Source organism: Sphingobium sp. TomMM15, assembly GCF_055397045.1.
In genome coordinates this window covers 57,672-115,040 of record NZ_AP027315.1, presented here as the reverse complement: position 1 = coordinate 115,040, position 57,369 = coordinate 57,672, and the positions used below count along the sequence as shown (strand labels likewise).

The following is a 57,369-nucleotide window of genomic DNA, read 5'->3' as shown; positions in this document are numbered from 1 at the left end:
ACTGCTGAGCCTGGCGCGAAGCCCGGCGCAGATGGCGTCGCTCGTCTCCACCTTCGAAACTTTCGCCAAGCTCGGACTTTCGACCGGCAGTCAGCTCCTCGGCCCCGATGAAACCTATAAAAAGGTTCATGTCACGAAATTGTCGGGCGCGTTGCGGTCAAGTCATGGGGCAAGCCTCCATCCCGGCAAGCTGGTGCGCGGGCTGGCGCGGGCGGTCGAGCGAATGGGCGCGACGATCTTTGAACAGACGCACGCCTTGACGATCCGGGGTGGAGACGACGCGGCGATCGTCACGGAACGTGGCACCATTCGCGCCCGGCGTGCGGTCGTGACGGCAGGGGAGGCGTATATGACGGATATGCCCCAATATCACCGTGACGTGCTACCGATGTCATCGATGATCGTGCTGACGGCGCCGCTGACGACTGCGCAGTGGGACGCCATCGGCTGGGCCGAAGGCGAGTGTCTGAGTTCGCAGGTTCATACCAAGAATTACCTGACACGTACGCGCGATGGCCGGATACTCTATGGCAGCCGAGGCGCGCCCTATCGCTTCGCATCAGACATGGCGGAACGCGCGTTGCAGGACGAGGAAACCTTCGCATGGATGCGGTCCACCGTGAAGGAATGGTGGCCCGCCCTGCACGACATCTCGTTCACCCATTCGTGGGGAGGCTATCTTGGCATTCCGCGCGACTGGATGCCTTCGGTCAATTTCGATCCCGTCAGCCGGATCGGGCGGCTATATGGCTATACGGGTCGCGGTGTCGCAACGAGTGCGATGTGCGCGCGCCTGCTGGCGGGACGGATCGGGGGATGGACCACGGGCCTGGAAGGCCTGCCGTTCCATCGACCGGAAGCGCCGCGCTGGGAACGGGAGCCGCTGCGGTGGGCAGGCGTTCGATATACGCAGAACGCGCTGGAGCGGGTCGATGAAGCGGACGATCAGGGTCGTGCACCGCCGATCGATGCACGGCTCGCCGAATATCTGACCTCGCAATGATCGCGGGAAGGGGCGCCGATCATGCGGGCGCGATGATCCTGCAAACCATCTTTATGTTCAGAAATTCATCGCCCCTAACGCGAAGCTTCGCGACCCAGGCCGGATTCCTTTACGCCACCGAATGGCGCCATCTCTGCCGAGATAAGGCCGGTGTTCAACTCGATCGCGCCATATTCCAACGCCGGGGTGACCCGGTTCTCCGGTCGCCGTCACGAGTAAAGACCAGCTATCGCTTGTCTGACGACACAGCGTGTACCCCAACTCGGTAGAGGACGCCCCGCCCTCTACCGCCCAATGTCACTGATTAGATGCGTGTGCCCCATGGCCATTCATGAAGCGCCTGCATCACGTCCGTCACGATCTCGTTCACGGCGCGATTGGCCTGATCGAACGCCGCTTGCGTTAGGCATATGGCCCCCGCATCGGAATTGGCTATGGCAATTCGGCCGACACGTTTCCGGCCGACGACCCACGGCCGATCTTCGGGCGCCCAGTCCGGGTCATATAGTGAATTGGCGCAGGCGGCGTAGCCGTGGGGATGACGGTTGACGGTGATTGAAACGATATCCCGATCGACGTTGAAACCGACCGGCCCGAACGCGGTACGGAACAGATCGCGCGTCGCCGCCTCGATCGTTTCGATATCCGTCGCCAACAGTTCCGCGCGCCCGGCGCGGAACTGGTCCTTTGCATTCAAACCCGGGCTGGTGGGAACCTTTGAAAGGTGAATCGGCATGGGGTCCGAAGGCGTCTCGGCGGGTCGATACCCCCCGACCTTGGAGGGCCAATCCACACCAATCGTGTCCCACCAGAAGGTGTTGCCGGGACAGCTGACGGCACCAATGCCCAGCTTTGCCAGCATTTCCCAATTGCGGACGACGACCGTCCCGTACACCAACGGCATCCGCACCGCATTGTGCAGCGCCGCTTTCTGAGGCTCTGGTATTTCCGGAGCGATATAGGGGATGATCGCGTTGTAGCAGGCCATGACGACGGCATCTGCACGCACCATTTGCGCCTTGCCGTTACGGATGTAACTAATCTCCACGCCCGTCGATTTTTGAGGGGTTCCACTGTGCACCACGCGCCCGACGGTGCTGCTCAACCTTATCCGAACGTCATGTTCCGGCCGGTCCAGCTGGCTGTAATCGGTGCGGGTGAGCACGGAATCCTCCTGCGTGCTGCCAGGCAGCGCCGAGGGGATCAACCACCTTATCAGCAATTTTGCCAGCCCGTGATTTCCATCCGGGAAATGAATGTCGTCGCCCTCGCCATCCGGTAGCCAGCTTTGCGGCCGAGGCATCTCGATCCCGAGCTTGGCGAAGCCGGGCAAGCCACGCTCGAATGCGTGCATGGCACTGATCGTATCGATACCGGCCGCACCGTTGACGCCGCTGTGGATCTCCTTGATCATCATCGTGATGACTTCCGGGTTCACCTTGACATAGCGGGTGAGATAATCCGCATAGCTGGTCTTCTGCAGCAACGCGGCCTTTTCGGTCGCTGACATGCCCGCCAGATAATCCACCGGCCGCGTGTTCAAACGAAGCAAATCGTCCTTTGTGCGCTGGGACAATGGAGCCTTGGCCAAAAATGCGGACCATGCCTTAGGGTTCGATCGGTCTGCTCCTTCAGGAATATCGACCACCAGCTTGTCGACGCCGAATGTGGCCTTGTCGAACAACACGGCCCGTTTAAGGTTGAATGCCGTATCGAGTCCGCGCCAGACGCTGCGAGGTCCCGCCGCCGCCCGGAAACGTTTAATATCGACGCCCACATCCGCCAGCAGCTGGCGTCCCTCGGCCGTGTATGCACGCGGGCTGAGGATGTACATCGTCCCCCCATAACCAATCACGGTACGCCCATCGACATCCGTCTCGTTACGGCGGGCATGGCCGCCAAAGTCATCGTGATTGTCGAGGATCAGGATTTTCGCTTTGGGAAACTTCTTTTTCATGAAGTAGGCCGAAGCCAGCCCGCTCATCCCGGCGCCGACGACGACAAGGTCATAACGCTCACCAATGTCGGGCGCGTCCTTGAGTGCAGAGCCATCGCGAATAGCATGGGCTGCTTCGAATGAACCCGGGTGGCTGCCGCGCATTCCGGTCAGCGTTGGCGGATAATAAGTGCCCGGCGGCAAGGGAGGCGACGATGCGAGCGGCTCCGTCGTCGCCTGCGCGATCGTGCTGATCCCGGTGCCGCCCAGGACGGATGCTCCCCCAACAAGAAATCCGGCACCGCCGACCAACTGGCGGCGGGACACTCCCCGCGCACGGCCCTCTTCATGTTGATCGTCGTTCATGATCGCATCCTTGGCTCTGTAAAAATTGACTTCTTGTTGACAGCGTCAGTCACGGTTTGGCGGGACGGACGGGGCGTGGTTCATGATCGCTCCAGGCCCTGATCTTGCCGTCAACCACCACGAAAACCCCTGTCACACGGAATGGGACCTGCTCTCCCGTTGCCAGCAAGGACGTGTCTTCGCGATCATTTACGACGACATTGCCGCTTTCATAGGCGCTATGGACGCCGATCCGGTAGCGCTGACCGTGAGCGAACAGCCCGCGCAGCTTCTGGGTGACGGCGGATTTGCCGCGCCCGGGATCGTCAAATTCACCGAAACTAACGACCGCGTCATCTGCGAACAGATCGGTCAGGCTATCGACGTTGGGCGTTGGCGATGCGATACCCGCCAGCAATGCCCCCACCACCGTGCGGGCGGACGCAACCGGCGGTTCGGCCTTAGCAGGCAGAGTTCCCGCGAGGGCGATCAAACCCGCCAAGCCTGCCAAGCTCGGCGATGAGAATGCCAACATGAGCCCGCCCCGAATTTGCTTCGCCTTCATTCTGCGCAGTACAAGTCGACAGATATGTACCCGGAAGGTCATTGTTTGAATATCGCTTGCAAAATGAAGGCGCGCGGCCGCCAGGACGTGCCAGAAAATACTGGCCAGCCCTGACTGGGACGGGTGCGAGTGAGAAGTTCGCTGGAATTGAGCAGATTGTCGACATAGAAAGAAACACTGAAGCGGCCGACGGTCGTGCCGATGCGGGCCGTCACATAGTCCCGCGCGGGAGGCTTCGTCAAAGCGGGGTCATAAGATGTCGTCGCGGGATCCAACTGAGCGGTCAGACCAGCGAAAGTATCGATATGCTGGTAATCGACGCGCGCGAAGCTCTTGTTGCCCAACGCCTCGAAATTATACTGTCCACCGACGGCCAATGTCCACTCAGGAGCGCCCAGAGATTGCCCGCGGCTGACGATCAGCGCTGGCCCGCTCGGCGGCGCGATCGCCTTGGTCAGGCGTGCATCGGTGTAAGCCGCCGCCAAATTGACGTCGAAATCATTGCCGATCGTTGTTTGGAGTTGCAGGTCAAAACCCTTGCTGCGCGCTTCGCCCAGATTGTCGATGTAGCGAAAACCGCAGACCGGCAGCGATATAGCCTGCTGAATGCCTGTCCATTTCACATAGTAAACACTGGTGGAAACGCTGACATCGCCTAATTTGTTCTTTGACCCAACTTCATAATTCCATGTTACGTCCCCATCATAGGATGAGGGCGCCTGATTCAATCCCAATTGGGCCAGATCGGATGCGCATGGCGTCACCGGAATCGGCGCGTTGGCACCGCCAATGCGAAAGCCCTTGGAGGCGGTGGCATATACCATGTTATCGGGATTGATCTGGAAAGCGAGACTGGCGCGGGGAGTGAAGGGCTTTTCGGACTGCTCGCCGGTCGATCCGGTCGGACCACCGTTAAGGGGGCCGCCCTGGTCATTCTGGAACTTGATCTTCACCTTCGCATAGCGCGCGCCGAGCGTGAGTTTCAACCTGTCCACAAATTCCCAGGTCGCCTCGCCAAATATGGCGAGTTGGGTATCCTTGACGCTATTGGTCCCGAAATAGTTCAGGTCTCCTACAAGGGATGAACCGTAATAATCCTCGTAGCTGATGCCATATAACGCCTGGATAAGGCGTTCACCCATGGGATCGACAATCTCTTCATAATTTTTATATCGGTTGTTGCTGTAAAAGCCCCCGATTACCCAGTTCAAACGTGAATCAGTGGCTGACTGAACGCGAACTTCCTGAACGAAATTATTCTGACTGTTGTTGATGTGGGCTTCGGAAAAATAATCGCCAATCGGAAGCCTGATCCCCATCGGCGTACCCAGCGAGCCAAAGTCATTGAGCGTAGGAAGGCCCACCGAGTCATAGAAGCGCGCCAGATAGTCGGTTCCGCTATAGCCGGTGCGCTGTCGGCGTCTGAACCAGGAAGTATTGGAAAGAACGGTGACGGCGCCGAGGTTCAGCTCTGCCTTGATGGTCGGCAGATACCAGCTGTCACGGTTCGGCACGACGGTTGCGTCGGTGGTTCGAAAATCGCCCCCGCTGATATCGGATGCCGCGATATTGAAATAATTCTCTCGCTCCTTCGTATATTGATATTGAAGCGAAGGCGTGATTTCCAGATCGCCGAGAGCAAAACGAACAGCGCCGCGCAAGGACACTGTCTTGCGGGAATTGGCGTCTTTCTCGTCGACCTGGTATGTCCGCCAATCGAGCTGGTCGATCCAGCCGCCATCGCGCCGCGCGAAGGCACTGACGCGCACGGCAACCTTGTCCTCCACGACCGGTATATTGAGCGCGACGCCTGTCTCTGCGTCGAAATCACCTTTCGTAATGGCGCCGATTTCGCTGCGGGCGTAAATCTTCGTCGAAGACAGGGAGGGTTGGGGCGTGATGTACCGTACGACGCCGCCCTGTGCGCCAGCGCCGAACAAGGTTCCTTGCGGACCACGCAGCACTTCGATGCGATCCAGATCAAAGACCGTTGGCAAGGCATTTTGCGAGAGGATACCAATATTCAGAAGCTGAAACGGCGTGTCGTCAATGTAGACGCCTGTCGTTGGAGCACCCGCGGACGAACTGATTCCCCGCACTGCCACGGTGCGCGTATCGACATCTATGGTGACGCCAGGTAGTTGGCGCTGGAGATCGTTGAAAGTCTTGATGCCCTGCTGATCAAGCTTGGCCTGACCATAAGCGCTGATGCTGATAGGAACTTTGGAGGCGCGCATTTCCTGCCGCGTCGCTGTGACGACAATATCATTGCCGCTGTCGTTTATACGAGCATCAGACGGCGACGTTGACTGTCCGGCAGGTTGACTATCACCTTGGAGTGGAGCGCCATGAACTGCTGTAGAAGCAAGGCCCAAACTCACCATTGTTGCACTTGTGAACAAGCGCAAACGATGTCTTCCAAGTATCATCGGAATCCCCTTCACACGCCGAATTTTCCCTGAGGGGCTATCCCTCTTCAGGGCGCTTATTCCTCTTAAACGATACGATCTATCGTCCGCGTGCAACAGATTTTTGCACGGTCCTCCCCGAACGGCGTGCGCAGGCAGGCAACAAAGTGAGATGCCTTCGCTGACATTATTTGTTCTTTTAATTCAACATGTTTTCACCAGAATGGCCGCGATATGCCGGGTGCAGCATCGGTGACTCATGACAGGACCAGTGATATTCTGACACCACCCGCACAGCCGTTTACACCATTGCATGGCGAGGCCGAGGGGTAGAAGTAAAATCTCATCTCGCGATCAAGAGGCTCCGGATGACAGACGATACAGTCGGCGCAGGGAAATCGGCTTCATATCTTATGCCGTGCCGTTTCTTGTGGTCGGATCCTGGAATATTCGGAACAGGCTAAGGAAGATTATTCGGCAGCGGAACGCGTAATTGAATATTTGAAGGACAGGGAACGGGGATGAAAAACCGCAATTGGGTAGGGTTCAGTGGATCGGCCTTGATATGGATACTGTCCACATCGCCTGTTCTTGCAGAACAAACCTACGCAGATCTTATCGTTACCAACGGCAAGATCGTTACAGTTGACCCAAAGGACAGTATCGTTGGCAGCGTCGCCGTCGTGGGCAACCGGATCGTCGCCGTCAGCGACGACGTCCAGGCGTGGCGTGGCCCCGCGACCAAGGTGGTCGATCTGCGGGGGAGAACCATGCTGCCCGGCTTCATCGATGCGCATTCGCATGTCGAAGGCATGGCCAACGTCGAGGCCAACTTCATCAATATCCAGGCGCCGCCGCTGAAGGACGGCAAGGCGATCATTGCCAAGCTGAAGGAAGCGCAGGCCAAACTGCCGCCGGGCGCATGGTTGGTCGGTCAGGGAACCTATATGCAGGTCATGCCCTCGCGAGCGGAACTTGATGCGGCTTTTCCGGATAATCCCGTACGCCTCGACTGGAGCGCGCACGACAAGCTCATCAATCACAAAGCTGCGGTTGTGATGGGGATGGACAAGAACTGGCCGGAGCCCCCGGCAAGTTCAGGCGGCCGCTATGAACGCAATGCGCAGGGCGAAGTGGTGATCGTGCGGGATGCTCCAGCCCCGTGGCCCAAAAACCATGAGTTTACCTATCCCGAGATGAAGGAAGGCGTGCGGAAGATATTGGAGGACTTCTACCTTAAAAAAGGCGTCACCACGGTCTCCGACATGTCTCCCCCGAAAACCTATCTCGCTTATCAGGAATTGCGCAAGGAAGGCCGGTTACCGACCCGCGTGCGTGTGAACTATGTACTCCGAAATCCGAATGCCACGACTTCCCCCATGGAAGGGGCAATTACCGCAGAACAGCTCTTGTCGACCGGCATCACGACCGGGATGGGAGACGACTGGATCCGTGTCGGAGCGATCAAGCTATTCATGGATGGTGCCTGGGGAACGACCGTGGCGCTCTATCGGCCGCAATGGAAAGGTGCTGGTACGACGTGGGTGCCCAACAATTACGGCACACCCATGATGGATCAGAGCCAACTCAATGACATCGTCTTAAAGGCCCGACAGGCTGGCTGGCAGATTCAAATCCATGCGAATGGCGATCGCGCACAGGATATGACGCTTACGGCCTACGAAAATGCCAACCGATTGTTTCCAAAAGCCGACGCGAGGGACCGGATAGAGCATTTTGGTCATTATCTGACGATCGACCCTCAACGCACGCAGGAACGATTGGCGCGTTTGCAGCGCGACCATGTCATCCCCTCCCCCCAAGTCGCCTTTCTGTGGCGGTTGACGGACGTCGGTATGAAGGAACCGAACGTCAAATTTTTCGCGATGAAAACGCTGATTGGTCTCGGCCTGCACCCTCCTGGTGGCGTCGATACCGTGGGCACGCAGAATTTTGCAACATATCCGCTATTTTCCATCGAGCGAGCCGTTCATCGCGACACGAAATATGGGAAGATCGTGCAGCCGGAGGAAGCGATCAGCGTCATGGACGGCATCCGCATGTTTACGATCTGGTCGGCCGAAGCGAACTTTATGGAAAAGCAGCTAGGCTCCATTGAAACGGGTAAACTTGCTGATTTCGTCGTGCTTGCGCAGGACCCCCTGACAATCAACGCTGACAAACTCAGCGACATTCCTGTCGATATGACAATCCTGGATGGCAAGGTCGTTTATCAGCGGTGAATGGCAATTTTTAAGTAACTGTCCGCTCACATCGACGGACAGCGGGAGAGCAGATGTCAATCTGCGCCGCGCGTTCCTGATCTTCATCGAATGGATTTTGGAGCGGAAGCCTGTCGCCAAAGGAGAAGAGTATGACCGCCAGTGATCGTCTTAGGCGGGAGGCGCAGACCCGCGAACGGATGGCGACGGTGCGAGATCCCATCAATATGCTGCGGATCGTCGCTGATCATTCGCCTTCCCATGATGCCATGGTTCATTTCAGAAACGCTGACGATCTTTCACCCGTTCGCCTTGATTATGCCGCGCTTGCCGAACAGACGGCCCGGCTGGGTGCGGCGTTGCAGGGGGCCGGGATCAAGCCCGATCATGTGGTGGCCATTGTCGTGCCATCGATCCCCGAATGCATGATCGCTATCATGGCAGCGTCTTCGGTCGCCATCGCTTTCCCGGTAAATCTCCTCCTTGGCCCCGAAGCAATGGCGAGCCAATTTGCCTTGGCTAATGTGCGTGCCGTCATCGCCTTTGGGGCGAATGAGAATTCTACGCTGGATGAAACCGTGGCGAATGCCATTGCCCTGGCGGGAGGGGTCGAACTGGTCATCGAAATCGACGGCGGTTCAGGCCGCTCCGGCGCATTGCAGCGCTGTTCGGCGCAATATGCGTGGTGGCCGGATCTTTTAGGATCGGCGGACCCGGCCGCCGTCAGGATCATTCATGGAGATCGTTCCGCGGCATTGTTTCATACCGGAGGAACCACAGGCGCTCCTAAACTGGCTGATTTGAGCCTTGATGGCCTGATGGCCTCCATGCATGCGAGCGCAGCCGGAATCGGCTGGCGCTCGGACGACCGCGTGTTGCAACTGCTTCCCTTTTTCCATGTGGGCGGCGGTGTGGTCGTGGGAATGGCGCTATTCTCCACCGGATCGACATTGTTGAATTGCGGCCTTGCCGGAGCGCGGGATCGTCAAACCGTCAACGCGATCTGGGAAATTTCCGCGCGGGAAAAAGTCACCGTCATCGCTTTGGTGCCGCCGACCTGGTCGCAGGTCGCCGAACTCGGCAAGCCTGCCCTTTGGCCCGAATTGCGTGCACTGGTGACGGGAGCAACCTCCATCGGCCCCTCATTGGTGCGCAGCATCACGGAACTGACCGGCATTCCGCTTTCACAGGTGCTGGGCATGACCGAATTATCAGGTGCGGGGGGCAACCAACCTCTCGACGGAATCGAATATCAGCCAGCCATCGGAACGCCGACCCCCCTGGTCGAAACCCAGTTGGTCCCGATCGTGCCCGGCGGCCCTGACGAACTGTATGTTCGGGGACCCATGCTGTTCCGGGGTTATCGGACGGTGGAAGGTTTGATCGAGCATCCGAAAGAGAAATGGCATGCGACCGGCGATCTGGCCGAGATGACGTCAGATGGCCAGATCCGGCTGATTGGCCGCAGCAAGGACGTCATCATCCGCAGCGGCCACAATATCGACCCGCAGACGATCGAGGAAACAGTATGTCACCATCCGGCCGTTGCCATGGTGGCGGCGGTGGGGATGCCGGATGCTTATGCGGGGCAGGTTCCCGTGCTCTTCGTTACCCGGAAGCCTGGCGCTTTGGTTGAAGAAGAAGAGCTGATTGCCTTTGTAACGCAGCATATCGAGGAGCCGCCCGCCAGGCCGAAACGGATATTGCTTGTTAACAGCTTGCCACTGACCGCCGTGGGCAAGATCGCCCGCTTTCAGCTGCGTCAACAGGCTGTGGCCATGCGCGCTGTTGAAGAGTTGGCGGGATTGTCCAAAGTATTGGACATTTCATGTACCGACATAGGGGCGAGAAACGTAACGGTGATCTGGTCCGCCGATCCCGATGACAAGGAAAAGCGCGAAGCCGAAAATCTGCTGGCGCCATTTGAATTGAATGCGGATCATGAAATCATATAGGCCAGCCGATGATAATGATCAGTAACAGCTTGTTTTCGTCCATGCGCCTTCCCGTGATTGGCGCGCCGATGTTCATCATATCCAATCCCGCGCTTGTCATCGCACAATGCAAAGCGGGCATAATCGGATCGTTCCCTGCTCTCAACGCCCGGCCGCAGGCCTTACTGGACGAATGGCTGCATCAAATTACCGAAGAACTCGCAGTGTGGGACAGGGACAATCCCGACCGTCCATCCGCGCCGTTCGCCGTCAATCAAATCGTGCACCGGTCGAACGACAGACTTGGCGCAGACATGGATATGTGTGCCAAGTGGAAGGTGCCGCTCATCATTACTTCGCTCGGCTCACGCGAAGATGTGAATGTTGCGGTGAAGGGGTGGGGTGGGACCACCTTGCATGATGTCGTCGATGACCGCTTTGCGCGCAAGGCCGTGGAAAGCGGCGTGGACGGGCTGATTGCGGTCGCGACGGGAGCGGGCGGTCATGCTGGCCGACTTTCCCCTTTTGCGCTGATTCAGGAAATTCGACAGTGGTTCGACGGGCCGCTTGCACTTTCGGGTGCCATGGCAACGGGCAAAGGGATACTGGCGGCTCAAGCCATGGGCGCCGATTTCGCCTATATCGGTTCGGCCTTTATCGCCACGCCTGAGGCAAATGCCGTCCAAAGCTATAAGCATGCGGTGATCGAAGGGCGCGCCCAAGACATTGTTTATTCGCGCTATTTCACAGGCCTGCATGGCAACTACTTGAAAAGTTCCATCATGGCTGCGGGACTTGATCCGGAAAATTTGCCGGTCGGAGATCAGACGACAATGAATTTCGGCGGCGACTCTGCGGCCAAGGCATGGAAAGATATTTGGGGCGCTGGACAGGGCATTGGTGCAATTTCAAACATCGTGCCCGTATCGCAAGTTATCGCACGCTGGCAGGCAGAATATACTAAGGGCCTTTCGCTCCTGAATGCGAAAGCAGGGGCCATTTTAGATCGAGCAAGTTTATCCTGACAGAACGCCCCGCACTGATACCCGGCGAATGAAGCTGAATGAGTTTGACCTGCCTTGAAAAACTGGTCCAATTCTGAAGAGAGCCCGAAAGGGCAAAGTGAATAGAGAATTGTATCGCCGTCAGCGATTTACGGCGGAGCAGACCGTCGCGAGGCTGGCGTGAGGCGGACGTATTGGTCGGGTGGTGAGCGACGGCGGTTGGTTAGGATAGCAGAACAGCGCGGTAGAGGTGGCGCAAGGAATATGGGGGTTGAAAAAACCTAGGCGTGCCACACAAAGGTACAATCTCAGTCGTATATTTAACATAATTCTTATTCACGGCATCTCGTGTGCGCCTGATGAGGTTTATGTAACGTATATTACTTCGGTACTGTCGACCCTTTGCCGCCATTCAAGCGCCAGCTATCGTTGTCCAGATCCGGATCGTCGGCTATTCAAATGGATAGGTGAAAAAACTCACTGGCGAGAGGATGTCCATCGGCGAGTTCTGCCGCCTCAAATAGCGACGAGTCGCCAAGCGCGGCCGCAAGATGAGGTCGAACGCTAAAGGTGGCTCTCTAGTTCGGTAAGCGGTCGCGAGAGGACTTCGTAAAGTTCAGTGGCGGCAAAGCCTGCAGCAATGAGAGCGAGGACCACGAACACACCAAATTGGAATGCCGCTGACCAGCGTCGGCTGCTCTCCAATTGGCGTGCGATGCGAGCATCTGCATCCATTCTCGACTGTGCCCGGCGCTCATAGGAAGATCCGGGGTCGTTCGCAGATCGGGGGCGGGAAGCCAGGCGCGGTTCGTTGATTATGGCCGCAATGTCGAGCCTGCCCTGCGCCTGGATCCCAAAAAAGCGATCCTTTCGCCACACGACCCGCCCTATAATCGTCTGTCTCCCACGCCGGATCTCTACATAAGTGCCGCGATCAGGGGCTTCGTCAGACGCGACGAGTGCGCCACCAGAGGATAGATTGTGAATGACCACTTCGATCCAGGATGGACCCACGTGCATCCGCGCCGGTATCAACACCGTGACGTGTCTCACGAGGCTTGTATCCAATCCGTAACGCTTTGAGCACGCGACAGACTCTCCCTGATTTGTCACTGCTAAACGATCATGGTAAACAAAATGCCAAGATGAGCCTTTCGCGATAGTATGAACGGTCCGGCCATGCACGAAGATGACGTAATCGCGGGGGTGTCGGCCACGGGCCAAAGGTACGCGATTATTTCATGTTCGTGCTTTGGCGCGTAGCAGCGGATACCGACGTCGACCCTTTATGGACGCTCAGGCCCGAATCTCCATCGCTTAGGTGCGGACGGACTGCTATTCAGAATTCCCTCTGCAATTGCCGAAGCGGTTATGCTGCAGGCAGTAAATCGATCGTGATCGAAGTTGTCATGATTGTCCGGGAATATTTGTCGAGCCCTCATCGCTATCTGGACTCGCCGTCAACATTGAAGACCTTAGCAGTAAATCGGAAGCAGCGCCTGGTCCTGTGTACCGTTGTTTCGAGCAAAAGCACAGACGGCGCTTCCCTCTGATCTTTCCACCGACAAGGTGCGCGAGTCACTTGAAGCGATATTGAGCGCAGTCATGGTCGATTTCGATCCCTAGCCCGCCTTAAGTTGAAGGAAGGCATACGACGTGCTCTCAACAGCCCAGTCATCCGCGACAATTCAATAACAGCGGCGGGTCGCATTGAAGAGGTAGGGTGAAACAAAAGTCTGCGCCTGCGCGATCATTAGGCTCAGCCCAGATCCGGCCTCCGTGATTCTCGATAATCGTTCGGCAGATGGAGAGCCCAAGGCCCATACCGTTGGCCTTGGTGGTGAAGTTTGTTTTGAAGATTTCGGTCTTCAGTATGTCGGGAATACCGCTTCCGCCATCGCTTACACGGACAACAGCCCTGTTTTCGCCCGTAGGCATGGCCGATACAACAATTTGCTTGACTGATCCCGATGCTTCGCTGGCCTCGCAGGCGTTGCGAAGAAGGTTGAGAACAACCTGCTCGATCTGGACTCTGTCGATGAGAACGGCGTCGGCAGCCTCGTCGACTTCGAGTCCGATCCCTTGCCTTCCTACGCCATTGTGGCCGCACAGCTGAATGGCCTCGCTGATCGTCTCGCGGAGGCTGTCGGGCTTTCGTTCAGGCGCGGTATCGCTCGCCTGCTCGCTAAGCTTGCGAATGATCTCGGCCGCGTATTGCGCGCCTCGCTCCGCGCCTTCGACTGCTTGCAGAGCGGCTGCGCGATCATGTGGCTCGCCCGCTTCGACGTAGCGCCTTGGACATGTAACGGTTTTGTGCCGGTCACTTATCTCATTATGCCACCTTGGCTTCGAAGGCGAGCGGGCTAATGCCGCCCAGATATGAATGGCGACGACGGGCGTTGTAGAAGCCGTTGATGTATTGGAAGATGGCAGCTTCTGCCTGCCGTCGCGTTGGCCAGCGCTGCCGCCAGATGAGTTCCGCCTTCAGGGATTTGAAGAACGTCTCGACGGAGGCATTGTCGTAACAATTACCCTTGCCGCTCATTGATGGACGCAGGCCATAGGCCTGCAGCTTTTTCTGATAATCGTAAGAACAATATTGGCTGCCGCGATCCGAATGGAAAAGGCAGCCCTCTGGTGGCTGGCGCAGGCGTACCGCCATATCCAGTGCCCTGATCGCCAAATCCTTCTTCATCCTGTCGCTGACAGCCCAGCCCACGACGCGGCGGCTATGCAGATCGAGGATGACAGCGAGGTAGAGCCATCCCTCCGACGTCCAGATATAGGTGATGTCGCCGGCCCATTTACGGTTGGGCGCATCGGCGGCGAAATCGCCGTCCAGCCAGTTTGCCGCGACACCCAGGCGATGGTGGCTGTCTGTCGTAACCTTGTGTTTGCGCGTGCGGACCGGCCTGATCCCGTTGATGTTGGCTACGCCGCCCTTCGGGTCATAAGGCGCCCGACCCGGCGCTCACCCACATCGAGCCCCACCTCTTTTAACTCCATCGTCATGCGAGGACGGCCGTAGCTGCCAAGGCTCAGCCTGTATTGTTCGCGGATATGAGCCAACACCTTCATGTCCGTCCGGTCCCGGCAACTGATCGGGCGCGAGCGCCAGGAACGATAGCCGCGTTCACTGACAAGCATGACACGGCAGAGCAGTTGCCGCCAGCTATGCACGAAAGCGAACTTCACGGCCTTTGGCTCGCGAAGAACTGCGTGGCCTTTTTTAGGATTTCCCTCTCCTCCCGCAGCACGCGGTTCTCAAGGCGAAGCCGTTCATTCTCGCGCGCCAGATCTGCTTGCGGCGCTGAAACCAGATCACTGGGCCGATACTGCGACACCCACTTGTTCAGCGTCGATTTGCCAACCCCCAAATCCAACGCGACCCGCTCCCGCGGCAACCCACTGGTCAGCGCAATCCGCACCGCCTCCTGCTTGAACTCCTCGCTATGTTTGATCATCTCGTCGGTCTCCTTGAACGAGCTTTAAACTCTCAAGTGACCGGCACAAAACCGTTACATGTCCACTCCGCTAATGAGAGTTGAGGGGCAGAGCCTTGCTGGCTCTCACCAGCTCGAACTCGAAAACATCTCGCAACAGGGCATGAAGGTGCGACACGATGGATCCTTTCAACCGGGGCTCCGCGTCTGGATTCAGTTGCCAAATGGAATCGAGCGCCGAGGCGTCGTTCGTTGGGCAGACAAGCGTTCGGCGGGCCTACTGCTCGCCGACATCCTATCTGCTAATGACCTGGGAGCCGTCAGCCGTCTTCGATTCTCTCGGGGCGAAGGGTGTTCCTGATGCCTCAGGCGTAACGGTCCCAGAGTTTTCTGTGGGTGAGCGATGGGGGATCGTTCCAGCGGTGAGCCCTCTTGCTACCACCGACCCTACTTTGCCATTCAGCTGCTCATTTTTTGCTCCTAGGTCGGGATGGTCCGCTTTCCCATTTCGGGTGCCAAAAGTGATCGACTGCGGAAGGCGACGCCCTCCCGCGATCCCGACCCCCGCTATTTTTGGCTATGCCCTCGCACCAACCAAGTTATTCTCTTCTCAATCATCCGACAGATGCCCAGTGATCAAAACTTCTCCCCTATTTTGAACTCTCACCAGCCCCCAAAAAGTGCAGCTGCGTTTCATCTCGATGTTTCCGCAGATATGCCATGAATGGCGTGCCTCCGGTCCCGACAGCGGTACTGTTGCCCGAGGCGTCTTTCGCCTGCCGGTGGATATAGCTTGCTGCATATTCGAGATGGCGGGTGCGGAAACGGCCGAGACCGGCGACGCAGCTGTTATAGGCTTCGCGCAGATCTTGGTGCCCTGACGCGGTAACAAAATCGCGCAGCCGGCTCGCCTTGTGCACGCGATCGATAAAGGCGCGGTGCTGGGGCGGGCGATAGGCGTGCAATTCATCCAGGAACGAGCGAAGCGGGTCCCGCGCATGCTGGATGCCGAGCAAGGCGTCCATGGCAGGCACGATCGAACTTTGGGCACCCGTCTGGCCGCGAAACAGCTGCGGCGCGCCGCCAGCTTCGGCAACGCCCTCATATATCAGGCCACCGCCAAGAGCCGGATTGTCCTGCCAGCCGTGAATATAGGGCCGGACACGATGGAAATAGATGTACGGATCGCAACGCTCCGGCATGCGGTCGAATATCCCATTGATATCATCCCAGCCTGCACTGATCATTGTCAGGCCGCGCTCAGCCGCTCCTGCATCGTGGTGGGCCGCCGCTTCCATGAGAGCGGGGATTTCTGCCAGCATGGCGCCTGCGCGCGCCTCGATCGCAACATGAACCAGCACGAACCACGCTTCGTCCTGGCCGCCAAGAAAATGCTGAACCATATAGAGATTGTCCAATGCAATGGGGCCTGACCGGTCCAGCCGGTCCCAATTGTCCAGCACATAGGCCGAATAGGTGAGCAGCGGCTTCTGTCCGAGCCGCCGGGCGAGCGCCCATATAGGCACCGCCAGCGGCGCGGGAAGCGAGGCGGGAACCCCATCTTCGCCCCACACATAGGCCTGAACCAGAAAGGCATAGCGCACAAAGGCGGTGCGGATCTGAGGCTCTGGCGCGTCCGCGCAGAAAGATGTCAGCTCCAGCAGGGGAAGTTGCTCAAGATGAGACCGGATGCGGCCGGTGGGCAGCAGGCGCGGCAGATCATGCGCCGCTTGCGCAATCGAAGCCAGATCGTCTGGCAGCGAAACGTCAGCCATATCATAGGCGCACAGGAAGCCGCGTTGGCTGCTGATGGCATGATCGGCGATGTCGAGGATCGGTGTCATAGACTGCCCCCTCCATTCGGCGGCCCAAACCCTATCTGGGCACGAAATGGGACCAGACAAGGGCCATGCCCGACAGCCGCCCCGCCTTCCGTTCCTGCCTCACCGATCGATCCCGCTGCTTTCGCCGCGGGTCCGTGCTATAAGGAAAAGCTGCCATCCCTCCGGGCATCACCCATTGGCAAAGGGATGGCAAGGTGGAATGCCAGTGAGGCATTGGACGATCCTTTTCCGGTGCGGCGTCAGCCGCCTTCTTGCCCAATTGGGCAGCATCATCCTGCTGTGCCTTTGCGTCACGCAATCCGGGCCATCGGCCACCGCCGCGCCTGCACCTGCACCTGTCATCATCCTCAATCTCGACGGTGTGGTGGGTCCGGCGACGGCGGATTATGTCCGCAAGGGTCTCCGCTCCGCTGCCGCGCGCAAGGCGCCACTTGTCATCCTTAGAATGGATACGCCCGGCGGCCTCGACACATCCATGCGCGTCATCATCCGGGCGATCCTCGCCTCGCCCGTTCCCGTCGCTTCCTACGTCTCCCCCAGCGGCGCGAGGGCAGCGAGCGCCGGGACGTTCATCCTCTACGCCAGCCATGTTGCGGCGATGGCGCCCGGCACCAACATGGGTGCCGCCACTCCCGTTCATATCGGCGGCATGATGCCGACACCGGACAAGGATCAGGCGAAAAAGAGTCCCAATCCCATGGAAGCGAAAGCGGTCAACGACGCCGCCGCCTTCATCCGGTCCCTGGCGGAGCTTCGCGGCCGCAATGCCAGCTGGGCGGAAAAGGCCGTCCGCGACGCCGCCAGCATTCCGTCTTCAGTGGCCTTGCGCACGCATGTCATCGATATGGAGGCACGAGATACCGCTGACCTGCTGCGCCAGCTGGACGGCAGGACCGTCAAGATCGGCGCCCGCACCGTGAAGATCGACGTCGCGCACCGCGCTGTCGAGGAAATCGCACCGGACTGGCGGACGCGGCTGCTGGCGACGATCACCGATCCCAATGTCGCGCTGATCCTGATGACCCTGGGCGTTTACGGATTGATCTTCGAATTCATGAATCCGGTGTCCTTCCTGCCCGGAACGCTGGGCGCGATCTGCCTGCTCACCGGACTTTACGCCCTCGCTGCCCTCCCGGTGAACTTCGCAGGCGTTGCCCTGATTGTCCTTGGTATCGGCCTGGTGGTTGCAGAAGGCTTTCTCTTTTCCCACGGCGTTTTGGGCATTGGCGGATGCGTGGCCTTTGCGCTCGGCGCCGCGATGCTGATCGACACCGACACATCGGCCTTTCGCATCTCCTGGCCGCTGATCGCGGGACTGTCCCTGGCGACGGCCGCCTTCGTCCTTCTGGTTGTCCGCACGGCGCTCGGCGCGCGAAAACGCCGGATCGTAAGCGGCGCGGAAGAGATGACAGGCGCCATCGGTGTCGTGCAGGATTGGAGCAGCGGCAAGGGCCATGTGTTCGTCCATGGCGAGCGTTGGGCAGCCGCCGGCCAAGGGGCGTTTGCTCAGGGCCAACTGGTCCGGATCGTCAGAATTGCGGGGCTCACGGTCGAAGTGACCAGCGACGCGGCCAAGGAGGTTTAAATGCTCACGGATCTCGCCTTCTATCTCCCGCCGATCATTATACTGTTGCTGTTCCTGTCGGCAGCGATACGGATATTGCGCGAATATGAGCGCGGCGTCATATTCACGCTGGGCCGCTTTACCGGCATCAAGGGACCGGGGCTGATCATCCTCATTCCCTTCGTCCAGCAAATGGTCCGCACCGACCTGCGCATGACCGTGCTCGACGTGCCCCCGCAGGACGTGATTTCCCGCGACAATGTTTCGGTTCGGGTCAATGCCGTGATCTACTTCCGCATCATCGACCCGGAACGTGCGATCATTCAGGTGGAGGATTTCCTCACCGCCACAAGCCAGCTCGCCCAGACCACCTTGCGATCGGTCCTCGGCAAGCATGAACTGGACGAAATGCTCGCCGAGCGGGACAGGCTCAACAATGACGTTCAGGAAATTCTCGACAGCCAGATCGCGGCCTGGGGCATCAAGGTCGCGAATGTCGAGATCAAGCAGGTCGATATCACCGAAACCATGATCCGCGCCATCGCCCGGCAGGCTGAAGCCGAGCGCGAGCGACGAGCCAAGATCATCAATGCCGAAGGCGAACGCCAGGCCGCACAGCAATTGCTGGAGGCGGCCACCATCCTTGGGCAACGGCCGGAAGCGATGCAGTTACGCTATCTCGGTTCACTGAACTTCATCGCGGGCGACAAGAACTCGACCATTGTTTTCCCATTTCCCATCGAGTTCGCTCAATGGCTCAAGGACGCGCCCACCTCTGAAAGTGGCAGTTTCAGCCGCCCCAACGAGCGTCAGGGAGGCTAATGACCGCGCAGCGACCGCCATATTGTCCTATCGCCGATTATCGTGGGCCAGATGCCAGCATTCTGTGCGCCGCCTAAAAGCGCTCGCGAATTCTGCCATCTAAAGTGGAACGGGACGCAGGCGACCCATCTTTGTCGTACAGGGACCAATTTTCGCTCTCCACGTCCGGACGGACAGCTATTCGGGACTGGACGACAAGACTGATCGGTTGCGGTGCGTCCGGTTTAAGCTGGAACCACTGCCCAAGCCGACTTCTCACCCCCAATCCATGGCCGCAAGCGATCGGGGCTTGCTTATCAGTTCTCATCTAAATCGGATCCGCGTTCATGACCGCACCGATGGCACATGCCGTCATGTTGTCCTGCACCCATGAGTTCGGCCCGGCATTTTGATCGCTCGCATTTCTCCCGAACAGCGGAGGTGGGCTTTTGACATGCAAGGCATTGGATCGTGAGGCCGTCCGGCAAGAGATACGCAGTGGGCGCGCTCAGGCCAAACAGGCCGTCGCGTGTCGCTGCTTCCTTGCGGTACCCGTGGCAGAGGTACCGAAGATCTTTCACGCGTATTCCAAATAGCGCCCGAAATTTAGCTGGCGGCATCAGGCTAACATCGTCACTCCACATCTGTAGCACGCCGTAGGCCGGGTTCCAGAATTTATCGCCAAAGCCGGCAGCGCGGTCATGGTGGGCGACCAGAATTCGGTCCGAAAGCCAGTTACGATCCGGCCACAGCTCGAGGAACTGATCCAGCAGGCTGTGCATCATCTTGATCGGATACAGTGCCGCCGCCATACGGCGCACGCGCTTACCGCGAAGATGGAGAAGGCAAGCAAGGCCGAGCTGCGGGAGCAGCTGCGATCGCTGGGCTCAGCCATCCTCGTCCATCCCGATCGCATTGAGGGCACGATCAGCCAGCGCCTGCTGGTTGCGGTGCTGGACAAGACCTCGCCCGAATCGCAAGATGATGGCATCCGCTTGCCTCTGATCATCCGCACCAAGGTCGATCGGCGCGGGCATAATCTGAAGCTGATCTTGCGCTCGGACAAGCAGCAGCCGGCCAAGGTCAATCCGACGCTGATCCAGCTGCTCTGCAAAGCGGAAGCTGCTCGAGCGCAACTATTCGCCGATGGCGAGGCAGCGCCGCGTGACTTGAAGTTGGAGCGCTTGGCCCGACTGGCTTTCTTCGCGCCCGACATCATGAGCGCGATCATGGAGGGACGCCATCCACCAGCTCTCACGACGCGGCGCATGATGCAGCTGCCCCGCATCCCGCGCGACTGGCGCAGCCAGCGTAAAGTGCTGGGCTTCTGACATCCATTCCAGAAAATCCGGTACCACTTGAATCGGCCCCGTGAGACGCGGGGCCTTTTTTGTGAGGTTGGCGCGCGAAGGGGCGGTCTCTGCTACCGAGATTTTTGACCCTCAGGCGAAAGCGCGCGGAACCGCCCCATTTCTGAGGCAATCTCAAGACCAGGCGGTAAGTTACTGTAGCATAGGAATGACTGGCTGGGGCGGCAGGATTCGAACCTGCGCATGGCGGCATCAAAAGCCGCTGCCTTACCGCTTGGCGACGCCCCAGCATGTGTGCGGCGATGCCGCGCGGGACGGCATATAGCGTCTGTTGCGCGAAAGGAAAGCCTAGTCATGTCACTATGGCTTCGCCAATATGCGGGCTTCGAAATCTTCCTGGACGCCCCGCATGAATGCAAACAGTTCGCCCGCCAATGCACCGGTTTCGCAGATCACGCCTGCGTCGCCTCTCTTCCTGCGGGAGGATGAGATTCGGCGGGGGATCGAGATGCTGTATTTCGGCTATTCCGCACTTACCCGGTCGATCGATGACGGACTTGCGGCACAGGGGCTGGGGCGTGCGCATCACCGCGCGCTGTATTTTATTTCGCGTCAGCCGGACCTGACGGTGAAGGAGTTGCTGCGCCTACTGTCCATCACCAAGCAGTCGCTGGGGCGGGTGCTCAATGACCTTATAGAGCGTGGCTATATTGAAACGCGGCAGGGGGCGAGCGACCGGCGGCAGAAGCTGTTGCGGCTCAGCGCGTCGGGCAAGATGCTGGAGGCCGAGTTGTTCCGCGCGCTGCGTGAAAAGATGGCGGCGGCTTATGCGCAGGCGGGGCAGGGGTCGGTGACGGGCTTCTGGCGGGTGCTGGAGGGGCTGATCCCCGACGCGGATCGATCGATGGTTTCCGGCCTGCGCAGCCGCTGATCCAAAGGCAACCATAAGGCTGGCTAACGGTTTGGCTCATGCGTTTGACAGCAAGATGAGGGAAGCATGAAAGCATCAATTGTGGCCGCTTTGGTGATTGTCTCGGGGATGGGCCTGTCCGCCTGCTCGGAAAAGGCAGCTGACAGCCTCGAGAATGCGGGATCGGCGATTGGCAATGACGTCAGCCGGGCGGTCGATCAGGCAGGAGCGAAGATCGACAATGGTCTCGATCATGCCGAGCGGGCGATCGACAGGGGCACGAACGAGATCGGTGCGGCGACGAGTAACGCCACACAGGATGCAAGGCGCGAAGCCCGGGAAGCGAAGGAAGATGCGGGCGCCGCTATGGAACGCGCGGGGAATGACTTGAAGAGGGATTGAACAAGTGGCGTGAGTCTCATGGCCAAGATCCTCTCGCCCGATCACTCACGCTGGAGATTGGCCGGATAACTGGCTGAGCGCTGCGGCAACATAGCGGCGGCGCTCAGGGTCCCGGCTGATCTCCAGCATGGCGCACAGGCTCCCACGGGCGGCTTCCACCTCGCCATGTTCCAACTGCAGTCGGGCAAGCGCCCACCAGCCTGCATCATGTTCGGGTGCAACCACCGTCATGCGCTCATAAATCGAGCAGGCCCGCCATGTGTCGCTCGCCTGTTCCGCCCGAGTGGCCTGATTGAGGAGCAGGCGCACAAGTGTCATGCGGTTCGACATCGGCTCAAGGGTCGAAACGTCTTGCCTGCCCGTCGACGCGGCGACCGTGAGAAGCCCGGCCACTTGCCCGGCCTGCACCAGCGCGCCGCTGCGGAAAGGATCGATGATGGCCGTAGCCTCATCAGGCCCGATGCTGACCAGGACATGGCCGGGCGTGTTCAGCGCATGCGCTTGCCATCCGGCGCGCCGGGCGGCGGCGACATAGAGGATGGAAAGGCTGACCGGCAGCCCCCTCCGACGATCCAGCACCCGGATCATATCGCCGTTTATTGGCGCGTCGTAGGTCAGGCTATCGCCTTCAAAGCCGAACTGGCCGCTGAATATATGCGCGAGAAGGGCACCCTGTGCTGCTCCCGTTTGCAGATCATCGTCGTCGATGTCCGCTCGTTCCGCCTCGATCGCGTCGCCGATCTCGCGCAGCGAGGCCAGATAGGGTTCGACGTCGATCCCTTCATGGTCAAGAGCGCTCAGCATCAAGGCGGCGCTGTCCAGTTCGATCTCTTCGTCAGCCAGCAGGCCGATATAAGCGATGCTCTCGTTCATGCGCGCACCGGGCAGTGAGCCGTAGGCGACAGCCGATGGGATCGGAAGAAAGCGGCAGTGAATTTTTCCATGCCTCCTACATGGTGGCTGCTGCGCGAATTTGCACCATCTATGGTAGGAAAGGGCATGGCGAAGCGGAAAAGACAATATCTGACAGCAACGATGCCGGATGGATATGTGAAGCGGATCGGGCCTACGACCGACCCCTTCACCCATTATTGGCGGATCGTTGCCGAACTGGAAAATGGCAAAACCGAAATATTCTGGGGTCATGTCAAATCGCTCGCCGAAGCGAAGAGGAAACGCGCGGCGGCAGAGGAGGCTTCAAAGATGCGCGGGTGGCGCAGTTTCCTGTTCGAAATCGCCGAACTGACTGTCGAGCCCGTCTGAAACAGCCCCGCTATTTTCCTCACACAGCTTGCCACTACAGTGCAGTAATGCATTGGGATCAAACGGTTTGCTGATCAGCAACCGATCCTGAAACTGTTCAGGCAGGCTCTCGCGCCCATACCCTGTGACGAAGGCGAAAGGTATCTCCCTTTCCGACAGCGCAGCCGCCACATCATCAACCGGCATGCCTTGCAGATTGCCATCCAGCAACGCCGCGTCAAAGCCCGCATGCTGCATCAACGCCACAGCCTCTTGCGCACATCCCGCTATGGTGACGGAGGCCGCACCATCCTCCAAAATGCTGGCAATCTCCATCGCAACCAGCGGTTCATCCTCGATAATGAGGAAACTGCGCCCCGCTATCGCCCCGCCATGCACAGCCAACGCCTCTTCGCTCAGATTTATGGCGGCACTGGCAGTGTTGATGCGGCTGATCCGTGGCCCGCACGGCAGCGTCATGGTCCAGCAAACCCCGCTTTCCTCATATTCCACGCTGGCCTGGCCGCCTTCCGCCTTCAGGCTGCGTTCTATGAGGGCCGTGCCAAACCCTCTGCGTGACGGCGGAGTAACGGGCGGCCCGCCGCTTTCGAGCCAGCGTATCGACAGCCGGTCCCGCTCCATCTTCCACGATAGCGAAACCCTCCCCGCCGGGATGCAAAGCGCGCCATATTTATGCGCGTTGGTCACCAGCTCATGCAGGATGAGTGCGACGTGCAAAGCCAGTTCAGGCGCCAGTTCCAGTTCCGGCCCCTCGATGGTCAGCTGTCCAAGATCGATAGCGCCAATGTCGATCTGCCCATTGACCAGTTCCCGCAGCGACGCGCCTTGCCACGTCGTGCTGCTCAGCAATGAGTGCGCGCGGGCGAGGGCATGGATGCGCCCGGTGAAGGTTGGCGCAAAGTCCGACGGACCCGACGAATGCCGCAACGTCTGCACCGCGATCGCCTGAACCGAGGCGAGGGTGTTTTTGACCCGATGGTTGAGTTCCCCGATCAGCAGGCGCTGCGTATCCTCGGCCCGCTTCCTTTCGGTGACATCCAGCACCTGGACATTGACCGACACGAGCCGCCCCTGACCATTGAGCAGCGCAGAGCAATAGCATTCGCATTCCAGCGTCGGCCCCTCGGCCGTCCGCATGCGCAGATGCTGGACCGCGCGAACGGATCGCCCGGCGATGAGGTCACTCATCAAGGCGTCGAACCTGGCCTCGTCTTCCGGGTCGATCCATTTCAGCTCGTCCGCCTTGAAGCCGGCGACTTCCGGCGCCCGCCATCCAAACAGCCGCTCTGCCCCGTTTGACCAGGCCACGATGTGCCTCCCGGCATCGAATTCGATGATCGCCAGCGGGGAATTGTCACTATGGGCATGCAGCCGGGCGAGCGCGGCGGCAATCTCATCGCGCTGCCGGGCCAGTTCCTGACGCTGCTCGAATAGCTCGACGAAAACCGCCGTCTTGTTACGCAGGATATGCGCGTCGACCGGCTTCAGCAGATAATCGACCGCGCCTGCCTCATACCCGCGAAAGCGGCGCCGTTCATCGGTCGCGACCGCCGTCAGGAATATGATCGGGACCCTGCGTGTCCGTTCGGTGCCGCGCATCAGTTCGGCGAGTTCAAAGCCGTCCATGCCCGGCATCTGCACGTCCAGCAGGGCCAGCGCGACATCATGCACCAGCAGCAGCTCGAGTGCCTGCACGCCAGAACGCGCCTTTAGCAATTCGACGCCTTCCCCGGTGAACAGGGCATCCAGCGCCACCAGATTTTCCTCAACATCATCGACAGCCAGGATCTTGGGCTTTTCAGGCGGCATGGCGCAGATCCTCCATATCCTTGACGTTGCGGCGGTAGATTTTTTCAGCCTCGTGGAAGTCGGCAAACGCTTCAGAATATCGGGAAAAACGTAGCGTTTCCTTCGACCCAAGCCCGAGGAACCCGCCGCGCACCAGCGATCCGCCGAACAGCCCAAGCGCACGGTCCTGCAATTCCCGATCGAAATAGATCAGCACATTGCGGCTCGACACCAGCTGCACTTCGGCAAACACCTCGTCGCTGGCGAGATTATGCTCAGCGAACACCGCGCGACGGCGCAGCGTCTTGTCGAACACCGCCGCGCCATAGGCTGCGGTATAATAGTCGGACAGCGATTGCTTGCCGCCAGCCAGCCGGTGATTTTCCGTGAACTGCGCGATGCGGTCGAGATCATAGATTCCGGCCTCCGCCTTCTTGAGCGCGGCGGGGCTGATGTCCGTGCAATAAAAGATCGTGCGATCCTCCAGCCCTTCTTCCCGGAACAGGATCGCCAGCGAATAAAATTCCTCGCCATTGGCGCAGCCCGCGATCCAGATCTTGAGCGAAGGATAGGTGCGAAGGTGGGGCACCACCATTTCGCGCAACGCCCGGAAATAAGCCGGATCACGGAACATCTCGCTCACCTGGATGGTCAGGAAACCCATTAGGTCTGCGAACACCGCCGGGTCGCGCAGCAGCAGATGCTGGAGTTGCGACAGGCTTTCGCATTCATGCCGCTGCTGCGCGCGAGCAAGGCGGCGATGCAACGAACCACGCGAATAGCCGCGAAAATCATAATGATAATGCCGCCACAGCGCCTCCAGCAGCAAATCGAGTTCCAGCTCCTCGTGGGGTGCGAAAACCTCCTCGCTCATCGCGGCATCCACACGCGCGTGAGGCTCAGCAGCTTATCGACATCGAGCGGCTTGGCGAGATAGTCGTTCGCGCCCGCGTCCAGGCAATCCTGCTGGTCGCGCGCCATCGCCTTGGCGGTCAGCGCGATGATCGGCATCTGCCGACCCCATGGCTGCGAGCGGATTTCGCGCGTGGCGGTCAGGCCGTCCATCTCCGGCATCATCACGTCCATCAGTACCAGATCGACCGGATCGGAAAGCCCGCGCGCCGCCTCGTCCAGCGTCTGGAGCGCCTCGCGCCCGTTGCGCGCGATACGTACCTTCGCCCCATGCGGCTCGAATATGGAGGTGAGGGCATAGACGTTGCGAATATCGTCCTCAACCACCAAGATTTCGCGTCCATCCAGCGCGGCGTCGCGGTTCAATGACTTGGCGATCAGCGCCTGTTGCGGTTCGGGCAGGTCCGACACGACCTGATGCAGGAACAGCGTCACCTCATCCAGCAGCCGTTCGGGCGACTTCGCGCCCTTGACGATGATCGACTTGCTGTAGCGCCGCAGCCGCATCTCCTCTTCCTGGGCGAGGTCGCGCCCGGTGTAGACGATCACGGGTGGGAAGCCGACGGCTTCGTCAGCGCTCAGACGCTCCAGCAGGTCGAGGCCGGTCGCGTCGGGCAGGTTAAGGTCCAGCACCATGCAGTCGAATGTTTCGCGGCCAAGCAGTTCGAAACATCGCGCGGCGGAATGCGCCTCCACCGTTTCGACATCGCGCGACGCCAGCAGCAGCTTGACGCTTTCGGCCTGCTGGGCATCATCCTCCACCACCAGCACGCGGCGCATGCGCTGCGCCATGCGTGCTTCCAGCCCTTCGAGCATCTCGACCAGCGCGTCGCGCTTCACCGGCTTGAACAGATAACCGATGGCGCCGCTTGAAAGGGCTGCCTGACTGTCATCATCCACCGACACCACATGAACTGGGATATGGCGGGTGCGCACGTCCCGCTTGATCCGGTCCAGCACGGACAGGCCGGTATGATCGGGCAGGTTCATGTCCAGAATGACGGCATTGGGCACATATTGCCGCGCCATCAGAGCGCCCTCATCCGCGGTGCTGGCAATCAGGCACTGAAAATTCAGTTCGTGCGCGACATCGCAGAGGATCTTGGCGAAGACAGGATCATCCTCAACGATCAGGATGACGCGGGCGTCCCCAGACAATCTTTCGCGATCATCCTGCGCAGCGGGGCCTCGGCGCGGGCGGCTGGGCTTGGGATTGGATGGCGCGGATCGGAACTGCTCGGCAGGCCGTATCCTGTCCGCCGCCGCCGCCGCCGCCGCCGCGCCGTCATATCGCTCGGGCAGGATCAGCGTGAAGGCGCTGCCTTCGCCTGCGGTGCTTTCCACCTGCACTTCGCCTCCCAGCAACCGGGCGAGTTCACGCGAAATGGAAAGGCCAAGGCCAGTGCCGCCATATTTCCGGCTGACCGTGCCGTCCGCCTGGCGGAACGCTTCGAAAATCACCTGCTGCTGCTCGGCCGGGATGCCGACGCCTGTATCGCGCACGGTAAAGGCAATACGCCCATCGGGCGTGCCGTTGACGCTCAGCTTGACCGATCCGCGCTCGGTAAACTTGATCGCGTTCGACAGGAAATTCTTCAGCACCTGCTCGATCCGCTGAGGATCGCTTTCCATCTCGGCTGGCGCGTTGGGGGAGGGGCTTGCGTCAAAGGTCAGCCCCTTGGACTGGGCGGAGGGCGCGAATATCGCTTCCATCTTCTCGGTGAGCGCGCGGATGCTCATGCGGCGGGGCTGCAGTTCCAGCTTGCCTGCCTCGATCTTCGAAATGTCGAGAATGTCGTTGATCAAGGTCAGCAGGTCATTGCCCGACGTTTCGATCGTCTCGGCATGGCGGACCTGGTCGGGGGAAAGATTGCCACCGCGATTTTCGGCCAGCAACCTCGCCATGATCAACAGCGAATTCAATGGGGTGCGCAGTTCATGGCTCATGTTCGCCAAAAACTCGGATTTATAGTGGCTCGCCTGTTCCAGTTCGCCAGCTTGGTTCTCCAGCGACCGCTGTGTGCGCGTCAGGTCGTCGCGCTGGATTTCCAGCTGCCGCGCCTGTTCTTCCAGCTGGGCATTGGTCTGTTCCAGCTCCGCCTGTTGTGTTTCCAGCCTTGTGGCCGATTCCTGCAACTGACGGCTTTGCTGCTCCAACTCCTCATTATTGGCGCGCAGCTCCTCGCTCTGCGCCTGCAATTCCTCCGCCTGCTGCTGTGTTTCCTCCAGCAATTCGCGCAGGCGCGCACGATATTTGCCGGAACGAATGGCGACGCCCAACTGCCCCCTGATCCTGTCCAGCAACGCCAGGGCATCGCCATCGGCATCCTTGGGAAGTCCGAGTTCCATGACGGCATTGATCGTGCCGTCCGCCTGCGTGGTGCTGATCAGTAGGCTGTCCGGTTTTGATTGGCCCAGCGCCGACCCATAGGACAGATAGCCCTCGGGCACGTCTTTCAGGAAAAAGCTGCGGCGATCACTCACCGCCTGTCCGAGCAATCCGTCTCCCACCGAAAAGCGTTCGGGCAGGGGCGCATCGGCGGGAACGGCGTAGGTGGCGTAGCGGCGGAAGCCCTCGCCATTGGCGATATAGAGCGCCCCTGCCTGCGCCTTAAGATAATCGGCCATGAACGTAAGAGCGCTCGACGCCAGCGTATCCAGCGGCTGCTCCCCGCCTACTGCCTTGGCAAGGCCGACTTGCCCATTTTGCAACCATTCCTCCCGCGATATCGCGAGCCGGTTGCGGATGAACAGGACGCCGACAATCGCCAGAATCCAGCAGGTCACGCCCGCCAGCGAACGGTTGGTAATGGCGACTTGAGAATCGACACCGACCGGGGCGAGGGTGAAGCCGACGATCATCAATAGTGTCGCGGCTGTTGCAACAACGATCGGGACTAGTGGACGCCGGGCAACATAGGACAGCACGAGCGGCAGCAAATATGCCACCCATACGGCGGTTCCCAACGGAAAGATTATATCGGCGAGAAAGGGGAGCGCGAGCAGGACGGCCAACGCCGCATAAAGCCCGGCCTGCGTGATCGACGATTTGATTTGCTGCATTTTAAAAAAAGAGCCCCTGTTACGCTCCAAGCGCACAGGAAGCTCGCTCCCCCCAATAGACCCATTCCGTGATCGAACATCCAGACCCTGCAATACAGGGCTATTAATTCCATCCCGGCGGTCTCCAACGACCCGAGCGAATATTGGTTCCCCGATAATCAGGCTTTACCAATTCACGCCCTTGTTCACTCGGGCCGTTCGCCTCTATGCAGGCGTCTTGGAGCAGGAAGGGCAGGAGGGGCTATGCTGACCGGGACGAACGAACCGGCCGTTGCGGCGACATCTGGCGTCAGCAAGCGCGAACTACGGACGGTCGTGGGCGCCAGTCTGATCGGCACGATGATTGAATGGTTCGACTTCTTCATCTATGGCGTGGCTTCGGCGCTGGTGTTCAACCGCCTGTTTTTCCCGTCTTTTGATCCGTTGACGGGCACGCTGCTCGCCTTCTCGACCTATGCCCTCGGCTTCCTCGCCCGGCCGCTCGGCGGCGTGGTCTTTGGCCATTTCGGTGACCGGATCGGGCGCAAAACGCTTCTCATGATCAGCCTGCTCACCATGGGCCTGTCGACCACGGCCATCGGTTTGCTGCCGACCTATCAGCAGATCGGAACCTGGGCGCCGATATTGCTCGTCCTGCTCCGGCTGCTCCAGGGCTTCGCCGTCGGTGGGGAGTGGGGCGGGGCGGTTCTGATTGTGGCGGAGGTCGCGCCTGCTTCGCAACGCGGTTTCTGGACCAGCTGGCCGCAGGTCGGCGCCCCTGCAGGCAATCTACTGGCCGCTGCCGTATTCGCCACATCATCCGCACTGCTGACGGAAGCGGACTTCATGGCCTGGGGCTGGCGCATCCCGTTCCTGCTGTCGATCGTGCTGGTACTGGTGGGTTGGTGGCTCCGCCGCGCCGTTTCGGAAAGCATGGTTTTCGCCCGCGAAGCGGCCGCAGGCGGGGTCGAGCGCTTCCCGGCGGTAGAAGCGATCCGGCGCAAGGGCCGCGCCTTGCTCACCGGAGCCGGGCTCCGCTTTGGTGAGAATATCTGCTACTATGTCGCCGCGACCTTCTCGATAACCTATTGGACCGAAATAAGGGGCGGTGACCGGTCGCTCGTCCTTAACGCCGTGCTGATCGGCTCTGCCCTTGAATGCCTGACCATGCCCTTCTTCGCCGCACTGTCTGATCGGATCGGACGCAGGCTCATATATGGCGCGGGCGCGATATGTGTTGCAGCCTGGTTCACGGTCTTCTTCTCCCTCCTGGATAGCGGGACGATCTGGACCGTCGGACTGGCAATCACCATCGCGATGGTGGCGCACGGCGCCATGTATGCGCCCCAGGGCGCCATGATCACCGAACTTTTCCCGACGCGCCTGCGCTATTCGGGCGCCAGCATCGCCTATCAGGCGACCTCCATCGTGGCAGGGTCTCTCGCGCCCATCATCGCCCTGTCATTATACAAGGCGAGCGGCGGAACGGGCATGGTCGCCGCCTATGTGATCGGGGGTCTCCTCCTCACCTTGGTCGCCGTGGCTGCCGCTCCCGAAACGCGCGGAGTGGATTTGAACAGCGTGACCTGATGAGAGCGACGCTCTGCTTCTTCTAGGCTGGTGACGGAACAAGCTGAAGGTCCAGCTGTTCAATATCCACCTGGAGGAGGTACAAGATGGCCGAAGTACATAAAGATCCCTATACCGGAGACCGCGTGGTCGTTCACAAGAGCAGCGGCGGGCGCACTGTTGCGATCGTGCTGGTCGTCATTCTGGCAATTGTCGGCATCCTGTTTGCCACTGGCTTCTGGAAGGCCGACGTATCTGGCGGCGATGTTCCGGAAGTCAGCGTGAAGGGCGGTGAGCTTCCCAAGGTGGACGTCGATTCCAAGGCAGTAGTCGTTGGCTCCAAAAAAGAAACCATCGACGTCCCGACCGTTGGCGTGAAGGACAATGGCGAGGAGTAATCCTCGCCCGATCAAGCATTTTTGAATAGATAAACGGGCGAGATGCCGCGATGGCCGAAAAAGCTGTCGGGATATCTCGCCCGCTCTGTTCTATGATAGCATGCAGCACTGGTGATCAAACTTCAGCGATGATCACCCTCACCCCGGCTTTATCCAGCATTGCCATCGCTGCCGGTGCGACGCCCGGATCCGTCACGACGATATCCACCTCATTCAAGCCGCAAACGATCGCGCCCGATGAAGAGGTGAATTTACTGCTGTCGACCAGCAATATCACCTGTTCCGCCCGATCAATCAGGCGGCGTTCGGCGGCAACCAGGATGACATCCTGTTGCATCACCCCCTGTGGCCCCACCGCCGCCGCGCCCATGAAAAGCTTTGGCGCATGGAAACGCGGCATCGATTCTTCACCCGCAGGCGCGAGAATGATGTTCTGCTCCCTGAACAATGTCCCGGAAGGCAGCAATATCTGCGTTCCCGACTGAGGCAGCAGCGCATTGGCGATGTGCAGCGAATTGGTCAGCACCGACAGGTCCAGGCCGCCGATATGCGGGCACATCTGCAACGTCGTCGTGCCGCCGTCGATCATGATGCCTTCGCCATGCAGGCATAGCTGTGCGGCGGCGCGGCCGATCGCCTGCTTTTCCGACAGATGCTCCGTAATCGACTGGGCAAAAGGGGTGCCCGCGAGCCGGGCGGCGCCTTCAGGCTTGCCGCCATGGCTTTCCGTCAACCTTGCACCACCACGAACGCGGTGGATTACCCCCTCTTCCTCAAGGCGGGTCAGGTCGCGGCGGATGGTGGCGGGGGACGCTGCAAGCCGCGATTCAAGAGCGCGATAGCTGACGAAGCCGGTAAGGCCCATTGCTTCGATGATCAGCCTTTCGCGTTCCTCCGCGTGCATTGTCCCCAAACCCCCTTGATCAGGCAGCCGCCCGTTCAGCCTCAAGCTGTTCCAGCGACTTGCCTTGGTTACGTGGCGCCCAAAGGGTGCCGATCACGCCGCTTATGACGAGGAAGCCTGTCAAAATCCACGCCAGTGTTGTGAAGCCGGTAGCGCTCAGCATCGGCACGAAGAAGCTGAATATGCCAAGGCTGATGCGGACGATGGCGAAACACAGCCCCTGCGCCGTGGACCGGAGCATTGTCGGGAACATCTCCGAACTCCACAGCTGGAAGAAGCTCTGCGCGCCGAAACCGCCGCCGAACTGGAGCAGGAACACGTAGAGCAGCGCCACCGGGATCGTCAGCGGGAAGATGGCGAGCAACGCCATGCCGACGATCTGGATGGCTGCGGAAATCGCGAACATCGTGCGCTGGTTCACCTTGTCGGCATAGCGCATGAAGACAAGACCGATGGAAACCATGCCGATCGCAAAGGACAGCGCCTGGATCGCGACCGACTGCGCCTGTGTGGCAGCGCCAACCGTGCGCAGGATATAGGGGAAGAAGAAGCCGTTGGTTCCTGCCCACAGGTTCCAGAAACCATACATGCCAACCAGCCCCAGGATGGAGGCGAGATATTTAGGCTGGAACAGCGTGGACACCGGCAATTTGGGTGTGCCTTCCTTCTGCGCGGCTTCCCAGCGTTCGGATTCCTTCATGCGTGACCGCAGGAAGGTAAGGCCAAGGGCAATCACCAGCAGATGGGCAAAGACGATGCGCGCGCCCAATTCGCCAAGGCTGGTCAGCGCCAGGCTCAGCAGCAGCACGACCACCGGCCCCAGATACCACAGCACCTGCGCGACGCCTGAATGCTTGCCGCGCCGGTCATCGGGCGCCTGCTCCGCGATCAGCGACCAGGATGCCGGAATGTCGGCGCCAACCGCGACGCCAACGATAAGGAAGCCGACCACGATCATCCATGGCGCGAAGGCAAAGACCAGCAGCGCCATGCCGACCGCGTAGACGAGCATGTCCCACTGATAGATTTTTTTCCGGCCCAGCTTGTCGCACAGCCGCCCGCCGACATAGGCGCCGACGCCCGCGCCGATCGCGTTCGGGCCGAACGCACCGATCAGGCCGATGAAGTCGTTCGACAGCTTATAATGTTCCTGCCAAAGCGCGAGTGCGGCAGAGCCTGCAACGATCGAACCAGCGTCGATATAGTTGGCAAGACCCGCAAGGATCGTATCCCGCCAATTGTCCTTCTGTGCTCCCGCACTCATTTCACGTCCCTCCCGGCCAAAATGCTCTGGTCTATGTCGGCGATATTGGAGCAGCCGGTGAGCGCCATCGCCACGCGCATTTCGGCTTCAATTAATTGCAGCATCTTCGTAACGCCCGCTTCCCCCTGCGCTGCCAGCGCATAAGCCCAGGCTCGCCCGAGCAGCACGCCCTTGGCGCCCAGCGCCAGCATGCGCACCACGTCCAGACCCGATCGGACACCGCCATCGGCCAGCACGGTCAGCTTGTCGCCAACTGCCTCGGCAATCGGGGGCAGGGCGCGGGCCGTGGACAGCACGCCGTCCAATTGTCGCCCGCCATGGTTGGACACGATGATCCCGTCCGCGCCCAGCGCAGCGGCCTCCCGCGCGTCCTCGGGATCGAGCAGGCCCTTGATGATCAACGGCCCCTTCCATTCCGATCGGATGAAATCCAGATCGCGCCAGTTGATCGACGGGTCGAAATTATTGCGCATCCAGGCGAAGAAATCCTCGATCCCGGTCTTGCCCTTGAGCACGGGAGCGACATTGCCCAACGTATGGGGACGGCCGCGAACGCCCACATCCCATGCCCAACCGGGCTTCATGGCGGCTTGAGCGGCACGCCAGATCGCACCCTTCAGGCCGTCCGCTCCGGCAAGCCCGCTATGATAGTCGCGATAGCGGCTACCGGGCACCGGCATATCCACGGTGAAGACAAGCGCCGAACAGTTGGCTGCCGCCGCCTGGGCCAGCAGGTCCTTCATAAAGGCCCGGTCTCGGATCATGTACAGCTGGAACCAGAAAGGACGCGATGCCGCGCGTGCGACTTCGTCGAGCGAACAGGCGCCTACGGTTGACAGGGTGAAGGGGACGCCAGCGCCTTCGGCCGCCTTAAGCGCCTGGCATTCGCCCCGCCGCGCATTCAGCCCGGCAAGCCCGATCGGCGCGAGCGCCACCGGCAGCGCCAACTTTTGCCCGAACAGGTGGGTCGAAAGATCGAGTTCAGACACATCGCGCAACACCCGCTGGCGAAGCGCGATATCGCTCAACTCGCTCACATTCTTGCGTAGCGTCACTTCGGCGTACGAACCGCCATCAATATATTCGAACAGGAACCGGGGCAGGCGGCGACGGGCCGCCTCGCGGAAATCGGCAACGCTGGCTATCGGCATTCGCGGAAACCTTTAAGAAACCATCTCACCAATCCCAGCCAACCAACTGGAACGGTAAGAGGAAATATCCTGATCCAGCGGTTTGACAAGGCTGAGCGATCCCTGCGGCTTTAGGCTCGGATCGATCAGGCGCAGCGCACCGAAGGACACATCATTATGGGCGTTGGCGGTATAGACCTGCATTTCGGGCCGCAGCGAAGCCAGAGCCCGCACGAACACCTCCGCATCGGCAAAGCGTCCCTCGACCAGCAGTCGATCGCGTGAGCCGATCAGGTCCAGCATCGTCTCGGCCACCAATGCGGCATATAGGCAGACCGCAGCGCGCCGCTGATACCAATCTTCCGGCCGTGCGATCCAGTTGCCGCTGCCGGTGGGGTAGGGGCCAAAGCCCTGCGCCAACGTCGGCAGCAACATCGCACCCGATTGTACGACCTCGGACACAGCGGCCAGCAAGGCTGGTTGATCGGGTTTGATATCGACGCGGCGCGTGTCAAATTCGATCACCGTCTCGATTTCGCGTCCGCCCATGAAGCGGGCCGAGGGCACGGCGCATCCATAGGCATCGACGTTCACCAGGCAATCGCGCCCTTCGGCAAGGCTGCTGGTCACCAAAGCTTCTTTCGGCAGGCGCATCGCGATGAACCAGGTGCCGGTGGACAGGATCGTCGAATCGCCCTGTGCGATCTCGTCAAATCCGCGCGCGGCAAGCAAGGCCGCGTTGGAATCGTGCAGCCCGGCAAGAACACGGATATTGGGAGAAAGGCCGGTGCGCTCCACCAGCTCGGGCCGGATAGCGCCCAGGCTGTCCGCCGCTTTGACCAGCGGCGCAAAGCGCGCTGCCCAGCCAAGCCGTTCGGCCAGCGGGGAGAAACGGGCCTGATCGGGCGTCCAAAGGTCGCTGTGGCAGCCGAGGCTTGTCACTTCCGTCGCTGCGGCGCCCGACAGGAACCAGCCCCAATATTGAGCCCAGGGCAGCAGTATCGCCGCCGCCATCTCGGCAGGGTAGAGGCGATCAAGCCAGTAAAGTTGCGACCCGATATTAAGGCCGTCGGGCAGGGCGGGCGAACCGGTGATCGCAAAGGCATCGCGCTCTTCGCGATAGGCGTCCATGATCTCGCCCGGAATAGACTGCTCATAATCGAGCGGCGCGAAGGCAAGTGCATCGCCAACAAGCGCAGCTACGCCCGCGCCGTGCGCGACGGGGACGATGACTTCCACGGGAATCGACGCATAGCGCGACAGTGATTCTATTAGCCAGTCGGCGATGCCCGCAGTGTCGAGGCGGCGAATCCCGTCCTCGATCCGCACCTCGTTCGGGCGGACCTGGCGGTCCAGAATCTGGCCGTCACGTGACCAAAGGGACACTTTGCTCAGCGTTTTGCCGATATCGATGATGATGGCGAAGCCGCGGTTCAGTTCGTCCTCCCGCATGAAACTTTTCTCATATTGTTTGATCGAATATGATCGATTAGTAACGCAAAGGATTGATCGAGGAAAGCGCAAATGATAATAGGAGCGCCATGAACATGCAAAATCCAGTCTCGTCGGCGGCCATCCCCTTTGCCGTCCCCTCCAGCCGCTGGGATGACGGCGTCGCCGCGACTCTCAGCCCTTCCGAATTGCTCCTCTATCGGTCGAACCTGCTCGGTTCGGACCTGACGGTGACCAATTTCGGCGGCGGCAACACCTCCGCCAAGATCGTGGAGACCGATCCCCTGACGGGCGCGCAGACCGAAGTGCTGTGGGTCAAGGGGTCCGGCGGCGACATCGGTTCGATGAAGCTGGATGGCTTTTCAACGCTCTATCAGGAAAAGCTGCTAGGGCTTGAGAAGCATTATGGCGGCCCCGACGACGACGACAAGATGGTCGGCTACCTGCCCCACTGCACGTTCAACCTGAACCCCCGCGCCGCCTCCATCGACACCCCGCTGCATTCGCTACTTCCTTTTGCACATGTCGATCACGTTCATCCCGACGCCATCATCGCACTGGCCGCTTCTTCCGGTGGCGAAGCCGCGACCAAGGAAATCTGGGGCGGCAAGATCGGGTGGCTGCCCTGGAAGCGCCCCGGCTACACGCTGGGCGTACAGCTGCGCGACTATGTGAAGGCGAACCCCGGCGTCGAAGGCGTAATGCTCGCCGGCCATGGCATCATCTGCTGGGCCGACAGCGCCAAGTCCTGTTACGAACATACGGTCGAACTGATCGCGGACGCGGCCAATTATCTGAACGCCAAGCTGGCCGAAAAGCCTGCCTTTGGTGGTCAGGTCGTTGCTCCCAATGCCGATCGTGCGGCGATCGCCGCCGACCTGATGCCCCGCTTGCGCGGCCTGATGACCGGCGCGCGCACCAAGGTCGGCCACTATTCGGACGACGCCGAAGCCCTGGAATTTGTCGGCTCGGCCGAATTCCTCCGCCTCGCCGGACTGGGCACATCCTGCCCCGACCATTTCCTGCGTACCAAGATCGCGCCGCTGCCGCTCGATCCTGCGAAGTTGCAGGACGACGTCTATCTGGCGGAGCAGATCGCGGCCTATCGCGACATGTATGCGGCCTATTATGAGCGTTGCAAGCGGTCCAATTCGCCCGCGATGCGCGATGCCAACCCGATCGTCGTGCTGGTGCCGGGCGTCGGCCGCATCACCTTCGCCGGTGACAAGACCACCGCGCGCCTGGCTGGTGAGTTCTACGGCAACGCGATCAACGTCATGCGCGGCGCCGAAGCGATCGGCGAATATATCGCGCTGGACGAACAGGAAGCGTTCGACATCGAATATTGGCTGCTGGAAGAAGCAAAGCTCCAGCGCATGCCCAAGCCCAAGCCGCTGGTCGGCAAAATCGCCCTGGTGACGGGTGGCGCGGGCGGCATCGGGGCCGCGACCGCCGCGCGTCTGCTGGCGGACGGCGCCTGCGTCATGCTGGCCGACCGTGCCGCCGACGCGATCGAGGAAGTGCGGGCGGGCTTTGCCAAGCAGTTCGGCAAGGACGTGATCCGTGCCGCCGTCTGCGACGTGACGGACGAAGCGCAGGTCCAGGCCGCGTTCGATGATTGCGCCCGTGAGTTCGGCGGTCTCGACATTCTGGTCGCCAATGCGGGCATCGCGTCGTCGGCACCGATCGAGGAAACCACCGTTGCCCTGTGGCGCAAGAATTACGACGTGCTGGCCGAGGGCTATTTCCTCACCGCCCGCGCAGCCTTCCCGCTGATGAAGCGGATGAAGGAGCAGGGCGGCGCATCGATCGTGTTCATCGGTTCGAAGAATGGCGTTGCCGCTGCGACCAACGCGTCGGCCTATGCGTCGGCCAAGGCAGCCGCCAACCATCTGGCGCGCTGTCTGGCGCTGGAGGGCGCGCCCTTCGGCATCCGCGTCAACACGGTGAACCCGGACGCTGTCATTAAGGGCAGCAAGATCTGGGACGGCGACTGGCGCAAGGAACGCGCCGGTGCGCACGGCATTGACTCGGGCAAGGAGCTGGAGGAGCATTACCGCCAGCGTTCGATGCTGAAGCGCGACGTGCTGCCGTCCGACATCGCCGAAGCGGTTTACTTCCTTGCCGGCGACATGTCGGCCAAGTCGACCGGCAACATGATCAATGTCGATGCGGGCAATGCCCAGGCGTTCACGCGCTGATCGGCAACGGAGAGGCTAATATCATGACCAACCTGCCCATTTCCGCTGAACTCATTGCGGAATCCAATGCCCGCGACGCGCAAGCACTGGAAGAAGATTATGCCGCGCTCGGCCGCAAGCTGTCGCGCACCGGCATCGACATCGACGCGATCAAGGACCGCGTCGCGAGCTTTTCCGTTGCCGTGCCCAGCTGGGGCGCGGGACGGGGTGGCACCCGCTTCGCCAAGTTCCCGATCGCGGGCGAGCCAACCAACATCCATGAGAAGCTGGAAGATTGCGCCGTCATCAACCAGCTGAGCCGCGTTACGCCACGCGTCTCGCCGCACTTTCCCTGGGACAAGGTAAGCGATTACAAAGGCCTGCTCGAGGAAGCTCAGAGCCTTGGTTTGGGTTTTGATGCCGTCAATTCCAACACTTTCCAGGATCAGGTTGGACAGGCTCAGACCTACGCCACGGGATCACTGTCCTCGACCGTGGAAGCGACCCGCCAGCAGGCGGTTGAGCATAATATCGAGTGCATCGAGATCGGCCGTCAGCTGGGTTCCACCGATCTGACCGTCTGGGTTGGCGACGGAACCAACTTCCCGGGCCAGCAGGACTTCGCCCGCAGCCTAGACCGCTATCTGGAAGCTGCAGCTCAGGTCTATGCGGCGCTGCCCGACGATTGGCGGATGCTGCTGGAACATAAGATGTTCGAGCCCGCCTTCTACTCGACCGTCATTTCGGATTGGGGTTCGTCAATCCTGGCCGCACAGGAACTGGGTCCGAAGGCCAAATGCCTGGTCGACCTTGGCCACCATGCGCCCAACGTCAATATCGAACAGATCGTGGCGCGCCTACACCGCTTCGGCAAGCTGGGCGGCTTCCACTTCAACGACAGCAAATATGGCGACGACGATCTGGACAGCGGCTCGATCAATCCCCACCAATTGTATCTGGTCTTCAATGAGCTGGTCGAGGCGGAAATGCACCCGCGCGACGGGTTCAACCCCAGCTACATGATCGACCAGTCGCACAATGTGACCGACCCGATCGAATCCATGCTGTCGTCTGCCGAGACGATCACGGCTTGCTACGCCAAGGCGCTGCTGGTCGATCGCGACGCGCTGCACGCCGCGCAGGAAGGCAATGACACAATGATGGCGTTCCAGGCGCTGCGCCGTGCTTATAATGTCGACGTGGCACCGATCATCGCCAAGGCACGGTTGGAGGCTGGCGGCGCGATTGATGTGCTCGCAACCTACCGCGCCAGCCTATGGCGCGAACGCAAGGCGCAGGAGCGTAAGCCGGTCGGCTTGGGCGCAGGGATCGTCTGATCTGAAAATTTGAAAGGGCGCGGTCAGAATATGACTGTGTCCTTTCTATCATCTACCCCTTCCCATTCAGATCATATTTAACATAAGATATATTATCGAATAAATTTCGTGTAAGCGGTGGATTCTAATTCGAAGTGCGAAATCCTAGGATTTATAGGGATTTGATCCCCTTTCCAGGACGGCACGCAGTGAACGGCTATCAGCATCTGAGTTTGGACGAGCGGCGTGACATTTATCGATTGGTCGACGGTCTGTGCGGCAGGTTGTGAACGCGCTGCGGCGCCATCCATCGACGATTTATCGCAGACAGATTGCGAGTTATTTGCGGGCGTCATCAGGGCAACCGGGACGGTGTGCCACCTGGCGGTTGCCCGCCGTTCGCGCCGACAACGCTACGCTACGCTCGTAAGCCACGCGGTCTCCATATTACTGTGGTCAATACGATCGGCGCACGACCGCCGGAAATTGCGGATCGCAGCAGATTAGGACATTGGGAAGGCCATCTTCTGATTTTTTAGGAGAGAGTATGGCAAAGCCAATCTCACCTCGCTGGTCGAACGCCGCAGCCGCTTCACTTTCCTCGCGCATAATCCGAGCCGGCATTCCGCTGGGGTCATGGCCGGCATCGATCGGCGTTTGCGGGGCATCCCCCCTGCCCTCCGGCGCAGCATCACCTTCGATCGGGGCACGGAATTTGCCGCTTTTGCGACACTGCTAAACAGGCTCGGCATCACCAGCTATTTCTGCCTGCCGTCCACGCCCTGGCAGAAAGGTGGCGTGGAAAATTGCAATGGACGGATACGGCGCTTCCTGCCCTCCAACACATTGCGCTGCTGTCGGACAAGGAAATCCACAAGCCGTCGCTGATCGCCTCAACAGCACAGCCCTCCAGTGCCTGGGCTATCGCACCCCGCACAAGGTCGTGGGAGAACAGATCGCCCTCCTCAAGCCCGGATGAAATGCTATGCATCACCCCGGGTGTCGCACTTCAAATCGAAACCGCCGGAAGGGATAGCCATTTTCTGACGAGGAAGGCGGTATACCCGCCCGTCGCAATAAGACATGGAGTGTGTGTGTGTCGACAATAACGAAGCAGCCGACACACACACTTGAAGTTCAGAACGCGATACCGACGTCGATCCCGTATGTGCGCGGAGCCTGGAAGGTGCCGAGTACCCACGTATCGAAGATCGGAAACAGAAACTCTGGCTTATCCGAATTGTTGAGATTTTTGCCCCAGAGGGAAATCTTGCCCTTGGCGTTGCCTACCGGGATTTCGGCAAAGGTGAACCGTGCGCCTATTTCCCAAGTTGCCCTTATAACCAACTGGTCGTCGAGCACGGGATCACCAGCACCGATACAACCGTCCGTCGCCGATTGCGTGGCGCCGACCGGGCACTGCAACCGGAAATGATCGCCCTTATACTGGCCATCAATGCGGAAGCTCATCTTGGTGCCATCTGGAAATTCGGGGAACTCATATTGCGCAGCGACATAGCCGGTGCGCCGGGGTTGATATGTACGCACCGGGGTAGCTGCCGGATTAGCCGTTTGTGGCTTTGCATTGACGTCCGTAAAGCCATAGGTGCCGGTCAAAGTAAGGCCGTCGACCGGCAGGATCGTGGCTTCAATTTCGTAGCCCCGCGCTCTTTCGCTACCGGCATTCAGCAAGATGTTGCCACCCTGATTGGGATCAAAGCCCGTCACCTGGAGGCCTTTTCGATCCGCCTGGAATAAAGCGACGTTAAGTCGGACGCGCCGATCAAGAAATTCAGACTTCACGCCCGCTTCGTAGGATTTAATGGTTTCCGGCTGGAATTCCGCGCCATGGAAGATACCCCCCGAAACGAAACCGGTGGCAAATTTCGCATAGACGTTGCTGCTTTGGGCAAACTGATATTTCAATGATGCGTCATAATCGACGCGATCCTGCTTGGCGTTGAAGCTGCCGCGCTGAACCGTGGGGGTCCGATCCGCATCAATCAGATCATTCTCCGTGCGATCATCTTTAGAATAGCGGATGCCGCCGCCCAGTTCGAGCGCATCGGTCAACTTGAGATTGGCATGTGCATAAGCCGCGTAAGATTTGTTGAGCACCTTAAGCAGGTCGCCACCCGCAAGATAGCTGCCGGGATTATTGATAGGGATCGGGACGCCTGGTTGGCTGATCTGTCCGAAAATGGTCGGGCTGTTGAGGTAGGCCTTTTCGCGATAATAGAACAGGCCACCAACAAAATCCAAACTGCCGGTGTGGCCGAGGAGTTGCAGTTCGTGGGACGACTGCCGCTGCTTTGCATAGCGCTCGGCTGCAAGCGCCTGAAAATACCCACCGGTCCCGCCATAAGGGTCCACCAGCGAATTTCCGTCGAGATCAGACGATGAGTTCAGCGTAAACCCGCGCAGTCCGCCAATATATTTGACGCTCAAGGAATCGCTAAGCTCATAAACAGCCGTAAGGCTGTGGCCCCAGGTTTTTTGGGTAGCTGGAGAAAGGCCATCGATCGGAATGCGGTCGAGCCGCGTCAAGCTCTCCACCATCGTGCCGCCAAGTGCAGGCTGGTTCGGGAAGTTGGTGATGCCGCTAAATGCGGCGCCGCTGTGCAGCAATTGCATGGCGTCGAGCGTGGTTACCATGTCGGTATAGTTGAAGCGATAATCGAGCGTCAGGCCATCGATCCCGGCATAGCGGATTGCTGCGAAAAACGACTCGGTGTTGTTCGCGCCAAAGCTCTTCGCACTGGTCGACGGCCCGAATGGTTCCGGATAAAGGAATGTACGCTGCGGGGCGGAATTCTTTACATAACCGTCATTTTCGTCATGGACATATGTGAACCGCGCCGAAAGACCAGCCCATTCAGGCGTGTTGACCGTTATCCGCCCGCGATGGCGATGGTAGTTTCCTAGCGTTCCTTCGGCCTCGACACCGAATTTACCGGTCGGGCTGGCCGTCACAAATGCGATTGCGCCGCCGGTAGAGTTGCGGCCAAAGAGTGTGCCCTGTGGACCGCGCAGGACTTCGAGATGTTCAAGATCGGCCAGATCGAAGGCGGAGTTGCCGGGTCGGCCAAGATAAACGCCATCTACATAGAGCGCGACGCCGGAATCGACCTGGAAGTTGATAGAACCGGACGAAACGCCGCGAATATTGAACTGCGGCGCGCTGGGTGAGCCTGCCTGCTTCTGGATATTGACGTTTGGCGCGGTCTTGCCGACGTCCTGGAAGCTCTTGATCTGATAATCCGCAATTTGAAGCGCACCGAGAGCTGTTACGGCTGTTGGGACATTTTGCAGGTTTTCAGAACGCTTCCGCGCAGTAACCACGATGTCCTGAAGACCCACGCCCTGCGTCGCTTGGGCGGGTGCTGCTGGTGAAGAATCCTGCGCATTTGCCTGTGACGCTACCAGAGCAAGCATCAATGCCGAACCAGCAAGATAATGATATTTTCCGTAAGCCATCTTCGGTATCCCCTCGGTTCTGTCCGCTTTGGCGCGGATCCTGTGGGGTTGAGCATCGCCCTGCTAAGCGCGTTGCAATACCTTCAAATCAATTAGGTTGGATAATTTAGCGGCGAACGACGGCGAGTTCGGGCAGACTGGTGTGGATGAGATGCACAAGCTGTGATTGGCGGGTCGCGCCCGTCTTGGCAAAGATAGAGCGGAGATGCGCGCGCACGGTGTTTTCGGCAATGCCCAGCCGATGCGCGGTCTCGATCACCGACACGCCGTTTGCAAGCGAAGCCGCGATCGACGCCTCTGTCGGGGTAAAGGCGAACAATTCCCTCAGGGCATCGCTGGTCACGACGCACTGACGTTCCGGATCGCCCAGGAAAAGCGCGATGGCCGGCGTTGTCCCACCATGCATGAAATTAGGAATAGTGATTGACCGAATGACGATCCCGATGTCTCGGTGGCCCGATGGACGTTCGACCAGGAATACTGAAGGAGATGATCCTGGCGCGGCGTTCACCGCATCCTTGAGTTGCTGGCGAAATTCGCGGTCACGGCTGGAATTGGCGATCGCCAGACGCTGCCCCACGATGCTTATCCCATCCCCATCGGCCAGGATGGATGCGGCAAGTTCGTTCATCTTGAGAACATTCAGATTATGATCGAGCATCACGGTGCCGACAGCGAACTGTTCGATGGCGCCGGTCATCACTGCCTGCTCCGAACGGGACACCTCCAGTCGGCGATAGAGTTCGACCGCCTGCCGCAGATGGGGCACGATTTCTTCTATACGGCCGCGCTCTTCAGTATCGAAAGGCGCCCCATGAGGCGCCCTCGTCAGCCGAAGTCGGGCTTCCAGGCCATTGCTTATGCGCAGATCCACGCCAAGAACGTGCGAACCGTCGATGCCTTCCAGCCACCCTTTATAATAGGCTGAATTTTTGAGTTTCGCCTCGGCCACATATTCATACAACGCCACGACCTTGCCTTCGGGCAGGCCGACAAAGGGGTCGATCTGCATAAAGCGGTCAAGATATTCTTGAATCGCAGGCGGTGGTGCGGTGGGCGTTATCATTGTGCCCAAACCATCCATATTGGGCGGCGTGAGGATCAGCGTTGCCCATTTTGCGTTCACATGATCGCGAAGCAGCAGCAGAAAGTCTCGCCATGGATCTTCGCTGACCAGCGAAGCATTGAGTGCCAGGATCATACGCGAAAAGCAGGCGACCTCATTCGCGTGTGCGACCATCCTATTATCTCCTTCGCGCTCCTTTACCGGATGCGTCTGATGGAGAGCGTAGTCGGTTGCGCGAGGCTTGCCAATCGTCACCATGTCTTTGGCAAGCATCATGCCTCAGCGATCATATACCCGCCGCTCGCCACCAGACATTCCCCCGTCACAAACCGCGCAGCCGCACTGGCGAGGAACAGGGTCGGCCCTGCTATGTCGTCTGGTGTTCCCCAGCGGCCAAGCGCCATCCGCTGCGCCGTGCCGGGACCATAGACAGGATCATCGGCGTAGCGCTCCGTCATCGGCGTGCGAACCGGACCGGGCGCCACGGCGTTGATCCGCACGCCCTTTGCCCCCCACCCTTGCGCCAGCGATTTGGTCAGTAGCAGAAGGCCAGCCTTGGCCGCGCTATATCCGGGGAACATGGAGTTGCCGAAGATCGCCATCATCGAGGCGATCGTCACGACCGCGCCGCCGCCGTCGTGCCGACTTTGCACCAGCAGCGGCAGGCAGGCGATCGTCAACGCATGGACGCCTTTCAGATTGGCGTCGATGGCTGCGTCGAAATCCTCCGGGACGGACGTACCGCCCGCATTGTTAATGAGGATGTCCAACGCCCCCAAATCCGCCACCAAGGCGTCGATGCTAAGCCGGTCGCCAAGACGAAGGGGGCAATAGGTGGCGCCTGGCGGAATGTCTTCATAATCCGCTTCTGTCGGCCGTGTACCCGTGACGATAACATGTGCGCCCGCAGCGATGAAGGCAGCAGCGATGCCCGCGCCGATCCCGCTGGTCCCGCCGGTGACGAGCACATGCCGTCCGGTAAAGTCGAACATCGCCATTCCTTTCTTCAAATATCAATCACGGCGTCGGCCGCATCCTGCATCGCACCTTCGATATAGCCTACACCATTGGCGTCGCCGATGCTGCGCACACTGAATCCGGCCGCTTTCAGTTGGTCGGCCAAACGAGAGTCGCCTTGCGCGCCCTTGGCGACGATCACCTGGTCGGCAGCCACCGTTCTCACTTGTCCGAAGCTGTTGCGGTAGCTGACGTTCTTATCGCCAATCGCAATGTCCCCGGCGTTCGGCAGGAGCGTGACGCCCAGATGATGAAGTTCATCAAGCACTCGCCAGCGGCGCACGACCTGAAGACCCGCACCCATCTTGGCCGCTTCGTCGATCACGACGACCTTTCGACCGCGCTTGGCAAGGAATTCGGCCAGTTCCAGCCCAACCAGTTCGCCGCCGATAATCACCACGCGTTCGCCAAAGGGCATGAAATAGGTGCTGGCAGCGCGGATGAAACCGGGCCGTCCCGTCAGGCCGGTGACACGACCTGCACGCATCATCAGCCGCGTCTTGGCGTCGACCTTGCGCGCCAGCTTGCCCAGATCCTGTCCCAGCATCAGGCTGCGCATTTCGTCGCCGCTAAACACGTTGTCGCGATCCGCGCCGGGAATGGGGGGCAGCGCACGTCGCGCGCCGGTGGCGACGACGACTTCGTCGGGGGCCAGGGTAGTGAGCAGTTCGGGCGTCGCCTTCGTGCTCAGTTGCACGGTGATATTCGGCTCGCCTTTCACTTCCCGTTTCAGCCAATCGACAATGCCCTGGTTCGGGGCATAGGCGATCGATGCGAAGCGGGCGGTCCCGCCTAGAGAGTCTGTTGCCTCCAGCAGCGTGACCTGATGGCCCCGCTTTGCCAGCCGTCGCGCCGCCTCCATCCCGGCGGGACCACCGCCGATCACGGCAATATGGCGAGCGGCGGTGGCAGGAACGAGCGCGCGCTCACGCTCAAAGCCTGTTTCGGGATTGACCGCGCATTTCACCGGACGACTGAAAAATATCTGGCTGATGCAGGTGTAGCAGTAGACGCAGGGGCGAATCTGATCGGCCTTCCCCGCGGCCAGCTTGGCCGGCAAATGAGGGTCGGCCAACAGCTTGCGGCCCATCGTCACGAAATCTAGCTTCCCATCAGCGATGAAGCGGTCGGCATCTTCCGGCTCGATCCGGCCGGGGCAGATGATCGGTATAGTCACATGTGCCTTGATCCGCGCTGCCGCCTCGACAAACCCGTTGCGCGTGTCGGTTGCATGTCCGGTCGAATAGGTAAGGCCCCGACCCGGATGGCCATCGGCCGATATGTGGATGGCGTCGGCTCCTGCCTCCTGAGCCAGCCGGGCGGTCGCGGCCGCGTCCTCCACTGTGATGCCGCCGTCGATCAGGAAATGCTGGCTGTCCAGGCGCGGCCATATCGGCATGTCGGGGCCGACGGCGGCGCGCACGCCGCGAATGATATCGCATAGCAAGCGCGAGCGGTTCTCGATCGAGCCGCCATAATCGTCGCCGCGCTGGTTGATCAATGGATTGAGGAAAGATGAGATCAGGTAACCGTGACCGGCATGAAGTTCGACCGCATCGACGCCTGCGCGCTGGGCGCGTTGCGCGGCGCTGGCGAACATCTGGACCAGTTGCTCGATATCCTGCACGGTCATGACGCGGTAGTTGGGCGCACCCATGGCAGCAAATGGCGCGGTAAAGATGGCCAGTTCATCCTCCAGGAATCCCTCCATCATGTCGCCATCGCTCTTACCGACCGCCGGGATCGAAGGCGTCCAGATCGGCCGTCCAGCCAGCATGTCATTCATCGCGACCAGACCAGCGTGCTGAAGCTGCATCGCGAGTTTCGCGCCATGAGCGTGGACCGCGTCGGCCAGCGCCCGCACGCCCGGCACATGGCGCTCATGCGAAATCGCCTCGTTGCGCCAGTTGCCGGAGCCTTCGGGATAGCCGATCGATACCGATCCCATCATGATCAGCGCCGCGCCGCCCTTTGCGCGTTCCTCATAATAAGCGCGCAGCCGTTCGCCGGTGATCCCGTCCTCGTCCGCAAGGTTGGACCCCATCGGCGTCATGAACATCCGATTGCGCAAGTCCATCGCGCCGATATGTCCCGGTGCGAGCAGATGGCTATAGGCCATGTGGCGATCCTCCTTCACCCTGCTCGGATGGCAGGTGCTAAACATCCTGATTGGTGGTTACGCATCAGGCGCGCATCATCAATTTGTAGGGGATCAGCGCCGTTCCAGCATGGTTATGAGCCTGTCCTTCATCGGATCGACCCATTCCGCCTTAAGCGTGGGGCTGAGCAGACCCGCATCCTCCAGCTCATCGCACAGGCGCATCTGGTGGGCGATGTCGAACAGATCATATTGCGATGAAAATTTACCGCCGCCCCCATAGGTGATCAGCGATACGCCATGGGTCTCGTAAAACCCTCCGTCCGCTCGTCGGCCGGGGCCGCGATTGACCCAGTGGCTGATGATCCGATCATCCGCGATCGCCCAGTCCAATATGGGGAAGGTCCAGCCCTCCCACCCTGAACCGACATCCATGTCGCGGCCATAATGGGTCCGTCTTATCGCCTCCCGCCCGTCCGCACGAACGGGCATCGCGCCACCATAGGGACAGATATAGACGCAATCCTCATGGTAGAGTTCGTCGGCGATCCATGACCAGTCGTTACGCGCCTCCGCTTCGACAAAGGCGTCGCGCAGGCGGGTGATGGCGGCCTCGACCTCTTGTTGTGGATAGGATGCCATGCCTAGATGCCGTAGCCACCCGATACGTTGATCTGCTGCCCGGTAACATAGGCGGCGCGGTTGGATGCAAGGAACACCGCCGCCTCACCGATCTCTTCCGGCTGGCCCCAACGCTTGAGGGCAAGGCCCTTTTGCACTTCCGCCACCCATTCGGGACCGAACACGCCCTGTTTCGTCAGTTCCAGGAACATACCGGCCTCGATCACGCCGACGAGCACGCTGTTCGCACGGATGCCGTGCCGTCCCTCTTCCCGCGCAATGCCGCGGACGAGCGATTCATTGCTCGCCTTGGGTGCGACAGACAGACCGTCTTTCTCCGGCCAGCGCATCTGCCCCGCTGATCCCAGCGTGACGAACGATCCGCCGCCCTGTTCGCGAAAATGCGGCAAGGCAGCCTGCACGGCATTGAAGAAGCCATGGACCTCTATGTCGATCGCGCGACGCCATTGTTCGTGGGTGGTATCGCCCAGCATGACCTGATCGACCAGTGGCCCGGCGCCCCAGACTACCGTGTGGATGCGTCCGTGCGCTGCGACCGCCGCTGCGAATGCCGCCTCGACCTGTTCACGATCGCGCACATCGGCACGATGCGTTGATGCCTTCTGCCCCTCGCTCTCAATTGCGCTGGCCAGCGTTGCGGCGGCATCTGCCTTCGAATGATAGCCGATCGCCACGTCCGTTCCGGCTTCCGCGAAACATTGCGCCACACTGCGACCGATCCCGCCGCTGCCGCCGAACACCAAAGCTGCTCCTGCGGGAAATTGTACCTTGCCCATCATCATCCTCTCGATATTTTTTCAGGCCGCCACGCTGCTGCCGCGCGTGTCATATGTCGTGATCTTGCCGTCCACCCGGTCCTGAAATTCACTGGCGCGGGCGCGCGGGTTGTAAAATTGTCGATACCAGATGCGCACCTTGCCAAACGGCCCGTCCGCCGGAATTTGGAGCGGGTTGAAACAGGGACGCTTGTTGGCCCAGATTTCAAAATCCTGCGCGAGCGCCAGCCGTCCCGCCTCGGCATAACCATATGCGATCGCGATGTCGTCCTGCGTTGGCGGCGTGTTGGCAGCCTTCGACATCAGTGCATGCCAAACCATTACCACGCCATCCTCAACTGGCGTATGGCAGATCAGCATCAGCGAGGGGTACGCCCCGGTCAGTCGCGCCTGAAGGATTGCAGGCCCGGTATACCATGTGTCGGTTTCCAGCACTGCATCGCTGCTGACCAGCGTACGGTGGCCCGCGCCGAACGTCTGGTGAAGGATCGGCCCATTAAAGGCGTTTTCGAAATAGGCGCAGTCGGTCGATCCGTGGACCGGAACCATGTGCGCGGCGTCCGCCATATTGTCGAGTATCTCCTGCGGATGGCAGGGGATGATGCCCAGATGATCGACCTGCCAGCGCACCCAGCTTGGATCGTCCCATTCCGCAAAGGGGGGCAATTCGATATCCGGCTCCTGGCCTTCTGGGTCGTGCCAGTACCAGATGATGCCCGCGCGCTCGATGATCCGGTGGGTCGGCAGGCAGGCAGCTTTGGGGACGAACTTTGAATAGGGGATGTCGTCGCACGCACCATCCGGGCCGAAACGCCATCCATGATAAGGGCAGCGGATCGATTCGCCCTCCACCTGCTGTCCATCGCGCACGATGTAGGAGGTCGTGTTCTTGGCCAGGTGCGCGCCAAGATGAGGACAATAGGCGTCGACCATGTGCGCCGTACCACTTTCGCCGCGATACAGGACGAAGTCCCGGCCGAAATAGTGGATCGTGCTTGGGGTTGCCGAGACTTCGCTCCCTTCGGCGACCATGAACCAGCCGCGGGGGAATGTATATTCGCCCAACCCATAGTCTGCGGTTTGTGCCATCTTCGCTCTCCAATCCGACTTTTGACCGCTATTTGTGACCTTCGATCCGGCCGCCGATACCTCGAAATAGACTAGGCCGTGCGTGCGCCGCCCGTTTCGCTCCACCCGGCATTGTCACCGAGCACTTTCGACACGACCTGAGGGTTCACATATTCGCGCCAGCGCGTGATCCGGCCTTCGGCGAAATCAAGAATGCTGACATATCGGTTGGAATAGGGTTCGCCCGTCGGAATATAGCGGCTGTGCGAGCTATATTCGGCAATCAGCCGATCCTCGGCGGCCAGATCGTGGATGACCTCAATGCGATAGGCGTAAGGATCAAAATCGCGCCAGCTCGCTTCCAACGCATCGCGAAACCAGCGCGCACCACGGTGTTCGAGCGGAAATCCCTCCATAACGGGAAAGGGCCATTCGAGCTGTACGTCGTCGGCAAGGCAGGATTCGAACGTATCGAAATCCTTAATACCAAGCGCCGTCAGCATCCGAACGAACAAATCACGGTTGGCGGTACTGGTCATCGATCCTCTCCTTTTGCCTGGCGCTAACCGATTTTCGAAAGTCGCGATTACTTGATTTGGGGGGAGGAGCGAGACGCGGCGCAGGATAATGACGAGCGAGATAGGAGAGAGACAATGACCAGTAATAAAATCGTGGTCGTCACAGGCGCGAGCCGAGGCGCGGGCAAGGGGATCGCGATCGCACTGGGGGGCACGGGCGCTAAGGTCTATATCACCGGTCGTTCGCTGAGCGACGAGGGGCTGCCGCTCCCCGGCACGATCGGTGCCACCGCGCGCGCCGTAGATGAGGCGGGCGGACAAGGTGTCGCGGTCGCACTCGATCATCGCGATGATGCGGCGGTGGAAGCCTTTTTTTCGCGCGTCGCGGATGAGGCGGGCCATATCGACATTCTCGTCCACAGCGCCACCGCGCTTTCCGACGATCTGGTGAAGCCGGGACCTTTCTGGGAGAAGTCCGGCGATCTGGCCGATATTCTAGATGTCGGACTGCGTTCTGCCTATATCGCGACGCGCGCGGCCGCTCCGTTGCTGTTAAAGGCGCAGGCCGGGCTGGTCGTCGCGGTCTCGTCGCCGGGCGCGCATTGCTACATGCATGGTCCGGGCTATGGCGCGCAAAAGGCAGGCCTCGACAAGATGATGTTCGACATGGCGCACGACTTCCGCCCGTTCGGCGTCGCCACATTGTCGATCTGGCCGGGACCGATGCGGACCGAACGGCTGGAACTGGGGCGAAAAGAACGGCCCGAAGTCTATGGCCAGATGTATGACGCCGCCGAAACGCCCCAATTGCAAGGGCTGGTGATCGATGCGGTTGCGCGTGATCGGGACCGGATGGCGCTATCGGGCAAGGCCTTTTACACTGCGGATCTCGCCATGCGTTATGACCTTACCGATATCGATGGCCGTGAACCCGCCTCCTTCGCAGCGATGCTTGGCGAGCCACGTCCCTTCCATCCGGCCGTCATCGAATAGCGCTTCTCAATTTGCGCCCGTTGCATCGCGGGCGGCGATGTAGGCGAAGGTCATCGCCGGGCCGATCGTCGATCCCGCACCGGGATAGGATCGGCCCATCACCGAAGCGGCGCTGTTACCGACCGCATAGAGTCCGGCAACGGGCTGGCCCGCTGCATCAAGCACGCGCGCGCTGGCATCGGTGGCAAGGCCGCCGCTGGTGCCGATATCGCCCGCGTTGATTGGCAGCGCGTAGAAAGGCGCTTTTTCGAGCGGCAGGAGATTGGGATTGGGCTTCACCTTCTGATCGCCATAATAGCGGTCATAGGGCTGCTGACCGCGACCAAAATCAGGGTCCTGCCCAACCCGCGCATTTTCGTTGTAGCGGATGACGGTCGTTTCCAGCACGGTCGGATCGACACCGATCTTCCTTGCCAGTTCCGCAATGGTGTCCGCCTTGCGCATGAGTGCGCGGACAGCCGATGAATGCATCCAGTCCGGTATCATCGGCATCAACGGCCCCATCGGATAGCGCCAGCGGAACCGTGCATCGAGCAGGATCCAGGCCTGCCCCCCGCCTGCAGCGCGCATCGCTTCGCCAGCCTTGTGATAGGAGGCGGCTTCGTTGAGGAATCGCTTGCCGGAACTGTCAACGATCATTGATCCAGGCAGGGAGCGTTCGAAGAAGAGCGGCCGGGCGCGATCTTCGCCCGGAACCTTGATCGTGGGCGCCCACCACGCCGAATCCATCCGTGTCGTGACTGCGCCAACGGCCTCCGCCGCGCGGATCGCGTCGCCGGTATTACCGCTCTGGCTGCCCGACCAGTCGGGGTTGGGCGAGCCGGTGAGATAGCGTGTCCGCATTTGTGCATCACGTTCGAACCCACCGGCGGCCAGGATCACGCCCTTGCGCGCGCGGATACGCCGCTCGCCCGCGTCCGTTTGCACCACCGCGCCCTCGACGCGGCCATCGCGCTGGATCAGGGACAGGAGTGCATGGCGATAGCGAATATCCACCTTGCGCGTGTCGAGCGACAATTTCAGCCGGGCGAGCAGCGCGTTGCCAGAGGTCAGAAAACGGCTGCGCTTCGATCGCAGGCGCTGGCCGAAATCGGTATAATGGCGCCACAAGGCCTTCGTCAGCATCTTTTGCCAACCGGGCATCCGCGTGAGGAGCGGCGCGGCCTCGGCGGCGGTCCAGCTTATCCGGCCGAACAACAGCCCAGCGGGATGCGTCGGCCGCAAGCGATCAAGATCATCGCCCAGCGCGCGGCCATCGATCGGTTGTGGATCATGGCTGCGCCACCCCATTTTGCCACCTGGAAGCTCGGCGTGATAATCGGTGTAGGGGATCGAAGCGTAGCGCACCTGCGTCTCGCGTTCGAGGTAGGCCAGCATTGCCGGGGCATTGTCGACAAAGGCGGTGATCTGATCCGCGTCGGCGTCATCACCGGCAAGTGCGGTGATGTAGCGCGCGGCTTCTTCGGGGCTATCGTCCGCGCCGGCGGCTTTGGCCAAGTGGCTCGCAGGAATCCAGATCACGCCGCCCGAAGTGGCGGACGTACCACCGAACTGGTCGCTTTTTTCAACGATGGCCACCGTCGCATGGTTATCCGCAGCCACGATCGCAGCCGTCAGCGCACCGGCCCCTGATCCCACGATCAGGATATCGACCTCTTCATCAAATCCGTTCATCGCGCTCATGACTTCTCCATCGTCAGCATCACTTTCAGGGCTTCCGGCGCGCATTGCGCGGCAAATGCCGCTGCCGCCTGGTCGATCGGGAATTGATGGGAGACCAGCCCCCCCCGATCGACTCGTCCCTCGGCCATCATCGCCAGCGCCTCGACCAGTTCTTCCGGCGCATACCCGTTCGATCCCATGATCGTGGGCTGCTTCTGGATCACCGGACCGAAGTCGATCGTCATGCGATCCTCATAGCCGCCGAAACATACGATCCGCCCGCCATCCAGTGCGATCAACCTCAGCGCCGTTTCCAGGGGCGGCGGGCCGGGCATATGCTTGATGTATCCGGCGCAATCGAACACCACGCCGATCCGGGCCGAGATGCCGTTATAGCCCTCCTCAATACCAGTGAGAGCGGCAATCTGATCGAACACATCACCATCGCGCGCGTTGATCGCTGCGGTAGCGCCAACTGCCAGCGCCGCTTCAAGCCGCGCGGCATGCACATCCACCGCGATCAATGAGCCGGTCTCTATGCCCCTGGCGCGAATCGCCTGGATGACGCCCAGCCCGATGATGCCAACGCCGAATATGACGACATTCTCTCGGCTTCGGATCGCCGCCTTGCGCACCATCTGGAGCGCATCTGCCATTGGCTCCGTGGTTGCCGCTTCGATGAAGCCAACCGCGTCCGGCACGCGCACAAGCTGGTATGGATTGACCGGCACCGCGACAAAATCGGCCATGCCGCCGCCCATGCCGGTAACGCCGACGACCCGGTCGCCGATCGACCAGCCCGTCACACCTTCGCCCAGGGCGGCGATGGTGCCCGCAAACTCATGGCCGGGGACATGATATCCTTCCGGCGTCGAACGGACGAGTTGATCGCGATAGGCGCCGTTACGGAACATGTGCAGGTCGGACCCGCAGATTCCGCAGGCCGCGACCGCTACTATGACCTCGCCAGCGGCAGGCGCAGGGATCGATGCATCGCGCCGTGCATCGACCGTGCCCGGCTCCACGAAATCGGCGGCGCGCATCACGCGTGGTTCGGCAGATGAATGCATAACAGTCCTGTTCCTCACCCTGGCATGAACTCGCCACCATTGATGTCGAGGCTTGCGCCTGTGACTACCGAACAATAATCCGACAGCAGCATGATGATCGGCCGTGCGCACTCGCGATCGGTCGGCATTCGGCGCAGCGCGATGTTCGCTTCCTGTGCTGCCTTCAGTTCCGCCACCGACTGGCCGCTTTCCTTCGCCATATGGTCGAACGCCTGCTCGACCGAATGACCCCACATCCACCCCATGAAGGTCGAATTGACCCGGATGTTCCACTGCCCGACTTCGGTCGCCATCTGCATCGTCGCCATCGCCATTGCGGCTTTGGACGTGGCATAGGCGGCCTGCTGCACCCACGGCTTGCGCGTCACCTGTGTGTTTACATTGACTATCGATCCGCCCCCTGTCTCGCGCATCTCCCGTATGACTGACTGGCAAAGGTCCAGTGTTCCGAACAGGTTGACGTCGAAGGTGCGCCGCCACTCGTCGAAATCAGCATCCACGACATCGGTGAAGGCGCCGGGAATATAGGCGCTGTTGATCAGGCCATCGATACGTCCGAAACGCTCTTTGGTAGCGGCGACCAGCCGTGCGACATCCTCGCGCCGGGAAATGTCGGTTGGAACTTTAAGTACCTCGACATCATGCCCCGCTTCTCGGATCAGCGCTTCGGCTGCGTCCAGCTTTGCAGAAGTGCGCGCGGCCATCACGACATGGCCGCCTTCGGCCGCCACCAGAGAGGATAGTTCCTGTCCCAGCCCCGGACCAATGCCCGAAACGATCACCACCTTGTCCTTAAGAATCATGTTCATCTCCATATGTCTTGAAACAATGTCAGTCCGCCGCGCGGCGCGCGCGACTCTCGACCAACAGGAAAATACAGGCGGCCAGGCCGAAGCCGGCGATTTGCAGCACGATCGGCGTCCAGTAACTGCCGGTGGCGTCGAACAGCGCACTCGCCAGCGGTGAACTGCCGAAGGTGAACGGGACGGTGAACAGTGTCACAAGGCCCATTGCGCGGGCAAAATTACGGATGCCGAAGAGCCGGGTCAGCAGCACGCCCTGCGCTGCCGCAATCCCGCCACCGCACGCACCCACTATAATCGCATCCAGCACCAGCAGCGAATAGCCGACCGGCTGGAGGAAGATGAACCAGACCATGCCCTGGACAAGGCAGTTGAGCGCCAGGGCCTGCCCCGGCCCGAACCTGTCGGCAAGCCAACCGAACACAATCGCGCCCAATATGCCTGTACCGCCGGAAATGGCGAGCAGGAAGGATGCTTCGCCCAGCGGCCAACCCTGTGCCATGACGAGTGGCACCAGATGAGCGGCTTTCAGGATGCCACCCCCCACGGCGATGCCGATGGCGGCGGTCACGAACCAGGTCGCCGGTCGGGACAGCATATCCCGCGCGGATAGCAACGACGGCACTTCGATCGGGCTGTTGGCTTCGTCATTACCGAGCGGAACCTGGCCAACCTGTTCGGGCCGATCAATCACCAGTGACATGAACGGCAGGACGATCAGATGGGCAAGGCCAAGCCCGATGAGTACGGCATCAAGCCCAAACCGCTGGAGTGCCCACGAACTGATCATCGGCACGATCATCACGAACACCGGCATGGTGACGAAGCCCAGTGCACGGCCCTGTCCACGAATGAACCAGTTGCTTACCAGGATGTTGGACGGCATCACGCCCAGCAACAAGACGCCGGGCGACACGAGCAGAGCGAATAACGCAAGGAACATGCCGATGCCCGTAGAGAAGGGCAGCAGCACATAGCCGCTAGCGGCAAGCAATGCGCCGATCGTCATCATGCGGCGGATCGACATACGCACAAGGAGCATGCCGATCATCGGCGCACCGAGCGATAGGACGAGGATGGTCAGTGAAATGGCCAGCGTCGAGAGCGTTCGCGTTGTCGCGAAACGCTGCTCGATGGCAAGAACAAGCGTACCGAAAGACCCGAAGGTGAGTCCGACCGCCACATTCTGCGTCAACGCGGCGATCCACACCATGCGCCACCCCAGAAAGCGGGATGGCCTGCCCCCTGTCGGCAAGAAGGCTGCTTCACTATCAAATCGCTGCGGTTGCATCGCCTGACCCGTGCTCGCGGTCATTGTGAGCCAGCTTGCCGCTCGGCATGGAAAGCCTCAGCACGGGCCTTGAGCGCGCGGGCGGTATCGTCGAAGGCCCGTTTCACCCACGGACCGCAAAAGCGCATCACATGAACGCCGTTTTCACCCAGAAACGCGTCGGTCGACCAATAACGGCAATTTCCTCCCTCAACGGGCTCGATCATCTGGTCGCGGCGTGCGGCATAGGGCCATGCCTCGTGCCAGGGCGCCTCCCACGCCAGTCGCCGCTCTGGCTCAAACGCGCAGACATATTCGCAATTCACCAGCAGCGCGCCGGGATTGGGATAGTTGACAAGGCTCATATGGACCGGCGCGCCGATTTCGAGCGTGGATGCCGCCTTCACGCAAAAGGGGTTCCATTCCCCATAACGGTCCAGATCGACCAGAATCTCCCACACTATTCCGGCAGGTGCCTCGATCGTGAACTTGTCGGAACTCACGACATTGGCCGGATCAAAGCCGGTTTTCTGATCGAAGGCGGTGTCGAGCATGGTTGGTCCTTTGTTCAGTTGGCGTCTGGGGCGGTCGGAAAGGCGGACAGCAGCGCTGCGTCGACAAGCTGCGCCTGCCCGTTGATTGCCGCCGATGCCGGTCCCATCAGGAACAGTGCGACTTCGGCCACCATCTGCGGCGTCAGCTCGCCACGATAGGTCGGCGGCGTGATGTTTTCCGGCGGCAGAAGCTCATCCTGCGGAGGTGCGCCTACCATTGGCGTCTGCACCGGGCCGGGACAAATCGCATTGACCCGCAGGCCGCGCGCGGCAAATTCGCGTGCTGCGGCGCGGACTAGGCCAACGACGCCATGCTTGGCGGCAGTATACCCCACGGCATCGGAAAAGCCGAGCAACGCGGCTGCAGAGGCCGTTACAACCGCCGCGCCACCGGGGCGCAGTCGCCGCTGCGCCTGTCGCAGACCCAGGAAAGGCCCGCGCAGATTGATTGCAATCATCCGGTCGAACTGGTCGACCGTGATCGTGTCGAAGGGACCATAGTCCTGCAACGCCCCAGCGTTGAGAAAAGCCATGTCCAGCCCATCGAGCGCCGTTTCGGCTTCGTCGAAAAAGCGGACAGTATCGGCTTCGCAGGACACATCGCCCGCGATGGCGATAGCATGGCCGCCGCGCTTCGTGATCAAATCAACAATGCGCTGCCCTTCGCCTGGCCGGATATCAACGATCGCAACGCGGCAACCTTCCTCGGCAAGACGCATTGCCGCAGCGGCGCCGATTCCCGAACCGCCGCCCGTGATCAACGCGGACCTGTTTTTGAACATCATGAAACCGCCCGATCCTCATCCTATGCTGGTCGTATCGCCAGTTCTGTTCCGGCAACATGCTCCGTTGGAAAAGCCGGTGCCTCATCCAAACAGAGGAGGCGCTGTAAATCACGGTCTAGTCAATTTGGGGGTGGAGCGACGCCGTCTTTTGGATCAGCCAATGGAGATCGGATGCGCCGCACGACATCCGCTCAAGGAGAAGATGTTTGGAACAGCTACGCTATGACGGCCAGGTCGCCATCGTCACCGGTGCGGGGCGTGGTTTGGGCAGAAGCTATGCCCGGATACTGGCTGCACGTGGCGCAAAGGTCATCGTCAACGATCTGGGCGGATCGACTACAGGTGGTGGAAAATCGTCGGACCTGGCCGAGGCCGTGGTCGGCGACATCATGGCGCTGGGCGGGGAAGCAATCGCCGATGCTGGCGACGTGACGGACCCCTCGACCGCGCAACGCCTTGTCGCGCTTGCACTCGATCGTTGGGGCCGTGTCGATATCGTCATCAACAACGCCGGCAGCATTGCGCCGGACGTGACACAATCCTTCGCTGAGATGGAGTTGGCGCAGTTCGACCATCAGATGCAGATCCACGCCTATGCCCCCTTCCATCTCGTACACGCCGCATGGCCAGCGATGCTGCGTCAACAGTACGGGCGCATCGT

At 60.3% G+C, this 57,369-nt stretch carries 47 protein-coding genes, 1 tRNA gene and 2 pseudogenes (2 of these 50 running past the window's edge); 18 read left to right on the top strand and 32 right to left on the bottom strand.

What is annotated here, in order from left to right:
- Window positions 1-1,003, top strand: the 3' portion of a protein-coding gene (locus ACZ51H_RS13395; protein ID WP_464803269.1) for an NAD(P)/FAD-dependent oxidoreductase. Its footprint begins 416 nt before the window's first position; the window shows 1,003 of its 1,419 coding nt (coding positions 417-1,419); its start codon lies beyond the left edge, outside the window; its stop codon occupies window positions 1,001-1,003.
- Window positions 1,004-1,022: 19 nt separating this feature from the next.
- On the opposite strand, the pseudogene ACZ51H_RS13390 reads toward ACZ51H_RS13395, so the two are convergent.
- From ACZ51H_RS13390 to ACZ51H_RS13375, 4 genes and pseudogenes are all read right to left on the bottom strand, one after another.
- A pseudogene (locus tag ACZ51H_RS13390) lies at window positions 1,023-1,197 on the bottom strand (aldehyde dehydrogenase family protein); the annotation flags it as partial.
- 110 nt (window positions 1,198-1,307) lie between these two features.
- Window positions 1,308-3,305, bottom strand: a complete 1,998-nt coding sequence (locus ACZ51H_RS13385; RefSeq protein ID WP_464803268.1) for an NAD(P)/FAD-dependent oxidoreductase — start codon at window positions 3,303-3,305, stop codon at window positions 1,308-1,310.
- Window positions 3,306-3,354: 49 nt separating this feature from the next.
- Window positions 3,355-3,819: a nuclear transport factor 2 family protein gene (locus ACZ51H_RS13380; RefSeq protein WP_464803267.1), complete on the bottom strand. Its 465-nt coding sequence runs from the start codon at window positions 3,817-3,819 to the stop codon at window positions 3,355-3,357.
- Window positions 3,820-3,887: 68 nt separating this feature from the next.
- Window positions 3,888-6,086 (bottom strand): TonB-dependent receptor, encoded by a 2,199-nt coding sequence (locus ACZ51H_RS13375; RefSeq protein WP_464803266.1) that lies wholly within the window; start codon window positions 6,084-6,086, stop codon window positions 3,888-3,890.
- 692 nt (window positions 6,087-6,778) lie between these two features.
- Here ACZ51H_RS13375 and ACZ51H_RS13370 point away from each other — a divergent pair.
- The 3 genes from ACZ51H_RS13370 to ACZ51H_RS13360 all read left to right on the top strand — a co-directional run bounded on the left by ACZ51H_RS13370 (window position 6,779) and on the right by ACZ51H_RS13360 (window position 11,438).
- Window positions 6,779-8,500 (top strand): amidohydrolase, encoded by a 1,722-nt coding sequence (locus ACZ51H_RS13370; RefSeq protein ID WP_460986301.1) that lies wholly within the window; start codon window positions 6,779-6,781, stop codon window positions 8,498-8,500.
- 131 nt (window positions 8,501-8,631) lie between these two features.
- Window positions 8,632-10,434: an AMP-binding protein gene (locus ACZ51H_RS13365; protein ID WP_464803265.1), complete on the top strand. Its 1,803-nt coding sequence runs from the start codon at window positions 8,632-8,634 to the stop codon at window positions 10,432-10,434.
- Window positions 10,435-10,448: 14 nt separating this feature from the next.
- Complete coding sequence (locus ACZ51H_RS13360; protein ID WP_464803264.1) at window positions 10,449-11,438, top strand: NAD(P)H-dependent flavin oxidoreductase; 990 nt, start codon at window positions 10,449-10,451, stop codon at window positions 11,436-11,438.
- A 543-nt stretch (window positions 11,439-11,981) separates the two neighbouring features.
- Here ACZ51H_RS13360 and ACZ51H_RS13355 read toward each other — a convergent pair.
- The 3 genes and pseudogenes from ACZ51H_RS13355 to ACZ51H_RS13345 all read right to left on the bottom strand — a co-directional run bounded on the left by ACZ51H_RS13355 (window position 11,982) and on the right by ACZ51H_RS13345 (window position 14,881).
- Complete coding sequence (locus tag ACZ51H_RS13355) at window positions 11,982-12,437, bottom strand: PilZ domain-containing protein (protein ID WP_464803476.1); 456 nt, start codon at window positions 12,435-12,437, stop codon at window positions 11,982-11,984.
- Between the two features lie 654 nt (window positions 12,438-13,091).
- Window positions 13,092-13,442, bottom strand: coding sequence for an ATP-binding protein (locus ACZ51H_RS13350; protein ID WP_464803475.1), 351 nt, complete (start codon window positions 13,440-13,442; stop codon window positions 13,092-13,094).
- 307 nt (window positions 13,443-13,749) lie between these two features.
- A pseudogene (locus ACZ51H_RS13345) lies at window positions 13,750-14,881 on the bottom strand (IS3 family transposase).
- A 58-nt stretch (window positions 14,882-14,939) separates the two neighbouring features.
- Here ACZ51H_RS13345 and ACZ51H_RS13340 point away from each other — a divergent pair.
- A complete protein-coding gene (locus ACZ51H_RS13340) occupies window positions 14,940-15,221 on the top strand; it encodes a PilZ domain-containing protein (RefSeq protein WP_464803263.1) in 282 nt (93 codons plus the stop codon).
- A 289-nt stretch (window positions 15,222-15,510) separates the two neighbouring features.
- On the opposite strand, the gene ACZ51H_RS13335 is transcribed toward ACZ51H_RS13340, so the two are convergent.
- Window positions 15,511-16,704 carry a PrnB family protein gene (locus ACZ51H_RS13335; RefSeq protein WP_464803262.1) on the bottom strand — a complete coding sequence of 398 codons (1,194 nt, stop codon included), beginning with the start codon at window positions 16,702-16,704 and terminating at the stop codon, window positions 15,511-15,513.
- A gap of 199 nt (window positions 16,705-16,903) precedes the next feature.
- On the opposite strand from ACZ51H_RS13335, the gene ACZ51H_RS13330 reads away from it, so the two are divergent.
- Together ACZ51H_RS13330 and ACZ51H_RS13325 are read left to right on the top strand one after the other, a co-directional pair.
- Entirely contained in the window at window positions 16,904-18,289 is a 1,386-nt protein-coding gene (locus tag ACZ51H_RS13330; RefSeq protein ID WP_464803261.1) for an NfeD family protein, read from the top strand.
- Window positions 18,290-19,090, top strand: a complete 801-nt coding sequence (locus ACZ51H_RS13325) for a slipin family protein (RefSeq protein ID WP_464803260.1) — start codon at window positions 18,290-18,292, stop codon at window positions 19,088-19,090.
- A gap of 296 nt (window positions 19,091-19,386) precedes the next feature.
- Here the strand turns inward: ACZ51H_RS13325 and ACZ51H_RS13320 are convergent, their stop codons facing one another.
- Window positions 19,387-19,881, bottom strand: a complete 495-nt coding sequence (locus ACZ51H_RS13320; protein ID WP_464803259.1) for a hypothetical protein — start codon at window positions 19,879-19,881, stop codon at window positions 19,387-19,389.
- A gap of 24 nt (window positions 19,882-19,905) precedes the next feature.
- On the opposite strand from ACZ51H_RS13320, the gene ACZ51H_RS13315 reads away from it, so the two are divergent.
- Window positions 19,906-20,400: a hypothetical protein gene (locus ACZ51H_RS13315; RefSeq protein ID WP_464803258.1), complete on the top strand. Its 495-nt coding sequence runs from the start codon at window positions 19,906-19,908 to the stop codon at window positions 20,398-20,400.
- 192 nt (window positions 20,401-20,592) lie between these two features.
- On the opposite strand, the gene ACZ51H_RS13310 is transcribed toward ACZ51H_RS13315, so the two are convergent.
- Window positions 20,593-20,667 (bottom strand) — tRNA-Gln (locus ACZ51H_RS13310).
- A 121-nt stretch (window positions 20,668-20,788) separates the two neighbouring features.
- On the opposite strand from ACZ51H_RS13310, the gene ACZ51H_RS13305 reads away from it, so the two are divergent.
- Both ACZ51H_RS13305 and ACZ51H_RS13300 read left to right on the top strand, forming a co-directional pair.
- Window positions 20,789-21,310 carry a MarR family winged helix-turn-helix transcriptional regulator gene (locus ACZ51H_RS13305; protein WP_449469244.1) on the top strand — a complete coding sequence of 174 codons (522 nt, stop codon included), beginning with the start codon at window positions 20,789-20,791 and terminating at the stop codon, window positions 21,308-21,310.
- A gap of 66 nt (window positions 21,311-21,376) precedes the next feature.
- Window positions 21,377-21,691: a hypothetical protein gene (locus ACZ51H_RS13300; protein ID WP_464803257.1), complete on the top strand. Its 315-nt coding sequence runs from the start codon at window positions 21,377-21,379 to the stop codon at window positions 21,689-21,691.
- A gap of 45 nt (window positions 21,692-21,736) precedes the next feature.
- Here ACZ51H_RS13300 and ACZ51H_RS13295 read toward each other — a convergent pair whose 3' ends face one another.
- A complete protein-coding gene (locus ACZ51H_RS13295) occupies window positions 21,737-22,564 on the bottom strand; it encodes a transglutaminase family protein (protein WP_464803256.1) in 828 nt (275 codons plus the stop codon).
- A gap of 126 nt (window positions 22,565-22,690) precedes the next feature.
- Here ACZ51H_RS13295 and ACZ51H_RS13290 point away from each other — a divergent pair, with 126 nt between their 5' ends.
- A complete protein-coding gene (locus tag ACZ51H_RS13290; protein ID WP_464803255.1) occupies window positions 22,691-22,954 on the top strand; it encodes a hypothetical protein in 264 nt (87 codons plus the stop codon).
- Here ACZ51H_RS13290 and ACZ51H_RS13285 read toward each other — a convergent pair.
- The 3 genes from ACZ51H_RS13285 to ACZ51H_RS13275 are packed head-to-tail and all read right to left on the bottom strand — an operon-like array spanning window position 22,889 to window position 28,717.
- On the bottom strand, window positions 22,889-24,763 hold the full coding sequence (locus ACZ51H_RS13285; protein ID WP_464803254.1) for a response regulator: 1,875 nt from the start codon (window positions 24,761-24,763) through the stop codon (window positions 22,889-22,891). The genes ACZ51H_RS13290 and ACZ51H_RS13285 overlap by 66 nt on opposite strands.
- Window positions 24,753-25,616 carry a CheR family methyltransferase gene (locus ACZ51H_RS13280; protein ID WP_449469249.1) on the bottom strand — a complete coding sequence of 288 codons (864 nt, stop codon included), beginning with the start codon at window positions 25,614-25,616 and terminating at the stop codon, window positions 24,753-24,755. The genes ACZ51H_RS13285 and ACZ51H_RS13280 overlap by 11 nt, the downstream gene beginning before the upstream one ends.
- Window positions 25,613-28,717 (bottom strand): response regulator, encoded by a 3,105-nt coding sequence (locus ACZ51H_RS13275; RefSeq protein ID WP_464803253.1) that lies wholly within the window; start codon window positions 28,715-28,717, stop codon window positions 25,613-25,615. Before ACZ51H_RS13275 ends, ACZ51H_RS13280 begins: the two co-directional genes overlap by 4 nt.
- Before the next feature lie 243 nt (window positions 28,718-28,960).
- Here ACZ51H_RS13275 and ACZ51H_RS13270 point away from each other — a divergent pair, with 243 nt between their 5' ends.
- Window positions 28,961-30,286, top strand: a complete 1,326-nt coding sequence (locus tag ACZ51H_RS13270) for an MFS transporter (RefSeq protein ID WP_464803252.1) — start codon at window positions 28,961-28,963, stop codon at window positions 30,284-30,286.
- An 86-nt stretch (window positions 30,287-30,372) separates the two neighbouring features.
- Window positions 30,373-30,663 (top strand): hypothetical protein, encoded by a 291-nt coding sequence (locus ACZ51H_RS13265; RefSeq protein ID WP_449469254.1) that lies wholly within the window; start codon window positions 30,373-30,375, stop codon window positions 30,661-30,663.
- A 115-nt stretch (window positions 30,664-30,778) separates the two neighbouring features.
- Here the strand turns inward: ACZ51H_RS13265 and ACZ51H_RS13260 are convergent, their stop codons facing one another.
- Genes ACZ51H_RS13260 through ACZ51H_RS13245 form a run of 4 tightly spaced genes read right to left on the bottom strand, consistent with a single transcriptional unit; the run spans window position 30,779 to window position 35,413 of the window.
- Window positions 30,779-31,567 carry a DeoR/GlpR family DNA-binding transcription regulator gene (locus ACZ51H_RS13260; RefSeq protein ID WP_464803251.1) on the bottom strand — a complete coding sequence of 263 codons (789 nt, stop codon included), beginning with the start codon at window positions 31,565-31,567 and terminating at the stop codon, window positions 30,779-30,781.
- 19 nt (window positions 31,568-31,586) lie between these two features.
- Window positions 31,587-32,831 (bottom strand): MFS transporter, encoded by a 1,245-nt coding sequence (locus tag ACZ51H_RS13255; protein WP_464795195.1) that lies wholly within the window; start codon window positions 32,829-32,831, stop codon window positions 31,587-31,589.
- Entirely contained in the window at window positions 32,828-33,982 is a 1,155-nt protein-coding gene (gene lldD, locus ACZ51H_RS13250) for an FMN-dependent L-lactate dehydrogenase LldD (RefSeq protein ID WP_460988208.1), read from the bottom strand. The genes ACZ51H_RS13255 and lldD overlap by 4 nt, the downstream gene beginning before the upstream one ends.
- 12 nt (window positions 33,983-33,994) lie before the next feature.
- Window positions 33,995-35,413 (bottom strand): FGGY-family carbohydrate kinase, encoded by a 1,419-nt coding sequence (locus ACZ51H_RS13245; RefSeq protein WP_464803250.1) that lies wholly within the window; start codon window positions 35,411-35,413, stop codon window positions 33,995-33,997.
- Between the two features lie 89 nt (window positions 35,414-35,502).
- On the opposite strand from ACZ51H_RS13245, the gene ACZ51H_RS13240 reads away from it, so the two are divergent.
- The 3 genes from ACZ51H_RS13240 (at window position 35,503) to ACZ51H_RS13230 (ending at window position 39,797) form a co-directional block, all read left to right on the top strand.
- Window positions 35,503-37,614 (top strand): bifunctional rhamnulose-1-phosphate aldolase/short-chain dehydrogenase, encoded by a 2,112-nt coding sequence (locus ACZ51H_RS13240; RefSeq protein WP_464803249.1) that lies wholly within the window; start codon window positions 35,503-35,505, stop codon window positions 37,612-37,614.
- 23 nt (window positions 37,615-37,637) lie between these two features.
- The gene (rhaI, locus tag ACZ51H_RS13235; protein ID WP_464803248.1) at window positions 37,638-38,930 is read left to right on the top strand and encodes an L-rhamnose catabolism isomerase; all 1,293 of its coding nucleotides are present in this window, start codon (window positions 37,638-37,640) and stop codon (window positions 38,928-38,930) included.
- 549 nt (window positions 38,931-39,479) lie between these two features.
- Window positions 39,480-39,797, top strand: a complete 318-nt coding sequence (locus ACZ51H_RS13230; RefSeq protein WP_464803474.1) for an IS30 family transposase — start codon at window positions 39,480-39,482, stop codon at window positions 39,795-39,797.
- A gap of 249 nt (window positions 39,798-40,046) precedes the next feature.
- Here ACZ51H_RS13230 and ACZ51H_RS13225 read toward each other — a convergent pair whose 3' ends face one another.
- The 8 genes from ACZ51H_RS13225 to ACZ51H_RS13190 form a co-directional block, all read right to left on the bottom strand.
- Window positions 40,047-42,386, bottom strand: a complete 2,340-nt coding sequence (locus tag ACZ51H_RS13225) for a TonB-dependent receptor (RefSeq protein ID WP_464803247.1) — start codon at window positions 42,384-42,386, stop codon at window positions 40,047-40,049.
- 106 nt (window positions 42,387-42,492) lie between these two features.
- The gene (locus ACZ51H_RS13220) at window positions 42,493-43,626 is read right to left on the bottom strand and encodes a helix-turn-helix transcriptional regulator (RefSeq protein ID WP_464795189.1); all 1,134 of its coding nucleotides are present in this window, start codon (window positions 43,624-43,626) and stop codon (window positions 42,493-42,495) included.
- Window positions 43,627-43,724: 98 nt separating this feature from the next.
- On the bottom strand, window positions 43,725-44,444 hold the full coding sequence (locus tag ACZ51H_RS13215; RefSeq protein ID WP_464803246.1) for an SDR family NAD(P)-dependent oxidoreductase: 720 nt from the start codon (window positions 44,442-44,444) through the stop codon (window positions 43,725-43,727).
- Window positions 44,445-44,458: 14 nt separating this feature from the next.
- Window positions 44,459-46,588, bottom strand: coding sequence for an FAD-dependent oxidoreductase (locus ACZ51H_RS13210; RefSeq protein WP_464803245.1), 2,130 nt, complete (start codon window positions 46,586-46,588; stop codon window positions 44,459-44,461).
- 93 nt (window positions 46,589-46,681) lie between these two features.
- Complete coding sequence (locus ACZ51H_RS13205) at window positions 46,682-47,209, bottom strand: nuclear transport factor 2 family protein (RefSeq protein ID WP_449469274.1); 528 nt, start codon at window positions 47,207-47,209, stop codon at window positions 46,682-46,684.
- 2 nt (window positions 47,210-47,211) lie between these two features.
- Window positions 47,212-47,985: an SDR family NAD(P)-dependent oxidoreductase gene (locus ACZ51H_RS13200; protein WP_460989099.1), complete on the bottom strand. Its 774-nt coding sequence runs from the start codon at window positions 47,983-47,985 to the stop codon at window positions 47,212-47,214.
- Between the two features lie 21 nt (window positions 47,986-48,006).
- Complete coding sequence (locus ACZ51H_RS13195; RefSeq protein WP_449469277.1) at window positions 48,007-49,074, bottom strand: Rieske 2Fe-2S domain-containing protein; 1,068 nt, start codon at window positions 49,072-49,074, stop codon at window positions 48,007-48,009.
- A gap of 71 nt (window positions 49,075-49,145) precedes the next feature.
- Complete coding sequence (locus ACZ51H_RS13190) at window positions 49,146-49,592, bottom strand: nuclear transport factor 2 family protein (RefSeq protein ID WP_464803244.1); 447 nt, start codon at window positions 49,590-49,592, stop codon at window positions 49,146-49,148.
- 114 nt (window positions 49,593-49,706) lie between these two features.
- Between ACZ51H_RS13190 and ACZ51H_RS13185 the strand changes: the two genes are divergently transcribed.
- Window positions 49,707-50,564, top strand: coding sequence for an SDR family NAD(P)-dependent oxidoreductase (locus ACZ51H_RS13185; protein WP_464803243.1), 858 nt, complete (start codon window positions 49,707-49,709; stop codon window positions 50,562-50,564).
- A 6-nt stretch (window positions 50,565-50,570) separates the two neighbouring features.
- Here the strand turns inward: ACZ51H_RS13185 and ACZ51H_RS13180 are convergent, their stop codons facing one another.
- Genes ACZ51H_RS13180 through ACZ51H_RS13155 form a run of 6 tightly spaced genes read right to left on the bottom strand, consistent with a single transcriptional unit; the run spans window position 50,571 to window position 56,708 of the window.
- Entirely contained in the window at window positions 50,571-52,247 is a 1,677-nt protein-coding gene (locus tag ACZ51H_RS13180; protein WP_464803242.1) for an FAD-dependent oxidoreductase, read from the bottom strand.
- Window positions 52,244-53,296, bottom strand: coding sequence for a zinc-dependent alcohol dehydrogenase (locus ACZ51H_RS13175; protein WP_464803241.1), 1,053 nt, complete (start codon window positions 53,294-53,296; stop codon window positions 52,244-52,246). The genes ACZ51H_RS13180 and ACZ51H_RS13175 overlap by 4 nt, the downstream gene beginning before the upstream one ends.
- 14 nt (window positions 53,297-53,310) lie before the next feature.
- The gene (locus tag ACZ51H_RS13170; RefSeq protein ID WP_464773017.1) at window positions 53,311-54,099 is read right to left on the bottom strand and encodes an SDR family NAD(P)-dependent oxidoreductase; all 789 of its coding nucleotides are present in this window, start codon (window positions 54,097-54,099) and stop codon (window positions 53,311-53,313) included.
- A 28-nt stretch (window positions 54,100-54,127) separates the two neighbouring features.
- Window positions 54,128-55,414, bottom strand: a complete 1,287-nt coding sequence (locus tag ACZ51H_RS13165) for an MFS transporter (protein ID WP_464803240.1) — start codon at window positions 55,412-55,414, stop codon at window positions 54,128-54,130.
- Complete coding sequence (locus tag ACZ51H_RS13160; RefSeq protein ID WP_460989091.1) at window positions 55,411-55,923, bottom strand: SRPBCC domain-containing protein; 513 nt, start codon at window positions 55,921-55,923, stop codon at window positions 55,411-55,413. Before ACZ51H_RS13160 ends, ACZ51H_RS13165 begins: the two co-directional genes overlap by 4 nt.
- A 14-nt stretch (window positions 55,924-55,937) precedes the next feature.
- Window positions 55,938-56,708: an SDR family NAD(P)-dependent oxidoreductase gene (locus tag ACZ51H_RS13155; RefSeq protein WP_460989090.1), complete on the bottom strand. Its 771-nt coding sequence runs from the start codon at window positions 56,706-56,708 to the stop codon at window positions 55,938-55,940.
- A gap of 206 nt (window positions 56,709-56,914) precedes the next feature.
- On the opposite strand from ACZ51H_RS13155, the gene ACZ51H_RS13150 reads away from it, so the two are divergent.
- Window positions 56,915-57,369 carry the beginning of an SDR family oxidoreductase gene (locus tag ACZ51H_RS13150; protein WP_460989089.1) on the top strand. Its footprint extends 514 nt past the window's final position, so only the first 455 of its 969 coding nucleotides appear in the window; its start codon is at window positions 56,915-56,917; its stop codon lies beyond the right edge, outside the window.

Excerpts from the sequence above, each read along its gene's own strand:
- ACZ51H_RS13385 (WP_464803268.1), bottom strand. The coding sequence starts at position 3,305 with ATGAACGACGATCAACATGAAGAGGGCCGTGCGCGGGGAGTGTCCCGC.
- ACZ51H_RS13380 (WP_464803267.1), bottom strand. The coding sequence starts at position 3,819 with ATGTTGGCATTCTCATCGCCGAGCTTGGCAGGCTTGGCGGGTTTGATC.
- ACZ51H_RS13375 (WP_464803266.1), bottom strand. The coding sequence starts at position 6,086 with ATGCGCGCCTCCAAAGTTCCTATCAGCATCAGCGCTTATGGTCAGGCC.
- ACZ51H_RS13370 (WP_460986301.1), top strand. The coding sequence starts at position 6,779 with ATGAAAAACCGCAATTGGGTAGGGTTCAGTGGATCGGCCTTGATATGG.
- ACZ51H_RS13365 (WP_464803265.1), top strand. The coding sequence starts at position 8,632 with ATGACCGCCAGTGATCGTCTTAGGCGGGAGGCGCAGACCCGCGAACGG.
- ACZ51H_RS13360 (WP_464803264.1), top strand. The coding sequence starts at position 10,449 with ATGATCAGTAACAGCTTGTTTTCGTCCATGCGCCTTCCCGTGATTGGC.
- ACZ51H_RS13355 (WP_464803476.1), bottom strand. The coding sequence starts at position 12,437 with ATGCACGTGGGTCCATCCTGGATCGAAGTGGTCATTCACAATCTATCC.
- ACZ51H_RS13340 (WP_464803263.1), top strand. The coding sequence starts at position 14,940 with ATGTCCACTCCGCTAATGAGAGTTGAGGGGCAGAGCCTTGCTGGCTCT.
- ACZ51H_RS13335 (WP_464803262.1), bottom strand. The coding sequence starts at position 16,704 with ATGACACCGATCCTCGACATCGCCGATCATGCCATCAGCAGCCAACGC.
- ACZ51H_RS13330 (WP_464803261.1), top strand. The coding sequence starts at position 16,904 with ATGCCAGTGAGGCATTGGACGATCCTTTTCCGGTGCGGCGTCAGCCGC.
- ACZ51H_RS13325 (WP_464803260.1), top strand. The coding sequence starts at position 18,290 with ATGCTCACGGATCTCGCCTTCTATCTCCCGCCGATCATTATACTGTTG.
- ACZ51H_RS13320 (WP_464803259.1), bottom strand. The coding sequence starts at position 19,881 with ATGGCGGCGGCACTGTATCCGATCAAGATGATGCACAGCCTGCTGGAT.
- ACZ51H_RS13315 (WP_464803258.1), top strand. The coding sequence starts at position 19,906 with ATGGAGAAGGCAAGCAAGGCCGAGCTGCGGGAGCAGCTGCGATCGCTG.
- ACZ51H_RS13305 (WP_449469244.1), top strand. The coding sequence starts at position 20,789 with ATGAATGCAAACAGTTCGCCCGCCAATGCACCGGTTTCGCAGATCACG.
- ACZ51H_RS13300 (WP_464803257.1), top strand. The coding sequence starts at position 21,377 with ATGAAAGCATCAATTGTGGCCGCTTTGGTGATTGTCTCGGGGATGGGC.
- ACZ51H_RS13295 (WP_464803256.1), bottom strand. The coding sequence starts at position 22,564 with ATGAACGAGAGCATCGCTTATATCGGCCTGCTGGCTGACGAAGAGATC.
- ACZ51H_RS13290 (WP_464803255.1), top strand. The coding sequence starts at position 22,691 with ATGGCGAAGCGGAAAAGACAATATCTGACAGCAACGATGCCGGATGGA.
- ACZ51H_RS13285 (WP_464803254.1), bottom strand. The coding sequence starts at position 24,763 with ATGCCGCCTGAAAAGCCCAAGATCCTGGCTGTCGATGATGTTGAGGAA.
- ACZ51H_RS13280 (WP_449469249.1), bottom strand. The coding sequence starts at position 25,616 with ATGAGCGAGGAGGTTTTCGCACCCCACGAGGAGCTGGAACTCGATTTG.
- ACZ51H_RS13275 (WP_464803253.1), bottom strand. The coding sequence starts at position 28,717 with ATGCAGCAAATCAAATCGTCGATCACGCAGGCCGGGCTTTATGCGGCG.
- ACZ51H_RS13270 (WP_464803252.1), top strand. The coding sequence starts at position 28,961 with ATGCTGACCGGGACGAACGAACCGGCCGTTGCGGCGACATCTGGCGTC.
- ACZ51H_RS13265 (WP_449469254.1), top strand. The coding sequence starts at position 30,373 with ATGGCCGAAGTACATAAAGATCCCTATACCGGAGACCGCGTGGTCGTT.
- ACZ51H_RS13260 (WP_464803251.1), bottom strand. The coding sequence starts at position 31,567 with ATGCACGCGGAGGAACGCGAAAGGCTGATCATCGAAGCAATGGGCCTT.
- ACZ51H_RS13255 (WP_464795195.1), bottom strand. The coding sequence starts at position 32,831 with ATGAGTGCGGGAGCACAGAAGGACAATTGGCGGGATACGATCCTTGCG.
- lldD (WP_460988208.1), bottom strand. The coding sequence starts at position 33,982 with ATGCCGATAGCCAGCGTTGCCGATTTCCGCGAGGCGGCCCGTCGCCGC.
- ACZ51H_RS13245 (WP_464803250.1), bottom strand. The coding sequence starts at position 35,413 with ATGCGGGAGGACGAACTGAACCGCGGCTTCGCCATCATCATCGATATC.
- ACZ51H_RS13240 (WP_464803249.1), top strand. The coding sequence starts at position 35,503 with ATGAACATGCAAAATCCAGTCTCGTCGGCGGCCATCCCCTTTGCCGTC.
- rhaI (WP_464803248.1), top strand. The coding sequence starts at position 37,638 with ATGACCAACCTGCCCATTTCCGCTGAACTCATTGCGGAATCCAATGCC.
- ACZ51H_RS13225 (WP_464803247.1), bottom strand. The coding sequence starts at position 42,386 with ATGGCTTACGGAAAATATCATTATCTTGCTGGTTCGGCATTGATGCTT.
- ACZ51H_RS13220 (WP_464795189.1), bottom strand. The coding sequence starts at position 43,626 with ATGGTCGCACACGCGAATGAGGTCGCCTGCTTTTCGCGTATGATCCTG.
- ACZ51H_RS13215 (WP_464803246.1), bottom strand. The coding sequence starts at position 44,444 with ATGTTCGACTTTACCGGACGGCATGTGCTCGTCACCGGCGGGACCAGC.
- ACZ51H_RS13210 (WP_464803245.1), bottom strand. The coding sequence starts at position 46,588 with ATGGCCTATAGCCATCTGCTCGCACCGGGACATATCGGCGCGATGGAC.
- ACZ51H_RS13205 (WP_449469274.1), bottom strand. The coding sequence starts at position 47,209 with ATGGCATCCTATCCACAACAAGAGGTCGAGGCCGCCATCACCCGCCTG.
- ACZ51H_RS13200 (WP_460989099.1), bottom strand. The coding sequence starts at position 47,985 with ATGGGCAAGGTACAATTTCCCGCAGGAGCAGCTTTGGTGTTCGGCGGC.
- ACZ51H_RS13195 (WP_449469277.1), bottom strand. The coding sequence starts at position 49,074 with ATGGCACAAACCGCAGACTATGGGTTGGGCGAATATACATTCCCCCGC.
- ACZ51H_RS13190 (WP_464803244.1), bottom strand. The coding sequence starts at position 49,592 with ATGACCAGTACCGCCAACCGTGATTTGTTCGTTCGGATGCTGACGGCG.
- ACZ51H_RS13185 (WP_464803243.1), top strand. The coding sequence starts at position 49,707 with ATGACCAGTAATAAAATCGTGGTCGTCACAGGCGCGAGCCGAGGCGCG.
- ACZ51H_RS13180 (WP_464803242.1), bottom strand. The coding sequence starts at position 52,247 with ATGAGCGCGATGAACGGATTTGATGAAGAGGTCGATATCCTGATCGTG.
- ACZ51H_RS13175 (WP_464803241.1), bottom strand. The coding sequence starts at position 53,296 with ATGCATTCATCTGCCGAACCACGCGTGATGCGCGCCGCCGATTTCGTG.
- ACZ51H_RS13170 (WP_464773017.1), bottom strand. The coding sequence starts at position 54,099 with ATGATTCTTAAGGACAAGGTGGTGATCGTTTCGGGCATTGGTCCGGGG.
- ACZ51H_RS13165 (WP_464803240.1), bottom strand. The coding sequence starts at position 55,414 with ATGACCGCGAGCACGGGTCAGGCGATGCAACCGCAGCGATTTGATAGT.
- ACZ51H_RS13160 (WP_460989091.1), bottom strand. The coding sequence starts at position 55,923 with ATGCTCGACACCGCCTTCGATCAGAAAACCGGCTTTGATCCGGCCAAT.
- ACZ51H_RS13155 (WP_460989090.1), bottom strand. The coding sequence starts at position 56,708 with ATGATGTTCAAAAACAGGTCCGCGTTGATCACGGGCGGCGGTTCGGGA.